The sequence below is a fragment of the Roseateles sp. genome (assembly GCF_039595595.1).
GTDB lineage: Bacteria > Pseudomonadota > Gammaproteobacteria > Burkholderiales > Burkholderiaceae_C > Roseateles.
On sequence record NZ_JBCNLG010000006.1, the window covers coordinates 1 to 57671 of the forward strand.

Annotated in this window: 46 protein-coding genes and 2 pseudogenes (1 of these 48 running past the window's edge); 8 read left to right on the top strand and 40 right to left on the bottom strand. The window is 65.8% G+C overall.

Annotation, left to right across the window (positions count from 1 at the left end):
- Positions 1-311: 311 nt before the first annotated feature.
- The 13 genes and pseudogenes from ABDW61_RS09530 to ABDW61_RS09590 all read right to left on the bottom strand — a co-directional run bounded on the left by ABDW61_RS09530 (position 312) and on the right by ABDW61_RS09590 (position 26676).
- Positions 312-2123 (bottom strand): EAL domain-containing protein, encoded by a 1812-nt coding sequence (locus ABDW61_RS09530; protein WP_343638222.1) that lies wholly within the window; start codon positions 2121-2123, stop codon positions 312-314.
- Entirely contained in the window at positions 2120-2779 is a 660-nt protein-coding gene (locus ABDW61_RS09535; RefSeq protein WP_343638223.1) for a YfiR family protein, read from the bottom strand. Before ABDW61_RS09535 ends, ABDW61_RS09530 begins: the two co-directional genes overlap by 4 nt.
- Before the next feature lie 11 nt (positions 2780-2790).
- On the bottom strand, positions 2791-4812 hold the full coding sequence (locus tag ABDW61_RS09540) for a TonB-dependent receptor (protein WP_343638224.1): 2022 nt from the start codon (positions 4810-4812) through the stop codon (positions 2791-2793).
- A gap of 170 nt (positions 4813-4982) precedes the next feature.
- Positions 4983-6014: a glycoside hydrolase family 43 protein gene (locus tag ABDW61_RS09545; protein WP_343638225.1), complete on the bottom strand. Its 1032-nt coding sequence runs from the start codon at positions 6012-6014 to the stop codon at positions 4983-4985.
- An 81-nt stretch (positions 6015-6095) separates the two neighbouring features.
- Positions 6096-7514, bottom strand: a complete 1419-nt coding sequence (locus ABDW61_RS09550) for a glycoside hydrolase family 43 protein (RefSeq protein ID WP_343638226.1) — start codon at positions 7512-7514, stop codon at positions 6096-6098.
- A gap of 261 nt (positions 7515-7775) precedes the next feature.
- Complete coding sequence (locus tag ABDW61_RS09555) at positions 7776-8453, bottom strand: alpha/beta hydrolase (protein WP_343638227.1); 678 nt, start codon at positions 8451-8453, stop codon at positions 7776-7778.
- A 266-nt stretch (positions 8454-8719) separates the two neighbouring features.
- Positions 8720-8950: pseudogene (locus tag ABDW61_RS09560) on the bottom strand (LysM domain-containing protein); the annotation flags it as partial.
- Positions 8951-9103: 153 nt separating this feature from the next.
- Positions 9104-9550, bottom strand: a complete 447-nt coding sequence (locus tag ABDW61_RS09565; RefSeq protein WP_343638228.1) for a hypothetical protein — start codon at positions 9548-9550, stop codon at positions 9104-9106.
- Positions 9551-9614: 64 nt separating this feature from the next.
- On the bottom strand, positions 9615-9935 hold the full coding sequence (locus ABDW61_RS09570; protein WP_343638229.1) for a hypothetical protein: 321 nt from the start codon (positions 9933-9935) through the stop codon (positions 9615-9617).
- Between the two features lie 160 nt (positions 9936-10095).
- Positions 10096-10323, bottom strand: coding sequence for a hypothetical protein (locus ABDW61_RS09575; protein ID WP_343638230.1), 228 nt, complete (start codon positions 10321-10323; stop codon positions 10096-10098).
- 406 nt (positions 10324-10729) lie between these two features.
- Complete coding sequence (locus ABDW61_RS09580) at positions 10730-11158, bottom strand: enterotoxin A family protein (RefSeq protein ID WP_343638231.1); 429 nt, start codon at positions 11156-11158, stop codon at positions 10730-10732.
- Positions 11159-11212: 54 nt separating this feature from the next.
- Entirely contained in the window at positions 11213-11623 is a 411-nt protein-coding gene (locus tag ABDW61_RS09585; protein ID WP_343638232.1) for a hypothetical protein, read from the bottom strand.
- Positions 11620-26676 carry a LysM peptidoglycan-binding domain-containing protein gene (locus ABDW61_RS09590; RefSeq protein WP_343638233.1) on the bottom strand — a complete coding sequence of 5019 codons (15057 nt, stop codon included), beginning with the start codon at positions 26674-26676 and terminating at the stop codon, positions 11620-11622. Before ABDW61_RS09590 ends, ABDW61_RS09585 begins: the two co-directional genes overlap by 4 nt.
- A gap of 247 nt (positions 26677-26923) precedes the next feature.
- On the opposite strand from ABDW61_RS09590, the gene ABDW61_RS09595 reads away from it, so the two are divergent.
- Positions 26924-27616 carry a hypothetical protein gene (locus tag ABDW61_RS09595; protein ID WP_343638234.1) on the top strand — a complete coding sequence of 231 codons (693 nt, stop codon included), beginning with the start codon at positions 26924-26926 and terminating at the stop codon, positions 27614-27616.
- 197 nt (positions 27617-27813) lie between these two features.
- A complete protein-coding gene (locus tag ABDW61_RS09600; protein WP_343638235.1) occupies positions 27814-28017 on the top strand; it encodes a hypothetical protein in 204 nt (67 codons plus the stop codon).
- A 95-nt stretch (positions 28018-28112) separates the two neighbouring features.
- Here ABDW61_RS09600 and ABDW61_RS09605 read toward each other — a convergent pair whose 3' ends face one another.
- The 26 genes from ABDW61_RS09605 to ABDW61_RS09730 all read right to left on the bottom strand — a co-directional run bounded on the left by ABDW61_RS09605 (position 28113) and on the right by ABDW61_RS09730 (position 50281).
- A complete protein-coding gene (locus ABDW61_RS09605; RefSeq protein WP_343638236.1) occupies positions 28113-29291 on the bottom strand; it encodes a tetratricopeptide repeat protein in 1179 nt (392 codons plus the stop codon).
- A gap of 53 nt (positions 29292-29344) precedes the next feature.
- Positions 29345-30193 (bottom strand): sigma-70 family RNA polymerase sigma factor, encoded by an 849-nt coding sequence (locus ABDW61_RS09610; protein ID WP_343638237.1) that lies wholly within the window; start codon positions 30191-30193, stop codon positions 29345-29347.
- 19 nt (positions 30194-30212) lie between these two features.
- A complete protein-coding gene (fliP, locus tag ABDW61_RS09615) occupies positions 30213-30842 on the bottom strand; it encodes a flagellar type III secretion system pore protein FliP (protein WP_343638238.1) in 630 nt (209 codons plus the stop codon).
- Positions 30839-31219 (bottom strand): hypothetical protein, encoded by a 381-nt coding sequence (locus tag ABDW61_RS09620; RefSeq protein ID WP_343638239.1) that lies wholly within the window; start codon positions 31217-31219, stop codon positions 30839-30841. The genes fliP and ABDW61_RS09620 overlap by 4 nt, the downstream gene beginning before the upstream one ends.
- Before the next feature lie 19 nt (positions 31220-31238).
- Positions 31239-31559, bottom strand: coding sequence for a FliM/FliN family flagellar motor switch protein (locus ABDW61_RS09625; protein ID WP_343638240.1), 321 nt, complete (start codon positions 31557-31559; stop codon positions 31239-31241).
- Between the two features lie 76 nt (positions 31560-31635).
- On the bottom strand, positions 31636-32514 hold the full coding sequence (locus ABDW61_RS09630; RefSeq protein WP_343638241.1) for a FliM/FliN family flagellar motor C-terminal domain-containing protein: 879 nt from the start codon (positions 32512-32514) through the stop codon (positions 31636-31638).
- Positions 32511-33692 carry a flagellar hook-basal body complex protein gene (locus ABDW61_RS09635; protein ID WP_343638242.1) on the bottom strand — a complete coding sequence of 394 codons (1182 nt, stop codon included), beginning with the start codon at positions 33690-33692 and terminating at the stop codon, positions 32511-32513. The genes ABDW61_RS09630 and ABDW61_RS09635 overlap by 4 nt, the downstream gene beginning before the upstream one ends.
- Before the next feature lie 15 nt (positions 33693-33707).
- The gene (locus tag ABDW61_RS09640; protein WP_343638243.1) at positions 33708-34121 is read right to left on the bottom strand and encodes a flagellar hook capping FlgD N-terminal domain-containing protein; all 414 of its coding nucleotides are present in this window, start codon (positions 34119-34121) and stop codon (positions 33708-33710) included.
- Between the two features lies 1 nt (position 34122).
- Complete coding sequence (locus ABDW61_RS09645) at positions 34123-35058, bottom strand: hypothetical protein (protein WP_343638244.1); 936 nt, start codon at positions 35056-35058, stop codon at positions 34123-34125.
- Positions 35045-35536 carry a hypothetical protein gene (locus ABDW61_RS09650; protein ID WP_343638245.1) on the bottom strand — a complete coding sequence of 164 codons (492 nt, stop codon included), beginning with the start codon at positions 35534-35536 and terminating at the stop codon, positions 35045-35047. Before ABDW61_RS09650 ends, ABDW61_RS09645 begins: the two co-directional genes overlap by 14 nt.
- Positions 35533-36864 (bottom strand): FliI/YscN family ATPase, encoded by a 1332-nt coding sequence (locus tag ABDW61_RS09655; protein WP_343638246.1) that lies wholly within the window; start codon positions 36862-36864, stop codon positions 35533-35535. The genes ABDW61_RS09650 and ABDW61_RS09655 overlap by 4 nt, the downstream gene beginning before the upstream one ends.
- A complete protein-coding gene (locus ABDW61_RS09660; RefSeq protein WP_343638247.1) occupies positions 36861-37676 on the bottom strand; it encodes a FliH/SctL family protein in 816 nt (271 codons plus the stop codon). Before ABDW61_RS09660 ends, ABDW61_RS09655 begins: the two co-directional genes overlap by 4 nt.
- Complete coding sequence (locus tag ABDW61_RS09665; RefSeq protein ID WP_343638248.1) at positions 37673-38431, bottom strand: hypothetical protein; 759 nt, start codon at positions 38429-38431, stop codon at positions 37673-37675. Before ABDW61_RS09665 ends, ABDW61_RS09660 begins: the two co-directional genes overlap by 4 nt.
- Positions 38428-39936 carry a flagellar basal-body MS-ring/collar protein FliF gene (fliF, locus tag ABDW61_RS09670; RefSeq protein ID WP_343638249.1) on the bottom strand — a complete coding sequence of 503 codons (1509 nt, stop codon included), beginning with the start codon at positions 39934-39936 and terminating at the stop codon, positions 38428-38430. Before fliF ends, ABDW61_RS09665 begins: the two co-directional genes overlap by 4 nt.
- Positions 39937-40081: 145 nt before the next feature.
- Positions 40082-40450, bottom strand: coding sequence for a flagellar hook-basal body complex protein FliE (fliE, locus tag ABDW61_RS09675; protein WP_343638250.1), 369 nt, complete (start codon positions 40448-40450; stop codon positions 40082-40084).
- Position 40451: 1 nt separating this feature from the next.
- Complete coding sequence (locus ABDW61_RS09680; protein ID WP_343638251.1) at positions 40452-40889, bottom strand: flagellar basal body rod C-terminal domain-containing protein; 438 nt, start codon at positions 40887-40889, stop codon at positions 40452-40454.
- A 64-nt stretch (positions 40890-40953) separates the two neighbouring features.
- Positions 40954-41298, bottom strand: a complete 345-nt coding sequence (locus ABDW61_RS09685) for a flagellar basal body protein (RefSeq protein ID WP_343638252.1) — start codon at positions 41296-41298, stop codon at positions 40954-40956.
- A gap of 44 nt (positions 41299-41342) precedes the next feature.
- Positions 41343-42551 (bottom strand): flagellar basal body P-ring protein FlgI, encoded by a 1209-nt coding sequence (locus ABDW61_RS09690; protein ID WP_343638253.1) that lies wholly within the window; start codon positions 42549-42551, stop codon positions 41343-41345.
- Between the two features lie 11 nt (positions 42552-42562).
- A complete protein-coding gene (locus ABDW61_RS09695; protein ID WP_343638254.1) occupies positions 42563-43126 on the bottom strand; it encodes a flagellar basal body L-ring protein FlgH in 564 nt (187 codons plus the stop codon).
- Positions 43127-43185: 59 nt separating this feature from the next.
- The gene (gene flgA, locus ABDW61_RS09700; RefSeq protein ID WP_343638255.1) at positions 43186-43752 is read right to left on the bottom strand and encodes a flagellar basal body P-ring formation chaperone FlgA; all 567 of its coding nucleotides are present in this window, start codon (positions 43750-43752) and stop codon (positions 43186-43188) included.
- 604 nt (positions 43753-44356) lie between these two features.
- Positions 44357-45130 carry a flagellar hook-basal body complex protein gene (locus tag ABDW61_RS09705; protein WP_343638256.1) on the bottom strand — a complete coding sequence of 258 codons (774 nt, stop codon included), beginning with the start codon at positions 45128-45130 and terminating at the stop codon, positions 44357-44359.
- Positions 45131-45161: 31 nt separating this feature from the next.
- On the bottom strand, positions 45162-45899 hold the full coding sequence (locus ABDW61_RS09710; RefSeq protein ID WP_343638257.1) for a flagellar hook-basal body protein: 738 nt from the start codon (positions 45897-45899) through the stop codon (positions 45162-45164).
- Positions 45900-46020: 121 nt separating this feature from the next.
- Complete coding sequence (locus ABDW61_RS09715) at positions 46021-48111, bottom strand: flagellar biosynthesis protein FlhA (protein ID WP_343638258.1); 2091 nt, start codon at positions 48109-48111, stop codon at positions 46021-46023.
- Positions 48108-49223 carry an EscU/YscU/HrcU family type III secretion system export apparatus switch protein gene (locus ABDW61_RS09720; protein WP_343638259.1) on the bottom strand — a complete coding sequence of 372 codons (1116 nt, stop codon included), beginning with the start codon at positions 49221-49223 and terminating at the stop codon, positions 48108-48110. The genes ABDW61_RS09715 and ABDW61_RS09720 overlap by 4 nt, the downstream gene beginning before the upstream one ends.
- A complete protein-coding gene (locus tag ABDW61_RS09725; protein WP_343638260.1) occupies positions 49223-50005 on the bottom strand; it encodes a flagellar biosynthetic protein FliR in 783 nt (260 codons plus the stop codon). Before ABDW61_RS09725 ends, ABDW61_RS09720 begins: the two co-directional genes overlap by 1 nt.
- Before the next feature lie 9 nt (positions 50006-50014).
- On the bottom strand, positions 50015-50281 hold the full coding sequence (locus ABDW61_RS09730; protein ID WP_343638261.1) for a flagellar biosynthetic protein FliQ: 267 nt from the start codon (positions 50279-50281) through the stop codon (positions 50015-50017).
- A gap of 316 nt (positions 50282-50597) precedes the next feature.
- Here ABDW61_RS09730 and ABDW61_RS09735 point away from each other — a divergent pair.
- A pseudogene (locus ABDW61_RS09735) lies at positions 50598-50789 on the top strand (hypothetical protein); the annotation flags it as partial.
- Between the two features lie 19 nt (positions 50790-50808).
- On the opposite strand, the gene ABDW61_RS09740 reads toward ABDW61_RS09735, so the two are convergent.
- Positions 50809-51324 carry a hypothetical protein gene (locus ABDW61_RS09740; protein ID WP_343638262.1) on the bottom strand — a complete coding sequence of 172 codons (516 nt, stop codon included), beginning with the start codon at positions 51322-51324 and terminating at the stop codon, positions 50809-50811.
- 281 nt (positions 51325-51605) lie between these two features.
- Here ABDW61_RS09740 and ABDW61_RS09745 point away from each other — a divergent pair, with 281 nt between their 5' ends.
- From ABDW61_RS09745 to ABDW61_RS09765, 5 genes are all read left to right on the top strand, one after another.
- Complete coding sequence (locus ABDW61_RS09745) at positions 51606-52466, top strand: restriction endonuclease (protein ID WP_343638263.1); 861 nt, start codon at positions 51606-51608, stop codon at positions 52464-52466.
- Between the two features lie 155 nt (positions 52467-52621).
- The gene (locus tag ABDW61_RS09750) at positions 52622-52813 is read left to right on the top strand and encodes a CopG family transcriptional regulator (protein ID WP_343638264.1); all 192 of its coding nucleotides are present in this window, start codon (positions 52622-52624) and stop codon (positions 52811-52813) included.
- Positions 52814-52885: 72 nt separating this feature from the next.
- Positions 52886-54391: a DNA cytosine methyltransferase gene (locus ABDW61_RS09755; protein WP_343638265.1), complete on the top strand. Its 1506-nt coding sequence runs from the start codon at positions 52886-52888 to the stop codon at positions 54389-54391.
- Positions 54357-56021 (top strand): hypothetical protein, encoded by a 1665-nt coding sequence (locus ABDW61_RS09760; RefSeq protein WP_343638266.1) that lies wholly within the window; start codon positions 54357-54359, stop codon positions 56019-56021. The genes ABDW61_RS09755 and ABDW61_RS09760 overlap by 35 nt, the downstream gene beginning before the upstream one ends.
- A 3-nt stretch (positions 56022-56024) precedes the next feature.
- On the top strand, positions 56025-57671 hold the 5' portion of the coding sequence (locus ABDW61_RS09765; protein ID WP_343638267.1) for a DUF2357 domain-containing protein. 15 nt of this gene lie beyond the right edge of the window; 1647 of the gene's 1662 nt are visible here — the first part of the coding sequence; it begins with the start codon at positions 56025-56027; the stop codon falls past the right edge of the window.

The window sequence follows — 57671 nt, forward strand, 5'->3', positions numbered from 1 at the left end:
GCTGTCTGTTCATGACGAACCGAGGTCGGCCGCCACGACCCTCGCTCTCCCTCGGTATGGCGCCCAAGCGCCTACCCTGGGCGGGTCGGCCTGTGGCGGCCTGGGCGTACTTTGCTACATACAAGGGTGGGGGTGAGGGGTCTTCGCAGTCGCGGCATCCGCGTACTTCGACGCCCCCTCTCCCCTGCCCTCTCCCCGCAAGCGGGGCGAGGGAGTTCAAAGGCGCGAGGGAGTTCGAGAGCAGAGCGCAGCAGAGCGCAACAGAGCGCAGCAGAGCGCAGTGAAGCGCAGTGGAGCGCAGCGTCACGCCATCACGGCCTTGCCAGCAGCCTCTCGACTTCCTCCGGCGGCACCGGCTTGCAGAACCCGAATCCCTGCATCAGGTCGCAGCCCATGGCGATCAGCGCCGCCTCGTCGGCCTCGAGCTCGACACCTTCCGCCACCACCGTCATCCGCATCGCATGCGCGACGCGCACCATCGACTCCACCAGCATCCGCGAGTCGTCGTTCGCCGCCATGCCGTGCACGAAGAACCGGTCGATCTTGATCTTGCGGCAGCGCAGCCGCCGCAGGTACGCCAGCGAGCTGTACCCCGTCCCGAAGTCATCGATCGCCAGCCCGTAGCCCAGCCCCTGCAGCGTGAAGACGAAAGAATCCGGCTTGTCGATGTCCTCGAAGTTCAGGCTCTCCGTCAACTCGAACTCCACCTCCCGCGGACTCAGCTGCAGCGCCTTGAGCTGCTGCAGGAAGCGCTCGCGGTGCTGCGGCTTCCTGCACTGCTCCCACGACAGATTGATCGCCACCGGCGGGCACGCCAGCCCGAGCGCCTTCCATCGATCCAGGTCCAGCCGCAGCTGCGCCAGCAGCGTCAGCCCCAGCTCCACCACCAGCCCCGAGGACTCCGCCACCGGGATGAACTCCACCGGCGAGACCCAGCCGCGTTCCGGGTGATGCCAGCGCGCGAGCGCCTCCAGGCCTCGGATGCGGCGGCCGGCGTCGTACTGCGGCTGATAGGCCAGCCGCAGCTGCCCCAGCACCAGGCCCTCGCGCAGATCGTTCTCCAGCGCCAGCCGCGACTGCAGCATCTGCCCCAGCTGCGGCGTGAAGAGCTGGAAGCTGTCCTTGCCCATCTGCTTGGCCTGCCGCATCGCCGCATCCGCGCAGCGCATCGCGTCGCTCGCCGTGCCCGCCTGATCGGGCAGCAGCACCGCGCCGGTGCTCGCGCGCAGGTGCAGCCAATGGCCGTCGAAGAACAGCGGCTGCGCCAGGCCGCTCTGCAGCCGCGCCGCATACGCCTGCAGCGCCGCCGCGTCCGGCCGCGGCGACAGCAGCACCGCGAACTCGTCCGCCGAGAGCCGCGCCGCCATGTCCCCCGGCCGGCACAGCTGCCGCAGCCGCTGACCCGCCGCCTGCAGCGCCGCGTCGCCAGCGGCGTGGCCGAACTGGTCGTTGATCTGCTTGAAGTTGTCCAGGTCCAGCAGCAGCAGCGCCGCCTGGCTGTCGTGGCTCAGCACCTTCTCCAGCAGCTGGCGCAGGTGCTCGCGGTTGGGCAGGTCGGTGAGCGCGTCGAAGCGCGCCAGATAGCGCGTGCGGCGCTGCGCTTCCTGCATCTCGGCGCGCAGCCGCTTGGACAGCAGCCAGGCCAGCGCGCCCGTCGCGGCCAGCGTGCCCAGCGTCGCGCCGATGAACTGCAGCAGGTCCCACCACATCGGCAGCCGGCTCGCCTCCAGCGACAGCGTGCCCACCACGCGCTCGTTGGCGAGCACCGGCACCTCCAGCGCCACCTGCCCCGCCCAGTCCTCGAAGCGCGAGCGCTGCGCCGGCGGCCGCTGGTAGACGCTGAACAGGCTGCCGTCGCGCTTGAGCAGCCGCGCGCGCAGCGTGGCCGGGTTCTGCTTGAGCGCCTGCAGGATCTCGCCGCCGTCCTCGCGGCTGTCGAAGACCAGCGCCGCGGAGGCCGTCTGCGCCACGATGCCGGCCTGCGTGCGCAGGTCCTCGAGCTCGCGGTCCTGCAGCCGCCAGTACTGCATCGCGCTGAGCAGCAGCGCGAAGGTCAGCAGCGCGGCCAGCGACACGGCCAGCTCGCGCCAGCGCTCCAGGGCATCGAGGATCTTGGGGTTCATGGCGAGGTCGAGGGATGGCGCACGAAGCGCGCCAGGCGCAGCAGCTTGGCGCTGATGGTGAGACCGGCGCGGCGGGCCGCGTCCAGGTCGACGTCGAAGACGATGCGTCCGTCCTCGACCTGCAGGTTGAGCTCGGCGCCCTGGTCCAGCATGCCGGCGGCGTCGGACAGCACGAGCAGCGGCGCATGCTCGATCGCCGCGCGCCAGGCGGGACGCGGCTCGGCGAGGTAGAGCACATGGCAGCCGCCGAGCTGCTCGGGCCGCGTGACGCGGCGCACCTCGATCGCCAGGTGCCGGATCGGGCGGCCGGCGAGCGACTGCATCGCGGTCTCGAGCGCGTTGTCGGCGGCGGTGCACAGCTGCAGCGCGCGGCCGGTCTCGCGCTCGGCGGGCCAGGTCACGAACATCAGGGCGCGGTAGGTCACCTCGGCCTTCAGAGTGTCCGGGCCGGTGCCCTGCGCCAGGGCCGGCAGCGGCGACAGCGCGCCGCCAACGCCGAGCCCTGCGAGCAGCGCGAACAGGGCGAGCCGTGCAAGCCGTGGAAGCAGCGCGGACGGCGCGGGCAGCCAGGCGAGCGCGAGCGCGGGCCGCGGCGCCGCGAGCCGCTGGAAGCGGTCGCGGAGGCGGCATGCGGGGAAGGCGCGGCGCATCGGCATCGTGGGGGCGGTCAGAAGGCGATGCGCCAGTCCAGGCGCCAGGTGCGGCGCGGTTGCGGGATGAGGTCGAGCTGGGCGTCGGGCGACGAGGGGTCGACGTTGGCGCGGTCCAGCAGGTTGTCGGCGTGCAGCGCCAGGCTCTGGCGCGCGTCGAGGCGGTAGCGCAGATGGGCGTTGAGGAAGGCTTCCGTGGGCACGCGCACGCGGCCCTGACGCGAGCCGAGGGCGGTGCCTTCGACGCCGAGCTGCCACTGGCGCCATTCCGGCGTGATGAGGTGGCCCTTGACCATCCAGCTGGGCGCGTTGCTCAGGCGCTCGCCCTGGTCGTCGCGGGCGTGCATCCATGAGGCGCTGGCGCGCCAGAGCCAGCCGCCGCCGCTGCGCTGCTCGACCGAGAGGTCCATGCCGCGCAGGCTGACGCGGCCGCGGTTGACGAACTGCACGGGCGCGTCGAGTGCGTCGCTGAGCGGCTGTTGCTCGATGAGGCGGTTCATGCGGGTGTCGTAGACGTTCAGGCCCAGGGCCTGGCCGGTGGGCAGCAGGTATTCCCAGGCGAGCTCGGTGGAGCTGAGCCGCTCGGGCCGCAGCGCGGCGTTGGCGAGCTGGGACACGCCGCCGTCGTCGTAGAAGCGCTCGTAGAGATTGGGGCTGCGGAAGGAGCGGGCCCAGATGAGCTTGAGGGTCTGGCGCTCGTCGGGGCGGTGGACGAGGACGGCGCGGGGCGAGAGCGCGGGCGAGAAGCCGCGCGCGTGGTCCAGGCGCAGGCCGGTGGTGAGCTGCCAGGCCTGGGAGATGCGCCACTGGTCCTGCGCGAAGAGCGCGGCGGAGTCCTGGGTGACGTGGGACTCGAGCGTGGACTCGTAGGGGTCGACCTGGTAGTAGCGCTGGACGCCGTAGGGCGAGGTGCGGAGCTCGGCGCCGGCCATCAGTTCGTGGTTGAGGAGGCCGCGCCAGAGCACGCGCGCGTCGAGCGTGAGCCATTGGGCGTAGGCCTCGTCCTTCTGGATGAGGTCGGGGGAGAGGCCGTAGACGTAGCGGCCGCGGAAGTCGTACTGCGACAGGTTCAGGCGCACGCTGCGGCGCAGGTCGTCCTGCCAGCCGGCGTCGTAGGCGGCGTCGAGCATCAGCTGGCGGTCGGTGTAGCGGGTGCCGGAGACGCCGGGGACGGTGCCGTAGGGGGCGGTGGGCACGTCCTTGTTGCGCTGGACGGCCGACATGGACAGGCGCCACGGGCCGAGCCGGTATTTGGCGAGCACGGCGGCCTGGCGTTCGCCGTCCAGGCCGCGGATCCAGCCGTCGGGGGTGCCGAGGGAGGGGAGGAAGAGGTCCTCGCCGCCGTTGCGCTGCAGGTTGACGCCAAGGAAGAGGTCGCCGCCGGCGGTGCTGGCGGCGCCGTAGTGGAGTTCGGCGCGGCGCAGGCCGTTGGCGCCGGCGCTGGCCAGGGCGGAGAGGCCGGGGGCGTCGGCGCCGTCGAGCGTGACGACGTTCACGACACCGAGCAGCGCATTGCTGCCGTAAATGGAGGAGCCGGGGCCCTGGACGAGTTCGACGCGCTTGACCCAGTCCGCGACGATGGGGAATTCGAGCTGAGGGAGGCCCTGGTCGTAGATGGCGTCGTTGACGCGCTGGCCGTCGATGGCCATGAGGACGCGCGAGGAGTAGTCGCCGGGGCGGCTGAAGCCGCGCACGCCCAGGGTGCTGTAGCTGCGGGTGTTGCCGAGGTAGATGCCGGGGAGGCGGCCGAGCATGTCGCCAACGGTCTGGTGGCCCAGGGCGAGGGACTCCTGGCGGGTGAGGACGCTGACGGACGCGGGGGCGTCCATGAGGCTCTGCGCGTAGCGGGAAGGGCCTTGGACCTCGCGCTTGAGCAGGGCTTCGAGCTGGTCTTCGTCGTCGGGGGTGGAGGCGGCGGCGGTGGCAGCGCTGGTGGCGGGCGCGGGGGCGACGTCGGGAGGGGACGCGGTGGCGGCGGTGGGGACGCTGAGAAGAAGACCGAGGAGTTTCCAGACGGTCCGGGCGGTCGAGTACTTCACGGTCGAGGCCCCGCGCGGACGCGACGGGAAGAGATGCGGAGGGCGGCAGCTTATCGGCGAGGCGCCGAAGCGGCGCTGTCAGAGTTCACGGAAACGGCGAGCGGGCCGGGCTCGCGTTTTGCCCAGGCGCGCGGATCGTTCGCCAAGCGTTCCTCCGGCTCTGCTGCTGCCTAGGGCGCGGGGGGCACGCTCACGCCGAGCTCGCCCTGAACGACCGGTTTCATCGTGCCGTCCTTGTTGTAGCGGAGATGCTCGACGGTCACGGCGCGCCTGCCGATGGCGCCCTTGGTGTCGCCGATCGTCAGCGTGGCGTTGTGGAGGAACAGGTACCACTGGCCCTTGAACTGGGCGATGCCCGGGTGGATCGTGAAGCTGTTGGCGGCCGGTCCCGTCAGTTGGCCGCGATAGGTCCAGGGGCCGGTGATGCGTGGCGCGGTCGCGTAGGACACATGCTCGCTGCTCTGCGTCTTGCGGTCCCATGACGCATAGGTCAGGTAGTAGAGATTGCCGCGCTTGTGCAGCCATGGGCCTTCTTCGAAATGCGGCGGCGTGATCTCGAGGATGGGTCCGTCGATCTCGATCATGTTGGGCTTGAGCTTGGCGAGGTAGCAGTTGGCGTTGCCCCAGGCCAGCCAGCTGGTGCCGTCGTCGTCGGTGAACACGGTGGGATCGATGTCTTCCCAGTTGTGTTTGCCCTTGGGCGTCATCTCGTTGGTGATCAAGGCGGAGCCGCGCGCGTCGACGAAGGGGCCGGTCGGCTTGTCGGAGACCGCCACGCCGATGGCCTTGCCGGGATGCGTGCCATCGTGCTCGACGGCGGCGTAGAAATAGAACTTGCCGTTCTTCTCGATCGCCTGCGCCGCCCACGCGTCCGCTTGCGCCCATTTGAAGTCCTTGAAGTTCATGAAGTTCATGATCGGTGGATGCGCCGTCCATGTCTTCATGTCCTTGGTCGAATAGACCAGCCACTCGCGCATGTCGAACATCTGTTCGCGCGGTGCCTCGTCGTGCCCGACGTACAGGTAGAGCGTGTCACCGACGACCAGCGGGGCGGGGTCGGCGGTGAACTTGTCGCGGATGATGGGGTTGGTGCCGGCGGTGTGGTCGAGCCGGACCTGTGCCATCGCGGGAGCGGTGACCGCGAGCGTGCATGACGCCAGCCAGGCCAGGCAGATGCTGGCGCGACGGTTCTTCAAGAGCATGTGCTTCACTCGGGTGGTGTCCTTGCCGGCCAGGGGCCGGAGAGTCGATGGGCGTTCACGTGGACGGCCGGGATGGCGGTGTCAACGGCTGAAGGTCCAGTGATCGAAGTTGAACAGCGGCGCATCGCCGGCGCCCCGGAAGACCAGATACAGGTCATGCGTGCCGGTTGCTGCGGACACGGGCACGCTCTGTCGCTGCCACTCGTCCCACCCGCCCGTCTTGGCGACGGTCAAGGTGCCCAGATGGGGGCCGTCCAGGCTGTCCAGGCGAAGTTCGATGGCTCCGCCACCGGCTTCGCTGGCGACATTGGCCGTGAAGCGCTTCGCGCCGCCGCGGCCGAAGTCCACGCGATTGACCTTGATGTAGGTCAGGTCGGTGATGCGGGTGACGTACATGCCGACCTTGTCGCTGCGGGCCGTCTTGAGGCCGGGCGCCCAGCGGAAGGGGCGGTCACGGTCCCGCTTGATGCGGCTGGTCCAAGCGATGGTCTCGGCTTCGACGCGGGCATAGGGATTCAGCGGCTGCAGCGGTTCGACGCCCCGCTCGTCCCACCACGGCAGCATCTTGATCGTGCCGTCGGCCTCGTAGGTCATCCTGGCCACGGTCACGGAGCGGCGCTCGCGGTGCAGGGGCGTGTCGGCGAAGTTGAGTTCGTAGTTGAAGCCGAAGACATAGGTGCCGCCCATGAAGTCGATGATGCCCGGGTGGTTGCCCGTCGCATTGGCGTTGTGGTCCATGATGTGGCCCTGGTGGATCCACGGTCCGGTGGGCGTGTCGCTCATTGCGTAGCCGATCCCCTCGGGGCAGCAGGTGGAGGCGAAGGCCATGTAGTACTTGCCCTTGCGCTTGTAGAACCAGGGTCCCTCCTGATAGTCCTTCGGCGTCGGGCTGATCTGCGTGATGGGTCCGGAGTAGGACACCATGTCCTCGTTCAGCTTGACGTACCAGAGCTTCGGATTGCCCCAGTACAGATAGGCCTGCCCGTCGTCGTCGACGAACACCGTCGGATCGAAGAACCCGTCGCCCGGCTCGATCAGCGGCTTGCCGAGCGCGTCCTTGAACGGTCCCTCCGGCCGGTCGGCCACGGCCACGGCGATGACGTTCCTGGGATTGCCGGGGACGGTGATGGGCGCGTAGAGATAGAACTTGCCGTGGCGTGCCACGACTTGCGGGGCCCAGGCGTCGTTGTGCTGGTTCGCCCAAGGGAAGGTGGCGAGCGAGGCCACCACGCCCCTGTCGGTCCAGTTGGACAGGTCGGTCGAGGTGTAGAGGCGCCAGTCGCGCATCTTGAACCAGCCGGGCGCGTCGTCCTCATCGTGGCCGGTGTAGAGATAGACGACGCCCTCGTGCACCAGCGGGGCCGGGTCTGCCGTGAAGCTGGTCTGGATGATGGGGTTCTCGGCGTGCGCTGGGGGAGCGGTGGCGCAGAGGGCGGCGCAGGCGGCGAGCAGCAGGCGGCGGAGCGTCAGGTGGACTTGGTCTTTGATGGAAGGTGGCATGGGAGCCTTCGACCGGGGGGTCGTCTGTCGTTGACAGTCCGCGAGGCGGCTGGGTGTCGAGCCGGCGAGGCCTGCGGCCCGGGCTCCAGGCCGCGCAGCTTACGGTTCAACGCCAAGGACGACCGATGAAAAAAACTTGGCTGCGATACCGTTTCGACACGAGGCTGCGAGCGGCCCTGCTCCGCGAGACGGGGGGAAGGAGCTCGTGCGCGACGGCGTTCTTCGCAGCGGCGCCGCGCGGGATCGACGGCGCTGCGGCGCCTAAGCGAATCGCAGCAGGAACTCGGCCGTCTCTTCCGGCGCTTCGCCCATCAGGTTGTGCCCGGACGCCATCACTTGCACGTCCCATTGCGGGTCTTTGCGCAGCCGCTCATAGGTCTCGGTGAACGGGCTGTGCTCATGCCGCGAGGCCCACGCCAAGCCCCGTCTGGCCACTCGCTCGACGCCTCCGCGCCGGAGCGTCAGCGGCTGGGTGAGCGTCGCCAGCGGCTGCGCCACGAATCTCGCATCGCGCTGCTTGAGGAAGGAGGGCGGCTCCGCGGCTCGTCCGTCGGCGGCCATGTTCTTGATGAACAGTTCCCGATAGAAGTCCCCCGCGAGCGCCCAGCAGGAATCGCCGTCCTTGGGCACGTAGGCGTCGAGGAACACCAGCGCCTTGAGCCTTTCCGCGCATCGATCCGCCACGCCGGCCACGACCATCCCGCCATACGAGTGGCCGCACAGCACGACGTCCTTGAGGTCCTCGCACTGGAGGATCTGGACGATGTCCTCGATGTGCGTATCCAGATTCACCGGCGCGATGGCCAGGTGCTGCCGCTCGCCGAGTCCCGTGAGCGTGGGACGCCAGACGGTATGACCGCGGGCGCCCAGACGCTGCGCCTGATCGGCGAAGCCCCAGCCGCCATGCCAGGCGCCGTGGACGAAGAGGAAGTGGGACATGCCGCGACTCTGAAACTGAGGTTGCGATGCCAGTGCGCAGCAATCGGCGAGCCTGCTCGATTCGCCCCGGATCCCGCCACGGCTCCCACCGCCGCCGCCGCCATCACAAAGCCGCCGAGACCACCGCAGCCGCAGCCACTCGACATGGGCGGCGGCGGCGGATCCGGCAGCGTGGGGGCCACCCGCCCGATCGCCTCGCCCGGGTTGTACGGGCGGAAGGTGCTGGCGTTGTTGTGGATGTTGGCGACCTTGTTGGGGATCGACAGCACCTGCCCTTCGACCAGCGTCTCCGTGCCGCGCAACCCGTTCGCGTCCGCGATCAGGTACCACATCGCCGCGTCGCCCCACACGCTCTGCGCGATCGAGCTCAGCGTGTCACCGCCTCGCACCGTGTAGCTCGAGGCCGTCGCCGGCGGGTACTCCGGTCCGATCGGCTCGTAGTTCTGGTCGAAGTCCACGCTAGTGACCGGCGTGGGGTTGCTCAGGCGATTGAGCATTCGGGTCCATCGCGAGAAGGGCTTTGACGCACGGCTGAGCGGCTCCGCCAATCGCCTGGTCGAGCCCCCTCGCTCCAAGGTCGGCAAGGCATTTCCGACATTGCCAAGCAAAAGAAAGCCCGCTCGGCGCGGGCTTTCTGGGTGCTCAGCAAGTCATACGCTTGCTTCGAATCTTTGTCCAATTAGATTTCCCGCTCCTGAACTTGACAGTTTCTGCAGGAACTGAAGCCAGTGGTGAATAGCACCTTTCGCCTCAGATATCGAAAACTGCTTAGGCTGCCCGTCGCCAGAAGCCAGTTCTGGTATGTTCTCATTAGAGACTACGATCACTCCAATGTTGGCGCGCGGAGCCGTTAACCAGATATTCTTATCGTTTGCACTCCAGTCCGGCAACTCGGCATTTGGTGGCCGGTAGCTACCAGATTGCGCCAAAGTGAGGAGCGCATCCAGTTTCTGAAGCTCTTCTGGACGAGACTCAGAAATCAGATCAAGCAATGTGTCGGTCACGGCACGGTCAATACTCCCGTCATCGCGGAGTCCATAGAACTGCGGGATGGGCGAGCCGCTCGGAAGCTTGAACACTTCAGCAATGATTTTCATGGCGTATAGATAGGATAGCCGCGCCACAAGGGCATATTTGCAGTAGGCGGGAAGAACCTGAAGTCTACCCCGCTTGAACTACCAAACCAACTTCCATTCGGTAGTTGGGCTCGCGAAAAAATGCCTGACTCATTTCGCCCTTGGCTCGAGCAAGTGACCAATCATCCGGAGTGAGACTTGAATAGCCTCCATTATTGGACTTTAAATAGAAGTTCCCGTCAGGACCGAGCAGGTTGATTTGAGCTCGCATCGAGCCGTTGGCACCAACAGTCTCCGTACCCGGAACGATGTTCACCATGGGCGACGTAGAGAAATGTCCACCCTTGGCTGAATACGTGCCATTTGGGTTGAGCTTCACGTCGGCCTCGATGTGAGCGAAGTCCACTTGACCTCTCGCCTGCTGGTAGGCGGCTCTAAGGTCAGCCCAGGGCGAACCAGCCCGGTTGTTCGCTGCGATACGCTGAAGGGCAGACGCCTCGGCGTCTACCACCCGATTGATTGCGACAACATCCCCGACACTGGTCAAGCCTCCGGCATTGCCAAACTCATTTCCCGGCCTTCGACACTCCCTCTTGATATTTTGGATTCGGAATGAAATCTCCGACTATCTTCCCGTGTGCATCAACCTTCCACGCACCAACAATTGCCTCTGGCGGAACATATTCAGTTGCCGAATACGTTCCTTCAATCTTGTACACCCAGCCCTCCGGATTCGCCAAAGCTTCCTGAACGATTTCCGGCGTCACGTCGTGGGCCCCACTACTTTGACTCATTGCAAGCTCCTAATCCATGCAGCGTAGAACTCGCGTTGCTCTTGCACAGTCGCAATATCTTCAATAGATGCAGGTTCGAAGGTGTCCACCATATCGCTACGCCTCGCTTGGTGGCCTGACCTCAGCACATAAACCTTCCGCCCTCCGCCCATCTCGGAGGACATACGCGAAGGATAGGCGTTGAGCCGCGCCCCGTTGCAAAGCAGACGACATCCAGCGGCCTCCGCGTCGATGCGCAGTTGAGTAAGCGCAGCAAACAGGCTATCGCCCTGAGTCTCGACCGTTCCGAGCGCCGGACTCCGCGCGATAAGCCTGAAAGGCGCCATCGGTGAAAAGTCGACTTGGCAGTCTTCCGTTTGGCCTGACGGCAAAGAAACCTTTAGAGCAACGCTTTCCATGTATGTTCTCAACCAGGGTTATATGCCGGGTTCTTAATGAACGGGCCGCTAAATCTTCCACCCGCCCCCACAGGCTTCGCCCCCAGAATATCAGAAGGCTGAATCCCTCCAGGCACTGCAATTTCGAGCTCATCAGGGAATGGACTTCTGGTACCTAGTACAGCATTGACGTCGATTCCGTTTGCCTGCCCGCGAATGGTGTAGACGAACCCACCGCCTTGCTGCTCTGCAAGGTCTCGTGCGATGTTGGGGCTCGTCGATGTCGGCACGAACACGCTCGGTTCGTTCTCCGAAACGTACTTGAAGAGGTCAGTGTTGGTGCCGCGAGGCTGAAGACCTTCAGCGAAGATGGCACTAGGGTCACGAGCGTCGCCGCGGAAGATAAACGGCAGTCGAGGCGAGCCGGCGCCCGTCGCGACCGCGTCGGTGCCGGTCAACGCAGTATTGCCAAATACCAAAACGCCCGCGGAGGGCGGGCGTTTTGGCACAGGCTAGTTTGGTCGAGCCGGGTTTGAAAATCTCGCATAAGAGGGTGCTTTTCGCCAATCGCTATCGAAGGCGTCAATGAGCCTCCAAAGAAAGTCCTCTCGCCGAGCAGCGAAATAATCGTGTTGCTCCTTCAACGCAGCTTCCTTCACCTCAAGCCAGCAAAGCTCGTGCATGCAATAAGCTAAGGCATCAACAGAAAGCTCAGACGGTCCAGCAGCTCGAGCATGCCGGTAGCTATTCACAATCGAGCAAAGCCTTTCGGACAGCTCGACTCTTGACGATTCATGCGTCTTCAGGAAGACGAGCAAGTCCTCGTAGCCCTGCTCTATCGCCAGCGCATCTTCGTCTTTGTCCTCTGCCTCTCGCACTCGCTCGCACAGAGCTCGGAACTCATCAATTTGGTTTGAGGTCATTGCTTCTTCACCCAGCGGCCAAGTTTGAAATCAAACACCTTCTCGGTGTAACTGGTTACTGTAAAACCGGCTTTTTCAAATGCAGCCGTCGCCGCACTTTGCGCCGACTCACCCTCAGGTCGGTAGTGACCGGAAGCATTATCAAGCTTAACCTTTCCTCCGTAGGTATGCCCTTCACCTGCGGCTATAACCGGATTTCCGCCGCCAGTGAGGTCATAGTGACCATACTCGCCATTCCTAGGTATCGGGGACATCACCAAATTGCCGTCCGGCTCAACGACATAAAGAAAATCGCTTGAACGTGGTCCTCCGGCACGCCATGGAGCGAACGGCCGCGGGCCACTTTCAGGAATCTGGTTGTTGAAGACGGTGGGCGCCTTCGGTCCTGCGGCACCCGCAGTCGCGGCTGCGTCGATATTGCCAAGCCCCCCCGTTCGACCCGCCCCTTGGACCCGGGCCGCCATCATCGGCCCAGTCGCCGCCAGAGCCAAGTCCGGCATGCTTCTACCTAGCGCGTAGCTGTCGTTGCGGTATAGCGCGTTGATCGGCGCAAATGGTGCCGAGACCACCCCCTTGATCAGCGAGCCTGCTGTGCCAGCCACGCCGTTGCTATCAATGGACTGGTAGAGGGCGCTATGAGGGCGGTAGAAGGCATCCGCGCCCGTAGCCAGATTCCAAATCGCCGCGCTGCCCTTTCCAAGCGTATCAGTCACCGTCGTTGCGGCCTCAATGGTCGCCACGACCGGACTTTGAAGGATGGACAAAGCCCCATCCCCCGCTCCGCGAAGGAACTTTCCTGTTGGATTGAACGTCAGGAAACCAGACCATTCGTCCATTGACGTAATCGCCGGCTCAATGCGTTCGCCAGAAATTGACTGCACCTCCCCAGCCGAAGATCCGGACAAGCTCAGGATGCGGGTTTCCGGCCGACTCGGAGCAGAAACCGGACTCCCACCCAAATCGGAGATGTAGACCGCCCCCTTGCTCTCCCTGATCGTGATCCGTCCGCCGCCGATCGACGCGCGATCAGCCGCTGCGATCTGGACATCATCGGGGTTCGCTCCCAGGGGCTCATGAGACTGTGCGCCGTTGAGCAGCTCCACGGTCCTGTCGTCCAGCTCGAGGGCCGTCGACGTTTCCGCGTTGCTGAACCTCAGTTCGCTTCGCGCCACAGCGTTGTCTTGATAGACGCTGCTCGCTGAGTCGAAGCTCTGGCCAATCCCGTCGCTCATGCCCCGCGCCAATGCAGCGGCGAATGCCACCCCCAAGCGCGAGCGCGTCTCTGCGGTGTTCAGACCCAGCACCTGGCTGCTGGCCCAGGAGCCGCCAACCGCTGCGCCGGCAGACACCGCGAACCGCGTGAGACTCTGGTCGACGCCGCTCATCACGTCCGCGACCGCCTGGCCTGCGAAGTACCCCGCCCCCGCGCTCACCGTCGCCGCGCCTACTTCCCGCCAGCTCCATTTGCCCTGGATCGCCTGCGTGACCGCCGAGCTCACCCCTGCGCGCACGACCGCGTCGGTCACTCGGCTCAGCGTGCTGGCATTGGCAGTGGCCGATGTCGCTCCCGGCGCAGGTCCGAAATAGGAGCCCACGCCCGCCGTGATTCCAGCCGCCAGCGCGGATTGGCCCACCGCCTTCCAGCTGAACTTCTCGACGTTCCCTGTCGCCATGCCAACGACTTGACTCGCGATGGCGCCGGCGGCCGCACCGATTGCCGCTCCAGCCACCATCGCCGCCGTCCCCGTGACCGTCACGCCCGCTGCCGATCCCCCGGACAGAACCGCCAAGCCCGTGTTGAACGCGCTCGCGCCCGAGGTCGTAACTGCTCCAAGCGCTTCAGCAGCTGCGCCTGCGGTGTAGATCGTCACCACCACGGCCACCACAATCATTACGAACGCCCCAAGGCCACCGCAGCCGCCGCCACTCGACATGGGCGGCGGTGGCGGATCCGGCAGCGTGGGGTCCACGCGCCCGATCGCCTCGCCCGGGTTGTACGGGCGGAAGGTGCTGGCGTTGTTGTGGATGTTGGCGACCTTGTTGGGGATCGACAGCACCTGCCCTTCGACCAGCGTCTCCGTGCCGCGCAACCCGTTCGCGTCCGCGATCAGGTACCACATCGCCGCGTCGCCCCACACGCTCTGCGCGATCGAGCTCAGCGTGTCACCGCCTCGCACCGTGTAGCTCGAGGCCGTCGCTGGCGGGTAATCCGGCCCGATCGGCTCGTAGTTCTGGTCGAAGTCCACGCTCGTGACCGGCGCGGGGTTGCTCAGGCGTTCGCGCTGCTGCTTGGGCGTCTCCGACGTGCGAGCCAGTTGCTCCGCGTACGACACCCGGCTTGGCCCATCGTTGCCGATCTCGCCAATGCGCCGGTTCGCCGCGTAATAGAACCGACGCTCATACGTCAGGCGATTGTTGCGAATGTCCTCTCGCCGCAGAACGAGTCCTTGCGCGCTGTTGAAGTAGTTGACCGTTCGCGACTGTCCCTCGACCAGTTGGCTCTGATGCCCGTTGGTGTTGTAGAACAGCTGCGAGGTCGCGTCGCCTCCCGGGCCATGTTTGGTGATCGTCGATTGCTTTGCCGAGTCCCAGTACGCGTACTTGTAGGTCGTGCTCACCGCCGCTCCCGCATTGGGATCAGCGGGCAGGGTCTCCACCTTGGCCAGCGCTCCGAAACCACCGCCCGAAGCGGCCGTTTCCAACCGGTCGACGTAGTACTGATACGTCGTCGTCCCGTTCTCCCCCGCTGTGGCGCTCCCCGACACGGTTTCCGACATCTGTCGGTTGTCCTTGTCGTACACCATGTCCCGCGTCTTCGAATAGATCAGGTGACCATCGGTGTCCTTCTTCCACAGCCGCATTTGCGCCGTCCGTCCCAGCGCGTCGACCCGGCGGCGCGCCACCAGTTGGCTGTCGATCAGCGTGTCCTCCAGGTAACCATCGGTCGAGTAGCGGTACTCCTCGATCTGCCGGGCGTTCGCCTTGAGCGGGTCCGCCACGTCGGCCTTGATGCGCTGACCCAGACCGTCGTACCAGAGCCTCACACTGTCCTTGTCCAGGACGATGGAGCCGTTCGTGTCTCCTGCCGATGTGCCTCGCATCGTCAACTGGCCCATGGACACCGTGAATCGGTTGGCCGCGTCGTACTCGTACCAGAGCTCGTCGTGCGCCTCAAGTTCTCCGGAATAAGGGTTCCAGTAGGTGGTGATCGCAGCGCGACGGTTGCCCACGGCGTCGTACTCGTAGCGCAGATCGTGTGTGCCGTCGGTGCCTCGCACCCGCGCCAGGCGATTCAGTTCGTCGTACTGGATGTCGCTGCTTTGGTATCGCGCGAACTTGGCCCCGCCAGGCAACCGCTCAAAGTAGGCCTCGACCGTTCGATTGCCGGCGTTGTCGTAGCCGTACTCGCTGATGGTGCCAGCGCCGGCATCCGTCACGCGAAGCAGCATGCCATTGAGCAAATAGTCGTAGGCGATATCCTGCCCAGCGTTGCTGGTCTGGGAAGCCAGGCGGCCGGCCCGGTCGTAGACATAGGTGTACTTGCGCCCTCCGAGATCCTGATGCCAGGTCGTGCGGCCGAAATAATCGATGTCATCAGTCAGCAGATGTTCGACGTCATCACTCAACGGTCCGTCATCCGCCTGTCTCGTCGTACGCCGGTAGCCGCCTGTGTCGACGTTGCCTGCCCCGCGGATCGCTCGGCCGCTAGCGCCGACTTGAATCCACTCGTACTTGTAGGACGTGACAGCGCCTTGCGCTGACTTTGTCGAGACAACGCGCCCCAGCGAGTCGTAGAACGTCAAGCTCGTGAATCCAAGGGCATTCGTCTGACTGATCCGCTGACCCAGCGCGTCGTACGCATAGCTGTCGGTCAGCGTCGACCCCACAGCCGCGCTACCGCTGAAGTTCTCGACACGTTGGATCCCGAGCCGGCGGACCACGATCAGTCGACCGAGCTTGTCGAAGTCCTGCTCAATCTCGACCTTCGGAGCACCGGCCAACACTTCATTGCTCAGCTTGCGCGCATCGCCGAAGACGTCGTAGCGCGTCTCGCGGGTGTAGTTGTCCGGCGTCCACTGGACCGCGGCCTGTTCGCTCGCAGCGAGATAGCTCTGCCGCGTCTTGTTGCCGTTGGCATCGATCGACGCGACCAATCGCCCCTTGAGGTCATAGCCATACGTCGTGATCGGAGTGATCCGGCGCACAAAGCCGTTGGCCAAGGTCTCGAAGGTCTGAGGCTCCGTCTTGGAGATCAACTTGCCCAGCGCGTTGTACTCGAAGCGGGTGCGCAGCGCACTGGCATCGAATGTGAACGTGCCAAGATTCGCCTTCTTGTAGATATTCAGCATCGCCTGCGCGCGCTGCTGCGTCGCGTCGTCGTATTCCTCGACGATCTCCCCGAATGCGTTGTAGGCCTGGTGCCGCACCACTTGCGCGCGCGCGTCCAGCGCCGCCACGTACTGCTTGACCTCGTACGTCGATCTGTCGCCTTGGCCGCCCAACTGGATTTCTCCACTCACGACGATGGGCTCTCCCCCCTCGTCTGCGACTGCACCACCGGCCGTATTCAGCACACGCAGCGTGTACTGGTGTGACTCCGGCGTCTCCACGACCTTACCGCCGAAGGGCTGGGCCCAGGTGTAGATCATGCGATCGACCGTCCACACGCCAGTCAGCGTCACCGTGGTCGTGCCATCGATGCGCAGTTCAAGCTTGGTGGCATCGGGCCGGTTCTTCGGTCCTTGGAGGACGATCGGCTGCAATGGCATCCGATCAGCCACGGTGGTCCCAGGCACCACCTTACCTGTGCCTTCGATGCGGAAGCTGCCGCGTCCCTTGCTCGTCAGGACGCCACCTTCAAGCCGCTCGTACGTGTAGTCGAAATCGCGAGGATTTCCTTCCGGCGATCGAAGGTCGTCTAGTTTGAGCCAGAGTTGATCGCCAACGCGAACGAACGAACCTGTTTGTGGCGAGCCTCCGCCGCGCGGCGTCATCGTGACCGACATCGTCGTTCCCGCAGACGCAGGGAACCGAAGGAAAGAGGTCTCCTTGATCTCTCCATCGCCGGTATAGGTTGCCAGTCCGCTGCCATTCACCGAATAGTGACCGGCACCGACATACCGAATATTTCCTGTCGCATCCCGGCCTTCGAAGGTGATCTCGAAGTTCTTGCCCCACTCCGCCTGAGGAATGTTCCATTGGAAGGCGCCATCCTTCAACGTAGCGACGCGATCCTGCCACTGCCCACTCGGAGTCTCTCTCACCTTGAGAGTCGGCAGCGTCGCAGCATTCGGGACGGTCAGCTTGACCATGCCATCGGCGAGCGCGCGGCTCTGGAGCCCACTCACCGTTGCCATGCCTCCGGCGGACAGCGAGATCACGCCAGTGAAGCTCGCAGTGGCTCCGGCATAAGCGATCGAGATGTCGCCTGGCCCCCATTGAGTCAGGAGACCTGACAGGTTGAGATTGAGATAGCCATCGCTCGACCACCGCCCAGCATCGTTCGCGGCAAACGACACCTGCTTGTCTCCGCGGTTTAGCACTATCGAGGCCTCCAGGCCGACGGGCACAGACAGCTTTGCCACCGGTTGGTAAAGCACCAGGTCGTTGGTAGTGAAGCTTGTTGATGGCCCGACCCTGAATGCCCCTTCTCCCGCTCCGATCAGCAGGGTGTTGCCACTAACAGAACCGGAGATCCGGTAGCTGAACGACAAGTCCTTTGCTGTGGTGCGCATCAGCGCGAGGCCCGCTGGCAGCTTGCTCCAGAGGATCTCGAACCTGAGCGCATTGCCGGCACCAACCACTGAATACTGGTCAGTCGACAACTGCACACCGCCCACCCGCAGATCGATGGCGCTCCCCGGTGGAATGCTCGTCAAGGAATTGCTTAGCGCCAGGGGCAGCACGATGGTCTGGTCTGCCAACTTGACCCGGGTCAGAGTGTCTTGCACGAGAGCGAACGGCGGCGTGCCCGTATCGCCGCGGAACTGGCCGCTGTATCGTGTCGCCGCATTGCTTGACGACTCCACCATGAAGTCCAGAACCTGTCCGTTCGCAATCGGGAGGCTGGCCGTAGAGAGCCGGCCACCCGTGAAGCCGATGGACGACCAGTTGTCGTTCGTACCGGCATTGCGATACCAAAGCGTCGCCCCTTCCCCATTTCTGAGACTTTCGAACTGGAGGTAGTTCGTTCCCTGAATGCTCGTGTAACGGATCTCGGGTGCCGGCACGTCCGATGCACTGCTGATCAGCAGGCCTCTTGTGGAGCTGACGTTGACCCTCGTCGAGGTCGCTTTGACGAGTGAGCCGTCCGTCCTGCGCCAGCGCACGACCACGTCGATATCCGATCCCTGTGGACTCCCGAATGACGACAGGTCCACGACGCGCGTGTCGTTCGTGCCGGACGGATAGGCTGCTCCCAGTGGCGCATCAAGCACTCGCTCAACCCGGCCGCTCTTGACAGTCACTTCAGGGGTCAACGGCTGACCTCCCGTGTCGCTCTCCTGGGGAACGATCAACTGCGGTGACTGCCATTCGACAGACCATGACTGATCCCATTCGTAGCCGTCGCTGCGCTGAAGGCTCGACCGAATCACGAGCGTGGCCAGCTTGAAGCGATTCGAACCCGACACGGCCACCAAGTCATACGGAGTAGAGCTCGTGTTGCCAACGCCGGGGCCGGAGATATCGAGTGCCTGGGTGCCTCCGCGGGCCATGCGGTACGACGGAGTTGAGGAGCCCTGTCGATAGAGTTCGTATCCGAAATCCGGGAACGACGACGGCATTGTGAAATCCACGCGCGCCAGCGTCGGATCCGGACTGGCCTGCCACGACTGTTGACTGCCTGACCAATCCAGCCGGACTCCGATCGGCACCTGACCGCGTACAGCAGTCCCTTGGGGCCAGACACCATCGGGTCCGTAAAGTGCGCCAGAGACAGCGCCCGATTTCGGCATCTGCGGCACGACCGCCGCGCCTCCCGCCGTAGGTTGTGGCGAGAGAACGCCTCCAGAGCCACTCGCCTGATTCGCGGAGCTTCCTCCTGTTCCGGTCTGAGTTCCGATGGCGCCATACAGGGGCGCCAACTGCTGTGTCACTACGTCGCGACGCCGCGCGACGTCGGTCTGGTAATCCACCGCAATCTCGACCGTCTTCAACAGTTGATTGCGACCGTCGTGCACGCTGAACGTGTGGTTCAGATTGACCAAGTCCTGCGCAGCGTCGGATATCGACTTGTTGCGCAGGTCCACCGACGCAACGCCACTGACGATCTTGCGCGTCGTGTTGCCATTGCGGTCGTACAGGAAGATGGCGATCGCGCCGCCCTCGCTGTTGTTGCGCTCGACCTTGCCCAGCACGTTGTACTCGGCGAACTCCTGCCAACCGTCTCCCAAGCCTTTCCCAGTGATCTCACCGAAGACGTTGTAGCGAGTGCGCCGGATCTCACCAGTCTGCAGGTGCGTCGCATCGCCGTCGTATTCAGCGGTCACGCGGCCTGACAGGTCGTAGGCATAGCGTTTGACGATGTCAACGCGGGTCTGGTCTGCCCGCAGCACCGATTTGGCCGTCGAGCGGCCGATCCGGCCCAGCGAATCAAGTTCAAGCAGCGTGTAGTTCCCCGCCGCATCGACCGTTCCAGTTCGGTCGCCGTTGGCGTTGTAGCCATAGGCAGTGATCCGGTCGTCGCTCTCCGACGCGGCGTCCAGCCCGCGCTGGATCGATCGCGACACCAGGCCCAATCCGTTGTACTCCGTCTCGGTGACCGGTGTGACCCAGCGCCCCTGGTAGTCAAGGAATCCGGGAGCGACGCGACGCGTTTCGCGGCCAAGCCTGTCGTACTCGATGGTGGTCTCGTTCCAGACTTGCGAGTTGCCGTCGGGGGTCAGGCCCACCAGGTCGCGTTGCTTCTTGACGTTGCCCAGCCCGTCGTACTCGAAGGTCGAAACCGCATCCATCGTCGCGGCATTCGCCGCGCCGGACGAGCCTAGGTAGGTGGAGGCCACACCCAGCACGCGTCTCTCGACAACTCGGCCGACGCCATCGAGCACGAACGTCGTTGTGCGGGCACCCGTCAGACTCAGCCCGGCACGCAGTGCGGCCGGGTCGCGTACCGCCACAGGCCGAGCTGTGTCGTTCTGCGTGCTGTAGGCGGCTACGCGCGCGGCGTACTTCACCTCGGCCGTTGGCGCCGACTGGAACCCCTCGTAATCCCAGCCAACCGCATACGACTCCTGATCGATGCGCAGCACTTTGCGGCCGACCTTGTCGTAATAGGTGTAGACCGAGTTGCCCCGGCCGTCGATCTCTCGAACCACGTTGCCGGCTGCGTCGTACTCGACCCTCTGAAGGCGCACGCTCGTGTAGTCGGACAGGCCCGACAGGATGTCGTTGCGCGCCGGATCAGCTTCCCAGTAGCGGAAGTTGTCCCGCGTCTTCTCCACGAGACGGCCGAGCTCGTCATAGCTCGATCGCGTGATCCGGTCCGCAGCCGGCACGGCCGACGGGGTCAGCGCAGTGACGGCCTGCCCGGGCGCCGGAGACCCCACTCGCGTGCTCATTGCGCGCTCAACCAGCACATGACCGGCGGCGTCATACTCGTAAGCGGTGTAGGCGCCATCGGCCGCCACCTGCGCGATCTTGTTGCCCGCCGCATCGAACTGGCTGAAGGTGTGCGCTCCATCAACGACCCGCTCGTTCACCCAGTTTCCTCGCGACACCTGCTCGACCACACGCCCCAGCGCGTCGTAGCGTGTCCATTCGACCGGAATGACGGTGGATGCTGTCTGGCTCGCGCCATCGAACGCCGTGTAGGCCGTGCCGATTCGATGCGTGAGGCGGCCTGCCTTGTCGTAGCGATAGCGTGTGACGCGCGTCTCCGCCAGCCCGTCGGCCTCGACGGAGGACGTGCGGTTGCCGAAAGCGTCATAGCCGTACCGGTTCACGACCGCGCGGCCGTTTGCCGTCACTGGCAAAGCTTCAGTGACCGTATTGCCAAGGCGGTCAGTATTGAACACCGCAGTGCCGCCCACCTTGTTCGTCACCGCCTTGTCGAAGCGGTTGCCGTTCACGCCGTAGCTGGTGGATTCGGTAGCCAGGCGCGACGCGTCGGTCGTCGACGTCAGTCGGTCCAGCCGGTCGTAAGCATTCGTTGTCAGGGCGTCCTTGACGTGATCGGTGGTCGCGGGCGCTTGGCCTACCGTCGGCGCGGCGATCCGGTTGTAGTAACGCCGCACCGATGCGATCTGATTGCTGCCCGCGCCCCAATAGGTCGTGCGCGCCGCATACCCCTCCGGGTCCACTTGCAGCGTCACCCGGTTGAGTTTGTCAAAGTAGAAGTACCCGGCGTTTCCCAGCGGGTCGGTGACTTTCACCGCGTTGCCGAAGGCGTCGTATTCGCTCGACGTGCGCAAGCCCATCGCGTTGATCGTGGCCGTGCGACGACCCGCCGCGTCGTACTCATGCCTGGTGGTGTACTTGTCCAAGAAGGCCTGCCGGTCCGCCGCCGTCAGTTGCTCGGCGGCTTCCGGTTTGCCTTGCCGCAGGCGTTCCGCGCGCGCCCAGGCGCTGTTGGCGCTCGCCAGCGCAACACCTCGTGCCTCGACCTCCGTGACCAGCCGCCCGTTCGCGTCGTAGCCATATCGCGTCGTCGATGCCGCGTCGGTATCCTGCGCGAGGGTCTTCTCGACCACATGACCCGCGTCGTCGTAGACATAGCCTGTCTTCGTCGCCTCGGCGCGGCCGTACGCCGAGACGCTGACCTTCAGTCGGCCGCCTGCGTCATATTCATTGCGTGTCTCCACGCCCATCGCGTCGACGGTACTCAGTACCCGCCCGGCCTTGTCGAGCTCGACACTGCTGGTGTGGTCGTCCGCGCCCGGCGCCGGCGCCGCGTCCACCGCGACCTTGCCGGCATAGCGGATCGTCGTGGTCTTCAGCCCCTGGTAGCGCATCTCGGTGACGAACCCTTCGGCGTCGTACTCGTAGCGCAGCCGGCCCGCGTTGTCGTAGCGGAAATTGGTGACCCTGTCCTGCGCATGCGTCGCTGGCGTCCCCAGCGTCGCCGCGTTCCAGTCCGCGCCCGCCGAGCGCAGCGCCTGCATCTTGGCTGCATCAGCCGCCCGCGCAAACGCGGTCTTCTGGCGCAGATTCCCCGCCCCGTCATACGCCAGCACCGTGATGCCGCCCTCGGCATCCACCAGCGCCGCCGTGCGGCCCAGCGCGTCATACAGAGTGCTCGTCACACGGTCGTTCTCATGGCTGGCCGGCGGTGCAGCGCCACCGTCCATCCAGGCCACCGTGTCCGCCACCGCCGTCGCATAGGCGATCTGCTGCTTCACGCGCCCCACGCCGTCGTAGCGGAACTCCACCACCGTGCCCGCGGCGTCAACGCTGTACTTGACGCGCCCGTCCTTGTCATAGACCCGGCCCGTGACCTCGTCCTTGGCCGGCATGCTCGTCAGCTGCGCGGCCACGGCCTCGCGCGTGGGCGCCATGCCCAGCCCTGCGAGGACCGACGCGCCCAGCGGCGTGGCCAATCGCGTGACTCGGCGCTCGCGTCCCTCGCCGTCGTATTCGGTGTAGCGCACCGCGCCCATCGGATCGATCTGATAGACGAGTCGATTCGCGTCGTCGTATGCGTAGAGCGTGCGCGCTCCAGCCCAGTCGGTGCTCGATGCCAGGCGCCCCGCCGCGTCATAGGCATACGTGCGGGTCAGGTTGAGGTCGGCGGCACTGGCCCCGGCGTCCGTGATCTCAGCAACGCGGCGCCCCAGCTTGTCGTACTCGTAGCGCGTGACGACACCATTGGGGTCGATGACCTTCAAGGTGCGGCCGTTGGCGTCAAGCTCGTAGCGGGTCGTCAGTGCCAAGCCTTGTGGATCCTGCTCGCTGGGGTCCACGGTGACGGACACCAGCCGCCCCGCGAGGTCGAAGCGCTGCAGCGTGCGACGGCCGTCGGCTTCGGTGGTCAGCACCGCAGTGCCGCTGTCGGTATCCTGGTAGTCGTAGCTGGTCGTCAGTGTCAGACCGCCGTCGTCGATCGTGCGCGACTTGATGCGGTTGAGCGCGTCGTAGGTGAACTTCGTCACCGTGCCATTGGCATCGGCGCTCTCCGCCACGCGTCCCAAGCTGTCGTACTTGGTGCCGGTCGCATTGAGCGGCGTCGTGATGGTCTTGAGCTCCCCGTTCTCTGTGTACGCGTAAGTCGTCGCGACGTTGTTGCCGTCGATGCGAGTCTCCACCTCCCCGAGGCGGTTGCGCGTCACGCGGCTCTTGATGTTTTCCGGGGTCGTCACCTCTACCGTACGCGCGGCCAGGTCATAGCGATAGACCGTCGTCTGGTTGTTGCCGTCGGTCGTCGCGGTGATCCGATTGAATGCATCGTAGGCGGTGGTGCGCAGGGTCTTGCCGCCGTCCACCGTCTGAACGGCGCGACCAATGCGGTCATAGCCGATGGTGGACTCGACATTGCGAGCGTCCGTCGTCTTCACCACCCGCCCGAACGCGTCGTACTCCGTCTTCGTCAGCGCATTGAGTCCGCCGACGTCGTCCGCGCGCGCCTTCAGCAGGCCGCGGCGGTCGTAGGCCAGAGACTGCGACACGACCGTGCCATCGAGGCGGACCTGCGAGGTAACGGAACTGGCCTCCCCGAAGGCGTTGTAGCTGGTCGAGGTGGTATAGCCCAGTGCGTCCGTCGTGCTCTTGAGCCGACCGCGCGCGTCATAGTCGAACACGGTCTGCGCGTTGGCATACGGCTGTCCGCCAACGCGCTGGTTCAGCAGTTCCTGCACCGCGTTGCGGATCGCGGTACTGGCCAGTCCGCCGCTCAGCGCGTTGAGCGTCGTCGCCCCGAGGCGACCACCGTAGGCGATCGTCTTCACCAGTTGGCCCAGACCGTCGTACTGGTTCTCCTGCACCTCGCCCAGCGCATTGATCGTGTGGGTGAGCTGACCGTCCTCGTTGTAGAAGAAGATCGTGCGCTGCGTGCTGGCGCCGTCGGAGACCACCTGGCTCGTCTTCCGGCCGGCCGCGTCGTAGGTGTAGAGCGTGCCGTACTGCGCCCAGATCGCGTCCACCTGCGACTGCGTCTGGCCGTCGGCCAGCAGCGCAGCGCCCCGCGCGCTGAGTTCGCCGATCACGCGACCGAGCGCGTCGTAGCGGACCTTCTGCGTGCGCGCCTCGGCCGTGCCCGCCGCTCGGGTGGTGGAGACAACGCGCCCCATGTCGTCAAAGACGAAACGTGTGACGGTGCCGTCCGCGTCGGTCTGCTCGTCGAGTCGACCCAGCGCGTTGTAGTGCCAGAACTCGGTGCGGTCGCCGCCCAGGCCGGCGGTCGCCGCCGGACGCCAAGCTCCCGCGCCCGCATCAAAGGCGGTGATCTGCGCCGCCGTCAGTTTCGCCGCGTAGCGTGTGCGCTGCGCTACGTTGCCACGATCGTCGTAAAGCTGCTCGGTGACGTAGCCCTCGGGGTCGATCTCGCCAAGGAGGCGGTTCTGACCGTCGTAGACGTAGCGGGTCGCCTGATCTTGGGGCGAGGCGGCCGCCGGGCGCAACTGCGCCAGTGTGCCAGTTGCTCGCTGCGCCGTGGGCGCCGGATCTGCATACCGCAGACGGGCGATCACACGCCCGGCCGCATCGTATCGGTACTCCACCAGGAAGCCCTCGGCGTCGAGTTCCCCCTGAAGCCGGCCCTCGGTGGAGTAGAACTTGCGCGTCACGCGGTCGTTGTCCGCATCGGCCAGCGGCGTCGCATTGGTGACCGTGGGACTGGCCGCGAATGCTGCCAGATCGATCGCATTGGCGTAGCGCACGGTGCCGGTGACACGTCCGGTGCCGTCATAGCGGGTCTCGGTCACGAAGCCGGCCGCATCGACGGTGCGCGTCGGACGTCCCGCAGCGTCATAGAGAGTCCATGCGCGCTGGTCCTTGGCGCTTTCCGCAGGACGGATAGCCGCCAGCGTCGGCACCGCAGGCGGGTCGGCCCAGGCCGGATTGGGTGACGTGCCCGATAGCGCCGCCAGTGGCGTCGCGTACACGATGGTCTGGATCGGCCGCTGGGCTACGTCATAGCGGAACTCCGTCACCGTACCGTTGCCATCGATCTCGGCGACCTTGTTGGCCCGCTCGTCGTACAGATACCAGCGCAAGACGCCGGTGGCATCCTGGCTCTTGTAGAGCAGCCCACGTCCGTCGTAGTAGTTCGTCGTCGTGCCCAGCGCGTTGCCGTTCTGCGTCCGGCTCACCCCCAGCAGCCGCCCCATCTTGTCGTAGGTGCTGACGGTGACCAGGCCGTTCTGCTCGGTCACCGTCGAGACGTAACCGCTGCCGCCTTCCTGATGAACATAGCTTGTGAGGATGCCGCCCTGCTGACGGCTCAGCACGCGTCCCAGGCCGTCGTAGGCGTAGGCGACCGTGGCGCTGGCGCCATCGGTCATCGTCAGCAGTCGACCGGCCGCGTCGTAGGCGTAGACGACAACGCGCGCTCCGGCGGCTTGCCCGTTGCCCGCTGCATCCGTGGCCGCGTAGGCGGTTTCGCGCAACTTCTGGCCACGCAGGTCATACACCGAATCCACGCGGCTGGTTCGCGCCTTGTCCGCGCCGTCCACCCAGGTAGCCAATTGCGCTTCGGTGGGCGTCTGCGAGATCGTCAGCGCGCTCACGTTGTAGGCGCCGCCAAGGTAGGTGATCGTGCTTGTGGGCAACTTGCCGGTGTAGCGCAGCTCCGTGACCACGCCCTCCGGGCTGAGTTTGAAGCGCAGCTTGCCTTCGGCATCGTAGACGTAGCGCGTCGTGGCCGGCGCCGCCGGTTGGCCCGTGCCATTGCCATCCGGGTCGGCAACGGCATAAACCGTCTCCGTAGTGACCAGCCGGTTCACGTAGGTGCGGCGCACCGTGTTGCCCGCCGCGTCCCGGACCAGGATCAGATTGTTGTCAGCATCGTAGTTGTAGACCGTGACGCCGCGGTCGTAGCCGGTAAAGGTGGCCTGGTTGTCGGTCGTGTAGTACTCGATGAAAGTCCGGATCGTGTCGTTGGTGACCCCGTTGTTGGCACCTTTGGAGGGATGGCTCTGCTTGAGGCGGCCGGTGCCGTCGTACCAGAAGTCCGTCGTGAAACCTCCAGGCTGAGTCACGCGCAGCGTGCGGGCGGAAGTGTTGTACTCGTAGGTCGATATCTGGCCATCCGCGCCCCAGCTCTGCGAGAGGCGCGCCAGCCCTTCGCTGACGACCCACTTGAAGGTCTGCGAGGTACCGTCGCTGTTGACGATGCTGCGAAGCATCCCGTTGGTGATGTCGGTCGAGGCGACATAGGTGTAGTCGGTGGTGTAGACCTTGCCATCGGCAATGGTCCCGTCCGCAGGCGACAGGTCCACCGACACACGCGAGAGCCGGCCGTTGGCGTCGTAGGCATACAGCGTGCTCGACACGGTCCGGTTTTGCTCGTCCACCACGCTGACACGCTGCAGGCGATCGCCGCTGTACTCATAGACGATACGCCCGCCGGTGCCTGCGGCGTCGGCCGACATGCCCGTCAGGTGTCCGCTTGCGTCGTAGCTGAAAACGGCGTTGAGCAGCGTCGGCGAGTTCCAGCTCAGCAGCCGGCCTGTGACGACATCGAATGCACCGGACTGCGGCCCGTTGCTGAAAATGGCCTGCTTCCCATCCCCGCTGAGCGTGAGATAGGTGTCGGGACCGGAGCTGGTCGTGCTGACGTAGCGATTGGTGACCCAGGTATACAGGCGCTCGGCCCCGTCCTCCTCGGCAACCACCACCGTGCTGCCGGCTGCTCCCCACGCGCCCGCCGTGAGGCGCATGGACTGGCGCACGAAGCCGACGATCCAATTGTCACCGTTGTCGTCGTTGAAGCTGCCCCTGCTGTTGTAGGTCCGGAGTGCACGAAGGTCGGTGCCAGCGGCCGCCAGAACGCCGTCCTGGTCCTGCACGATGAGGTTGCCGGTGTAGCCGTTGACGAAGATCTGCGTGTTGCGAAGACCCAATCCGCCCTGATTCCACACCCCGGCTTGATTCACCGTCCCCGTGTAGGACGTGTAGTTCAAGCCCAGACCGCTTCCGTTGACAACACCGACCATCTCGTCTGTCCCTTTGATTGCATCGCCGAGGCGGGACGGATTCGCCCTTGAACGCCTCGATACGAGCAATACATCTCGGGATTCGCGATGCGGTTTAGGCCGTGTCGATATCAGCTTGTAACCAATCGCAAAGGCGTCGCTAGGTCGAGAGTGCCTTCTTTTCCCCATCGCTAAACCGCAGCTCCCAGGTCGGGATAAGCTGTGGAGGGACCAGATGCGCTATCGCGTTCCATCGGCCCGTGCCGCCCCTTTCTGTTCACTGCCCATCGCCATGTCGCAGACTTTCGACACCCTAATCCAGCAGGGGCTCCACGCCAGCGAGTCCAACGACACCGAACTCGCGCTCCAACGATTCCGCGAGGCCGCACAGGCCGCCCCGGCCAACGGCCTACCGCATTTCCTTGCCGCCGGCGAATTTGCCCAGGCCGGCCGCACGCAGGAAGCCGAGAACGCGTATGCGACGGCGGTGCTACTGGCGCCGGACATGGCGATCGCGCGATACCAACTGGGGCTGCTGCAGTTCGCCACAGACCGGCTGGCGCTGGCGCTGACGACGTGGCAGCCGCTGCTGACGCTCGGCGAGAACGATTTCATGCGGTGCTTCGCACAGGGCTTCTTCGCGATGGCTGCGGAAGATGTGCCCGAAGCTCGGGCGAAGTTCCGCGCGGGCCTGGCCCTGAACACGTCGAATCTGCCGATGAACCACGACATCGAACGCGTGCTGGCGAGCTTGGAAGAGATCAGCGCAACCCGGACGGGGAATGCAGTCACGGCAACGACGCCGGGGGGCGGCAACGCGGCTGCGAGCAATGCTGAGGACGCGGATACGGAGCCAGCGCTGGATTCCCGCGATGCTTCAGCGCATGTGCTGCTGGCCAACTATCAGCCGGTCGGCAAGCCGAACTGAGCCAGGCGACGATGACGCGGATCGATCGCCCCGATCGCGGCACGCCGCCACGTCCTGTGAGGGGCGAGGGCGGGGACAAGCGCACCAGCCCGTCCGGTCGCGCGTCGCAGAAGGGCAGCTCTGGCGCCGTCCTCGGCGGTGGGGGCGGCGGTGGCGGGCAGCCGCCGACGGCCGCACTGGACCGGGTGCATCAGGTCATGATCGACAAACCCGGCGATGACCGCGCGATGCTGCGCGCGATCATGGAGCCGACGCTGGCGTCCGCACTCGGGCGCGATGCGGCGGTAGACCCCGCGTTCTTCGCGCTGGTCGATGCGGTGATCGATACGCTACTAGCGTCGCCGGAGGCGATGCGCCTGCTGGAGCAGGCGAGGGCGGAGATGGCGCGGGCCGCACGTTGAATTGGCCGCCACGAGTTCGATTTCTGTTGCGGCCCGGGCCGATGCTCGAGGGCTGACCGTGGCGGGCCGAGTGTGGCGAGCAGAAAAACGACCGATCAAAGCTGCCGGATCATCCTCAGCAGACTCGATGCCCGCTGCCCGCTTGGCAACTGCTGACCGTCGAGCAGCTTGCTCGCCAGCGCCATCACCTCCTCGCCCGGGAGTTCCGGGTGGTCCAGCAGCGCCTGCGCGTACTGCGCGGCGAAGTTGTTCGGATCGAGGCCGCGCGAGCGGCGCAACGCGTCATTCGCCATCGCCCGACGACCCGTCCGCGCATAGATCACCGCCAGTGCGCCGTGCGTTTCGGCAAAATTTCGGTCCACCACCAGCGCCTGATCAAGCAGGCGCTCGGCCTCCACCAGATCCTCCAGCAGCAGCATCGTCCACGCCAGGCCGTGCCAGCTGCCGGCGTGCCCGGGCATCAGTTCAGTCGCGCGTGCGTATGCCACTCGTGCACCCTGCAGGTCCAGTGTCAGCAGACGCGCCGCGCCCAGCTGAGTCCATGCGCGACCGTCCGCTGGGCGCGCCGCAGTAAGGCGCTCGTTCAGCGTCAGCGCCACCTGCGGCTGACCTTCGACCAGCGATAGCGCCGCCGCCGACACCAGCGCTTCGCCCTGCTCGGGGAGCGTCGCGAGTGCCATACGCGACAGCCGGCTGCTGGACGCCACGTCGTTGGCATCCATTGCGATCAGGCTGGCCACGCCGGCCGCTTCTGGCCCGAGCTGACCAGCCGCTTCGCGCGCCAGCGCCCAGTCCAGGCCTTCACGCAGATGACGAGCATGATGCTCGACACGCAGCCAAGCGGCTTGCGCCGCATCGGCAAGCGATGCCTGCGCCACTACGCCCTCGATGAACGGCGCCAGCGTGCGCGCGGCCTCCGTCACGGCCTCCGGCCCGCCGCGTCGCAACCGCAGTTGCGCAGCCGCCGAAGCGGCCAGTGACCGCTCTTGCGCCCCGATTTCTGCGTCGCAGGCCATCATGTCCCACTGATGCAGTGCCGCATCGACGTCGCCGTGAGCCAGGGCTACGCGCGCGCTCAGGAAGCCCCAGGGCAAGGCGGCAAGCGCCCCGCTGGCGGCACGCTCGTCGAGCAGCCGGCGTGCCGTCTCAACGTCGCCCACATCGCACGCATGCTCGATCGCATCCCGGCGCAGCAGGTCATTGGCGGGGTCCTGCGCCAGGTATCCCAGCAGACGTTGCAGGCGTTGCAGTTGAGGTGTGGTGTCCATGGTCATCAGGTCTTGTCCGGGAAATGCGAGGTCAAAAGAGTCCGGCGTGTCTGGGGGCGTCATCCATCTGCCTCCAGCCGGCGCCGCAGCGTTTCCAACGCGGCACGGTGCAATTGGGAGATGCGGCCCTTGGTCAGCCCCACGCGCGCGGCCAACTGGTCGAACGGATGACCTTGCAGATAGTGCCAGTCGAGCACCCGCCGCTGCGCTTCGGGCAACTGCCGCATCAAGGCCAGCAGACGCTCGCGCTGTTGCCGCATCTCAATCCGGGCGTACGGCATTTGCGCGGCCGGCGCCGGCGAATCCGCTCCGGGATCGATCATGCCTGTGCCCTCGAGCATCAATCCGATGGCCAGGCCAAGACCAGCTTCGGACAAGCGCTCAAGCGCGCTGCCGTTTGGATATAGCGGCACGTTGCGCGATGCGTCAGGCGCAAGTCCCGGCGTCATGCCCGAGGCGCGCCTATCCCGCAGCGCGGCTTTGGATGCGAGGTCGGCGGCATCGTCTCCGTCCTCTCCAACCTCGCCGCGCAGCAGCGACTTGAGCCGCGCTTGGCGCAGTTCCCGCGTCGTGGCGATCTGCCGTTGGCGCTCGGACATCGCGGCCACGCCATCCAGAACTGCGCCGCGGATGCGATAAGCCGCATACGTCTCGAAACGCGCCTCGCGCGACGGGTCGTAGGTGTCGACCGCCTCCGTCAACGCCACCGTGGCGAACTGGAAGTAGTCACCGAAGTCGAGTTCCTCCCCCGGCCGGCCGGCGAAGAGGCGCGCGGCCTGCATGCGCGCATAGGGCAGGAAGTGCCTCACCAGCGCGTCGCGCGAGCGCGCATCGTCGCGCCGCGCATGCCACAGCGGCGAGAGGTCCGCCGACTGCGGCCAGGGCGATATGTCCAACCCGCTCGACATCGCGATGCGCGCTCGTGCCTCAGTGGAAGGACCCGATCAACGCGCGCAGCAGCAGCCCCCAGCCGTCCACCAGCACGAACATCAGGATCTTCAGCGGCATTGCGATCGTCACCGGCGGCATCATCATCATGCCAAGCGCCATCAGGATGCTGGACACCAGCAGGTCGATGAGCAGAAAGGGCAGGAACACCACAAAGCCGATCTGGAATGCCGCGCGCAGCTCCGAGACCATGAAGGCCGCCGCCAGTTGCGTCATTGGCACGTCAGCTTCGGACGAGGGTCGGGGGCGCTTGGCCAAGTCCGCCATCATGAAGATATCTGCCTCGCGGGTCTGCTTCAGCATGAAGCCACGCAGGGGCTGGATCGCCTTGTCGAGCGCAACCGGGCCTTCCATCTTGCCCGCGAGGTAGGGGCGCAGCGCGTCGTCGTGCACCTGTTCCAGCACCGGTGACATCGTGAAGCCTGTCAGCAACAGCGCCATGCCGATCAACACGATGTTGGGCGGTGTCTCGGGCAAGCCGATCGCGTGCCGCAGCATTGACAACACAACAATGATCCGCAGGAACGCGGTCAGGCAGACCAGCAGCGCCGGCAGCGCCGCAAGCAGCGTCAGGCCGAGGACGATCTGGACGGGATTGCTGCTCATCATGTCCGCCGCTCCCACGACTGACGCGTAGCCGGAACTTCACTGACTTCAGGGACAACTGCATCCAGGCCGCTGCGCTCGCCGGGATGCGGGCACCGGTCCAGCACCACCGGCGCTGCGCCGCGGGTCGTGCAGACGAGCAGCCGGCGGCCATCGGCCCACTCGAGTTCATGCACGACGCTGAACGCGTCCAGCCGCTGCTGCGCGCGAAGGCGCAGCGCGACAGAGTCGGCGCGCGTGGCGGCCTTCGGCCAAACGGCTCGCCAGCCGGCACCGGCTCTGGGGCCCTTCGCCCAGGCCGCCAAGGCCACCAGCGCCAACAAGCCCAGAAGCACCAGCCCGGCCACCGGAAAGTCGGGCATCACAGAAGGGGAGGACATTTCAATCGCCTGCCCGCAGTCAACCCGCCGAACGCAGATCGGGGGTTTCGGTCAACTGGATCGCGAAGCTGTCGTCCAGCGCAACCAGACGGCCCCGCGCAACGACATGGCCATTGATCACCAGGTCCACGCCCTGCTCCACAGTGCGGTCCAGTCGCAGCACCTCTCCGGGCTTGCAGGCCATCAGGTCACCCACGGTGACCTGAGCCGTGCCGAGCAGCACGTCCAGTTGCACCGGCAGCGTCTTCAAGCCTTCCAGGCCGGCAAGCGGCTGAGGCGGCCCACCGGCCACAGCAGGGGTCAGTTCTTGCAGGTCAATGTCGTGAAGAGTAGGTTGCATGGAGAAGTACGAGCTCGGGAAATGGAGCGACGCTGCAGGCGCAACGGCCTCGGCGCCTGTCGGCATAGGTGTGGAATCAGGAGTCGGCAGGTGGGGCCGGATCGACGCGTACAGCCCAGTGCGCGCCACGGCGCCCGAGCCGGGCCCGCGCCGCGAGCGCATGTCCGCTCGGTCCGGCAAGGTCCAACGCAGCCGGCCGGGCGAGCGGATGGGCCAGCGGGATGACGTCGCCTGGCTGCAGTTCGATGAGTTGCCCCATTTGAAGCGAGGCCTGTTCCAGGCTCACGCGCACGCGCACTGGAAGATGTGCGATTGCGCGTGGCAAGGGGGAGAGCGCGGGATGCGCGGTCGACGCCGGAGTAACGCCTGCGCGCACTGCAGGCAGCAGTGCCACCAGTGAGGACGCGGCGATGCGTAGCATCCGCTCGACGGGTTCGGCGTCCGAGCCGTTGGCGGCACGCACGCAGGAAAAGATCAAAACCAGTTCGCCAAGGTCGGGTGCAGACGCCTCGTTGCCAGCGGGCACCGTCTGGTCGGGATGGTTTTCCATGGGCGCGCCGGTGGCAGGCGCCACCGAGCCCAGCCAGCCGTCGCGCCACGCGCGCCACGACGCCTCAACCGATTCTGCAAACGAAGCCGCCAGGCTGTCCGCAGTCCAGGTTGCGGCAGCGGGCAGGTCCATCGCCGCTCGCGTCATCGCGTCGCGGCCGGACTCGCGCAGGACCACACCGCCCGCGCCCAATCGGCCGACGACGCTCCAGCCGCCTGCCGGACGCACGCGCATCGTGCCCTGCACCAGCGGCTCGACGCGAAGGTCCGCGCGCGCGAGCGACCAGTCGTCGCACCACGCGCGCCACGATGGCAGCAGACGCTGCACGAGCGCATCGCGCTGCGCGGCCGAGTACCGCAGCAATGGCGAGGCGGCTGACGGCCGCACCCAGGCGCTGGCGCTCATTTGCCCCTCATCGAGAAGAGCTGCTGGATCATCTCGTTGGCCGTGGAGACGATCTGCGACGAAGCTTGGTAGCCCCGCTGCATGATGATCAGGTCCGAGAACTCCTTGGACAGGTCGACGTTGGAGAGCTCGATGAAGCCCGCGCGCACCGCGCCGAAGCCACTTTGCTGGGCCAGTCCCAACCGCAGGCCGCCGCGGCCGGCGTCCTCAAACTGGTTGTCTCCAGCTTGCAGCACCGCGTCCGGTGATTCGTAGCGCATCAGCGCGAGCGTCTGTCCTTTGGCGGTCTGGCCGTTGGAATAGCTCAGCACCAGCGTGCCGGTCGCATCGACCGTGGTCTTGCTCAGCGTGCCCGCCTGGAAGCCGTCCTGCGAGGCGAAGGCCAGCGTCGACAGGTTGCCCGAGGCAAATGACGTCACCTCGGTGCTGAAGTCCAGCACCAGTGGCAGGGCCGTGTCCTGCCCAGCGGGCGTGTAAGTGATGCTGACCTTGGAGGCCTCAGTGATTGGAGCGCCGTCCTTGAAACCGATCTCGCCAGCACCGACCTCCACAGCACCGTCGAGTACCGATACCCTCCAGTAGCCGATCTTGTCCGGGCTCCGGCTGGTGAGCTTCACAGTCAGCGAGTGCGAGGCGCCCTGCGCGTCCAGGACATTGACGCTGGAGATCGTCTGATCGGTTGCAGAGCTCGACAGGTTGCCGCGGAAGGCCACGCGCTTGCTCGCCGCCGGCGGGCTGATCCGCAGCTTGTCCAGTACGACGTCGGACAGGCCACCTTCGCCATTCAACGCTTGCACGCGAGACTGGTCGTTGCGATTGATCAGGCGGCCCTCGAGGTCGAAGTCAAACTGGCCGGCGCGCGTGTAACGGAGCGCACCGTCGGTATTGCGCAGCACGAAAAGCCCGCCGCCGTCGACGGCCATGTCCATCGCGTTCTCGGTCTGACGCAGCTCGCCTGCCTTCAGGTTGAGGTAGGTGCCGAACGAATTCACGCCGGTGCCCGTGCGCCCGTCCTCGCCCCCAGCGGCGCCATGGCCGCTGTACATGAGATCGCCGAACTGCAGCGTGGAACCTTTGTAGCCCGGCGTGTTCATGTTGGCCGTGTTGTTGCCGATCAGCTTGATGCCCTTGGAGAAACTATCCAAGCCGGACATGCCGATGAAGATGGAGTCGAGCATGACGATTCCTCGTGGTCAGGTGGTGGTGCGCACGGCGGTGATTTGATCGAGCGACAGGTTGGGGGTGACCATGCCGTTGCTGTCCCGGACCGAGATGCTCGGCTGTGAACCCGAGAGAGACAGCGCGACCACCGTGCCCGACAACGTGCCGGTTCCGGTGTTGATGTCTACGGTACGACCGATCAAGCCGACGGACTGCAACGAGGCCTGGGTACTCAGCAGCGCGTCCATCTTGGTGTTGAGTTGCTGGCTCTGCTGCAAAGCCGTGAACTGCGCCATCTGGGCCATGAACTGCTGGTTGTCCATGGGCTTGAGCGGATCCTGAAAGCTCAGTTGCGTGGTCAGAATCTTGAGGAAGTCCTGCAGCCCGATGGATGAGTTGCCGGAAAGTGCGGAACCGGTCCCGGAGACCGCGCCGATGGTGGCCATGTCAATGCTTCCCTGTGTTGGATTCGATGAGGGCCGGGGTAATCACCGGCGGATTGGTTCGGTCGCCCTTCGCGAGCGAGGAAACCGTTTTGGACGGCATGCCGCGCGGATCGCCGCCGTCGCCGGCGATCGCCTGACCGTTGACGTGGACGGTGCCGATAACGTCGCCACGGCGGCGCGCGTCTTCGCGCCAGTGGGCCACGATCGCAGCCGCCTGGACGCTGGCGCCGCGGTCGACGCCTAGCCAGGCGTTAAGCAGGCCGTCGGCACCGCGCTCGACATGAAGCCGCACGGGTACGAACTCACCCCTGCCGGCGCCGGACAAGGGGCGGCGCCCGTTGGCGGCTGGCGCGGCTTCTGCGCCATCCCGACCTCGAGCGGCACCGGGCGCCGGAGCGTCGCCGTCGCCACTGCCCTTGCCCGCATCATCGGGGCGACCAGTGGGCCCAATACCGCGCAAGGCTGCGCGAGCAGGCAGCGCCGCATCAACCTCCACTGCCGGCAACGCATCGACCGTCGTGGTCGTGGCGACGTCGGTGCCTATGCAGCTCGCCAACGATGCCGACGGCATGCTCATGCGCGTCACCGTCGCGACGTTCCGCGGTGGCGCCACCGTGGATGTGGTCGATCCAGCTACCGGCTCAAGCTCAGGGAGGCCGTAGGGCCTCACCGGCCGTTCGCCGGCACCAGTGCGGCGGACCGCCAACACCTCGGCAGTAGGCCCGGTCGCCGGCGCGACGGCGGCGCTGTGGGCACCGGCGACGGTTGGATCGAGGCTCTGCGGCGCGGTGGCCTCGCAGTGCCAGGCGTCGCGCTGCGCGCGCTCGATCTCCAACAGCCACGCTTGGACCGCCGGCTCGTCACCGACCAGGTGCTCAGCCTCGTGGCGAGCGCTGTGGACCGCAGTGCGCATAGGCACCGGTTCATCGATCCGCATCGTCGCCCTCCTGCCCCGCGCGCGCGGCCAACCACTGCGCCCGGGTCATCACTTGATCGTCCAAGGCGCGCCAGTGCAACTGGGTCTGGCCAGCGGCGTAGCTCTCCAGCGCGCGGGCGTGCACATGCTCCAGCCCCCGGATCTCCTGACGCAGTTCGATGCAGCGCCGCTCGTGCTCGTCGCGCGCCTCGCGCTGCTGGTCACGCGCTGTCTCGCGAACCTTGCGTTCGGCAAGGAGCTGCACGACACGATTGGCGTACAAGGCGTGGACCTGGCCACCCTGCCCTCGCAATTGCTCCGCGGACATCGCGCGCACCGTCGCATCGATCATTGCTGCCGCCATGTCCACCCCGACCTGCGCCTCGTCAAGCGCCGTTTGGGCGATGGCCAGCGCTCGTTCGGCGCGGGCCAGTCGCCACTCAGCCCGCTCGCGCAAGCGCGAGGCCGGATGGGAGAAGCTCCGTAGGTCGACCGTCATGCCGCGTCCTCCGGCCCGAAGGCTTTGGCCAGATCGGCCAGCAGCTGTAGCGCCTCTTCGCGCGACGACGGCTCACTTTCCTGGCGCAGAAAACGCTGCAATGCCGGCTCGGCGGCAATCGCACGGTCCAGCGCCGCATGACTGCCCTTCTCGTAGGCGCCGATCTCCATCATCGGTCGGTTGCGCGACAGCAGCGCCATGCCGGCCCGCACCCGGTGTACCAGGCGCTGCTCACCGTCGTTCAGCAGATCGCCAAGCAGCCGGCTGCTGCTTTTGAGCACGTCGATCGCAGGGTAGTGGCCCTGGTGGGCCAGTTCGCGGGTCAGCACGATGTGCCCGTCCAGTGTCGCCCGCAGACAGTCGGAGATCGGCTCGTTGAAGTCGTCCCCCTCTACCAGCACGGTCAGCAGCCCGGTAATGGATCCTCCGCCACCGAGCGTGCCAAGGCGCTCGCACAGCGCGGGAAGCTCACTGAACACTGACGGCGTGTAGCCACGCGCGGTAGGCGGCTCGCCAGCAGACAGGCCGATCTCGCGCCGCGCCATTGCCAGCCGGGTGATTGAGTCCATCGTCAGCAGCACGTCAGCGCCCTGATGGCGCAGACCTTCCGCGATGGAGACCGCCAGATAGGCGGCTCGCACGCGCATCGGCGCCGGCTGGTCGGACGTGGCGACGACGACGACGCTGCGTGCCAGCCCTTCCTGGCCAAGCTGGTCCTCGATGAACTCCCGCACCTCGCGGCCTCGTTCACCAATCAAGGCGATCACGTTGTAATCGGCACGCGCGTGTCGCGCCATCATGCCCAGCAGCGTGCTCTTTCCGACGCCGCTACCGGCGAAGATGCCGACCCGCTGTCCGTGCCCAAGCGGCAACATCGCGTCGAGCGCCCGTACACCGGTCTCCAGTGGCCGCTCGATCCGCGGCCGCGTCAACGCGTCCGGCGCAGGCGCGCGCAGCGGACGCCCGGCACGTCCCCGCGGCGCCGCGAAACCATCCAGCGGCTCGCCGAGTCCATCGATCACGCGGCCAAGCAGCGCCGGACCGAACTCGGCGACGTTGCGGCGCGGCGCAGCGCGCACGCGCGCGCCGGCCTGCATTCCGTGCGCGTCGCCAAACGGCATCAGCGTCAGGTCTTGGCCGCGTACTGCGACCACCTCGGCCAGCGCCTGCACGCGGCCGTCCTCATGGAGGACTTCGCATAGGTCGCCCATCGCCAGCCCAGGCCCCACAGTCGTGACTGTCAGGCCGCTGACGCCACGCAGGCGTCCGAAGGGCCGCTCCAGCGTGGCTTGGCGCGTCGCGTCAAGCAAGGCCTCCATGGAGCTCATGCGGAGTTCTCGCGCGCGGCGAGCGCACGCGTCCAAGCTTCACCGAGTGCGCGCAGCTGTGTATCCAGGCCAATGTCGAGGCCGCCGTCTTCGTCCTCGACCAGCGCGCCCATCGGCGGCACAGCGCGGTCTGCGACCGCCTCGACGCGTGCGAGCAGCGACTGCAGGCGCTCCCCCGGCACAGTGGCCTTCAGGGCGGCCAGATCGTCTGGAGACAACCTGAGCCTCGGAAGCGGTGCGCCGGCCCAGCGGTCCACGGCAGCCTCGATCAACGGCAGCAGGGTCTCACGCACTGCGCTGGCACGGCCGACGATGCGGCATAGGGCCTCGAACGCCAGCCCAGCAGCTTGTGCGGCCACGAGCTCGCGGTGCCGCCGCTGCTGGTCGTCCAGCGTGCGCAATGCCAGCTCCACCGCCACGAGCGCGGCGTCGGCCGAAGCCTGCCGGGCGGCTTCCTGCGCCTTCGCCTGCTCTTCAAGTACCTCGCGGTCTCGCGCCAGCTCCTGCTGCGCCTCTTTGCGGCCGTTCGCGAGCCCTTGCTGATAGCCGGCTCGCTCCGCCTCAGCGAGCGCAGCGGCGAGCTGCTCCTGCATTTCTGCCGCGGTCGCTGACGCCACGGACAGGATCGGCGGGGCATTCGCCAGCGTCGTTTCCGACACGGCGGTCATCAGCACTGCAGCTGACTTTGCCGCCGGCGGCTGCGCAAGCTCCTGCTCGGTCTGCTCGTGGTACGGCAGGCCGCGCGCGAGCGTCGTCACGCGCAGGCCCTTCAAGACCTGCGGCGCGTCAGGGCGAGCGTTGCGGCGATTCATTCCGCGCCCCGCCTGCTCCGCCAGCGCGACAGCAGGCGGCTCAACATGCCGAACTGGCTGGCGCGCCTCGAGCCCGCCAAGATCAAGGCTGGCGCCTCATGGACTGGATGCAGTGTCGCTAAACGTTGCGCGAGCAGTTCCAGCAGCCGCGCGTCGGCGGCGGCCAGCCTGGCATCGTCCCCGGCACGCAGACGCATCGCCTCCACGACGTCCTCGCGCAAGGCCGGTTGCAGAAGACGCAAAGCCTCGGGGCGCCACGACCAGTCCCTCAGCGCGAAGAGCCTCCCGATCAGTGGCGCCGGTTCACCGGCGATGCAACGCACCAGCGCCGGCGCGCCCTGTGCCGCCACCCAAAGATCGATCGCCGCGCAGGCGGCCTGCAAAGCCGTCGTGCCATCTGATGTCGGCATGAGAGCAAGCGATGCAGTGGACGAGGCATCCGGAGTCCGGCTCAGGATCCGAGACGCTATCGAGACAGACTCTGTCCCGCTGCCCGCGGCGATCACCGCGACGTCTTGTGCGCCACACGCCGGGTCCCGATGCAGCGCCGCTTCGACGATCGCGCGCTCGCGTGGAAGACCCATCGCGACCAACTCGGCCAGCAGGGCTTCGACGGCCTCGCGCCGATGAACGGGCAACTGCTCGATCGCCCAGCGGCGATCGGCAGGCGCCAGCGCGTGAATCAGCGCGGCCGCATGACGCAGACCGCTGTCGCCGATCTGTGCGAGCGCCGACTGGAAGCTCTCGTCGCTCATCGGGCAATTCCTTCATCGCCCCGAATGGGGTCGCTGTCTGCCGGCTCTTGGCCGTCTGTCCATCGACGCAGTTGCGCCAGCACACGCTCACGCTCGCCTTCATTCAACGGACGCGGCTCTCCCGCGCGACGGGAAGAGGACATTCGTCCAAGCAGCACCGCGCTCATCAGCACGATCAAGCCGGCCAGCGCCCACAGCACAACGCGCTGGGTCTCCGGTCCCGAGGACGGCGCAGCCTCGGTCGCGGTGCCCGGGTCGCGCGGCGTGAAGCGGCCGGTCGCGTCGTCATCGGCCGTGCTGGCGGCTGACGGCGCATGCAGACCGCTACGGCCTGGCACAGCCGCTGGCGTCGCGGCGCGCGGATCGGCAACCAGCATGTCCAGCGACTGCACCGTGATGACATCGCCTCGATCCGGCACCGCGCCCACTGCGGCCGACAGTGCCGCACGCAGTCGTTCGACCTGTCCGGCCTCCAGCCGCTGACGCACCACCGCCAACACCTGCAGGCGCTGAATGGTGCCAGGTCGCTTGACGACCTGCTCAATCCGCTTGCCCAGCTGATATTCGGTGTCTCGCGTCGAGCGCCCCGGCGCCGGGGTGCCATCGCGCCCGCCCGAGGTAGCCGGAGCTTCTGTCAGCGTCTCACGCTCACGCACGACTGAACCCTGAGGTACCTCGCCGCCGGCGCTTGCGCCGAGCACCTCCTCGGAGGTCACGCGCACCTGATCCAGATCCAACGTGACGGAGACGCTGCTGACGAACTGATCCGGCCCATAGGCCTGGGATAACACCTGCGCCACCTTGCGCTCGAGTTGACGTTCCACGTCCTGCTGCAGCTCCGCGCGGCCGCCATCACCATCGGCCCCTCCCGCCGAGCGGCTCAGCACGACACCACGCTGGCTCAGTACGGTGACATCGTCGACAGCGATGCCAGGCACGGCCGCAGCCACGAGGCGCTGCACGCCGGCGACCTGATCGGCCTTGAGCGCACGGCCATGGCGCACGCCGACGGTGACCGAGGCTTTCGCACGCTGCGGCTCGCGCTTGAGCAATCCGTCCTCGGCGAATACCAGATGCACGCGCGCTGACTCAATTTCCTCCAGCGACAGGATCGTACGGGTGATCTCGCCCTGCAGCGCACGCTGGTAGTTCACCTTCTGGGCGAACTCGGTCATGCCGAAGTCGTTCGTATTGAACAGTTCGAAGCCCACCGCGCCATGCAGCGGCAAGTCGCGCGCCATCAGCTTCATGCGCAGCTTGTGCACCTGCGCCTTGTCGACCAGGATGGCCTGGCCATCCTCGGAGACCTGGTAAGGCACCTTCATCTTTTCGAGCTCGGCCGTCATCGCGGCGGCATCCTGCGGCGCCAGCGCGTTGAAAAGCACCTCGCGCTCCGGCTTGAGCAACACCACACCCGCAGCAAGCACCGCCAGCACGATGAACAGCGCGCCAACAGTCAGTCCAGCGCGGCGCCGACCGTCCAGCTTGTTCCATAACTCCCGCATCTCGTCCCTCGATCTTTCCTGGCGGCCGGCACTTCTCGCGGCCGGTCCGCATGCTGCACCGTCGATCCGTCTCTCCGGCGGCCACAGCCCTTGTCCTGTCCATCCTGTCAGCGGCGCCTCAGGCTCGACGGGGCGCCGCTCTGCCTCACACCTGCATGCGCATCACGTCCTGGTAAGACTCGAGCAACCGGTTGCGAACCTGCAGGAAAAGCTGGAACGAGATCCGGCTCTCTTCCATCTTCATCATGACCTGATGCAGGTTGACCGGCTGGCCCTCTGCGAGTGCACGCATCGATGCCTGGGCTTGCGCCCAGTCTGACTGCACGCCCTGCAGGCCGTCGCTGACGAGCTTGCTGAAATCGACGCCGCCGACCGTCGCCGTGGCCACCGCAGTACCGGGGACATTCGCGCCCAAACCCTGCGCCGCAGTCGTCGCTGCCCAGGCCACAGGGCGGAGTTTGGTCAGCGAGGACAGCGCCGCTTCCGGCTCGATGAAGGGAATCGCCTGCGCCATTTCAGCCTCCGTTGCCGATGTCCAGCGCGCGCAGCGCCATGGTTCGGCCGGTGTTGAGCGCGGCGACATTGGCCTCGTAGGCTCGCGATGCGCTCATCATCACCATCATCTCGGCCGCGTTATCGACGGCGGGGAAATACACCTTGCCGGCGGCGTCGGCCATCGGGTGGCCGGGATCCTGTACCGCGCGTGCCTCTGCCCCCACGGGCTCGATCTGATAGGCCGGCCCGCTTAGGCCTTGGCGCACCAGCGCGTCGAACCCAGCGCCCGCAGCCGCCTGCGACGCCGCCAGGGCTGTCACTCGCAGCGGCTGGAAACCCCCGCGTGCGCTGCCGCTGACAGTGTTGGCGTTGGCCAGATTGGCAGCCGAGATCTCATAGCGCAGGCGCTCCAGATCCATGCCGGCGGCGCTGATCGCGAAGCTCGCCTGGATGTCCATGTATGTTGTCCTTTGGGTGTCGTCGGGGGTGCCGTGTTCTTGTGCAGGGAATGGCCACGGACGCCTAGCGTTTGCCCTCGGTCACTGCGCTGTGCAGGACGCCATAGTGGCGCGCCAGGGTCTTGAGCAGGGCTTGGTACTGCAGACTGTTGGCAGCCATGTCGACGGCCTCCTGGTCCAGGCGGACAGGCATCGGTTCGCCACCGGGGCCTAGTGCTGGCACGACCTCAGGCGCAGCTGGCGTGGCGGTGGTCGACAGAGCGTCCATCTGCGCCTCGAAACTCACTGTCTGGCGCGCATAGCCGGCGGCGCCGGCGTTGGCGATGTTGGCCGCGATCACACGGTGGCGCAGCTCGGCCGCGTCGAGCGCGGCGCCAACGAGCGCGGTGGTGAGAGCTTCGATCTGCATGTCGGAGGGCCTTGTGAAACTGGGCGTTGGGAGATTGGAATGCGTCACTGCACGATCAGATCGGCGTGCAGCGCCCCGGCTGCCTTGACGGCGCGCAGCACGGAGATCACGTCCCGGGTGCCGATGCGCATGCGGGTCAGCGCCTGCACCAGATCCGCGACGGTGTTGTCGGCCGTCACGTAGGCGGCACGTTCGTTGTCGCCGACGTCGAGCCGGCTGTTCGTCACCAGCGCCGTGCGCACGCCGCCGCCGGGGCGGCCGATCACCAGTGGCTGAGACACGGAGGTTTCCGCGGATACCGACACGCGCAGCTCTCCATGCGACACCGCGACAGCGGAGATTCGCACGTCGCCGCCAGCCACCACGGTGCCGGTGCGCTCATTGATCACCACGCGAGCGCGGCGGTCTGGGTGCACGGTGACGTTCTCGACCTGTGCAAGGAATGCCACGGGGCGGGCCTGGTAAGCCTCGGGGATGCGGATCTCCACGCCAGCGGCGTCGCGCGGCTCGGCCAGTACGGCGCCGAAGCGCGCGTTGATGGCATCGGCCATGCGGGCCGAGGTCGTGTAGTCGGGCTCGCTGAGCACAAAGGTCACGGTTGCCCGTGCGGCCTGCGCGGGCACTCCGGCTTCGACGGTCGCACCGCCGGGGATCGCGCCGACGGTGGGGTGGTTCTTCTGCACGACATTGCCGTTGGCGTCGTAGCGGTACCCGCCCACCGCCAACGGGCCCTGCGACAGCGCATAGACACGGCCGTTGGGAGCTTTCAGCGGCGTCAGTAGCAGCGTACCGCCGACCAGGCTGCGCGCGTCGCCGATCGAGGTCACGGTGACATCGATCGTGTCGCCAGGCTTGGCGAACGGCGGCAGTTGGGCGGTCACCATCACCGCGGCGACGTTGCGGCTCTGAACCTGCTCGGGCGCAACGCTCAGGCTGAACTGCGACAGCGCGTTGGACAGCGCCTGGCGTGTCGCGCGGTTGCTTGGGCCGTCGCCAGTGCCCGCCAAGCCGGTCACCAGGCCTTGGCCGATCAGCGCGTTCTCCCGCCAGCCCTGTACCTTGCCCAGGTCCTTCAAGCGCAGCGCGTCATCGGCGGATGGCACGGCCCCGGGCGTAGCCGCCAGCGCAGAGGCGCCCAGCAGCAGCGTGCCGAGAGCCCCCGCCAGACCAGCGCGGACCACAGCGCCCGCGGCGGTCATCGGCCGGTTGATCGACGTCAGTCCCGCCATCACGCTTCCCGCGACCTTCCGCATTGCATGCCTCATCACAACCCAAACCACGACCGCACGCGCTGCCACCAGGGCACGCGCTGGCTGTCCGTGAGCGCTCCAGCGCCGTCGTAGTTGATCGTCGCGTCGGCGATGCGGCTGGAGAGCACGACGTTGCCGTCGGTGATGTCTTGCGGCCGCACTTGTCCGGTCACGCGGATCTGCTGGCGCTCTTGGTTGATGACGAGCGACTGCTCGCCGCTGATCCGCAGATCGCCGTTAGGCAGCACCTCGGTCACGGTCACCGAGATCTGCGTCACCAGCTTGCCCGCGCGCGAGGTGCGGCCACCGCCGTCGAAGTCACCCGTCGTGGCGACGCCAACGTCGCGGCGGAAGTTGCTTGATTCGCGGGACAGCTCGAAGCCGGCAGAGTTCTTTCGATGGCTGCCCGAATCGGCGCTGGCCACGGCGCTGGCGTTCTCGACGACCTGGATCGTGAGCACGTCTCCGACCCGGAAGGCCTTGTTGTCGGAGGTCAGCGCTCGATAACTGGCCTCGTCGTACAGACTTTGCGCGGCGGCGGGGGCGATCGTCGCCAGCACCAATAGCAGCGCGCTCAAGGCAGCGCGCGAAGCTTGGCCGGCGGCCCTTATGGGCGCGGCTCGTGTCGTGTCACTCTTCATTTCACCTCCACTTGTCCGCCGGCCGCAACGCGGGCCATCACGGTGTCGCGCCGACCCGGCAGGCGCACGCGCACCCACGAACCGGACTGTCCATCCTGTAGCGCCGTCGCCGCCAGTTGCAGCGTCACGCGGCCCGCAGAAGCGCTGGCCACGACGCGCTCGCCGCCACGCACCTCCGGCACTGGCGCCATGCGCGAGCGCAGCAGCGGCGTGCCGGCGACGATGCGGCCGCGCGCGCGCCAGCCCTCGGGCCACGGTGCAGTCGCGTCGATCGATTCGGTCGAGCCGGCCACGTCGACGGCGCGTCGCTCGAAGTCGTCTGGCGACAGCGGTTCCCCGGCCTGCAAGGTGCGCGTGGCGATCCAGGCCTCGGCAATGCGATGCATCCGGGCCTCCCAGGCCTCGCTCCGCACCAGCCGCCCGTCACGATAGGTCTCCAGGCGCAGCAGCGCGTGCGCCGGCACACCGCCCCCCTGCCCCGGCGGCAGCGAGGCGCGATAGCTGAATCCCGCTTCTCCGCGCGGTAGCGACGCGATGGCGGCGTCGTCGAGCTGTGGCCGCATGCGACCCTCTCTCGCATAGAGATCCAATGCCGCAGCGACGGCCTCGTGTGGCGATGCATGCCGCGCCACATCGGACCACGCCAAGCGCACACTCAGCGGGCCCCTCCAATGCCAGCGCATGGCGCCGCATTCACGCAAGCGCCCTTCCACCCACAGGCGGCCAAGCGCCACCGTACGCGCGTCGACGGCACGCGCCGCGTCGCCGCATGCGGCCCACTCGCCGTCGACCGGTGACACCAGCAGCTGATTGACGCTGACCGTCCGAGAGACGGGTGCCACCGCGACCTCTGATCGAAGGCGCAGGGTACGCACCGGGTCGGCGTTCGCAGCGCCGGACCAGCCGAATGCAGCCGCCAGGGTCGCACCGCCCACCACGGACGCCGTAACACGACTCGCGATCACAGCGGCCACCACGGCGCGCGCGGCAGCGGCAGCGGCAGCGGCAGCGGCAGCGGCAGCGGCAGCGGCAGCGGCAGCGGCAGCGGCAGCGGCAGCGGCAGCGGCAGCGGCAGCGGCAGCGGCAGCGGCAGCGGCAGCGGCAGCGGCAGCGCGTGGGAGTGTGCGTGAGACTGTCATCGTCAAGCCGTGGTCGTTCCGTCGCCAGTCACTTGCGCAGGTTGTTCACCATCGCCAGCATCTCGTCCGAGGCCTGCAACACCTTCGCGTTGGCCTCGTAGGCGCGCTGCGCCAGCATCAAGCCAACGACCTCATCGCCGAGCTTGACGTTCGACGCCTCCTGGAATCCCTGCCGAAACACGCCAAAGCCCTGCTCCGCTGCACGGCCTGTGATCGGCTCGCCGCTGCGTGCGGTGGCGCGGTAAAGGCGATCACCGAGAGCTTCCAGACCGTCCTCGTCATTGAAGCGCACCAGCGTCATCTGGCCGACGACCTGATCGCGTCCCTGGGCATCGCGCGCGGCGATGGTGCCATCGCTGGACACGATGAAGTCCTTCGCGCCGGCTGGCAGCGTCAGGGCAGCCTTGAGAGGGTAGCCCTCGCCAGTAGTGAGCTGGCCGTCGATGCCAATGCGAAAGTGGCCGCCGCGGCTGAAGGCGGTGCCGCCGTCGGGCAGCAGCACCTCGAGATAGCCGGCGCCGGCGATCATGAGATCGGCTGGATCGTCGCTGCGGCGGACGTCTCCGGCGTCCATGACCAGCGACACTCCGTTCACCGACACCCCCAGGCCACGGGAGGACGGGACCGCCACCGTGTCGGTGCCCGGCTGCGGTTCCGCACCGCGGCTCACCAGGTCGACGAAGCTCACCTTGGAGCGCTTGAATCCAGGCGTGGCCATGTTGGCCATGTTGTTGGAGATGGTCTCGACCTGGCGCTGCTGCGCCTGCATGCCGGTTGCGGCGATCTGCAAGGCTTCGATCATGGCGTGCGTTCCTTCAATCCGTTCCGGGTATTCACAAGTCGGCGAGCTTGCGCACGGCCAGACCCATCATGTCGTCATACATCTGCGTGGCGCGGGTCATCGACTCGAAGTGCCGCACCGCGCCCATCAGCTGCACCATCTCCTGCGCGGTGTCGACGTTGGAGCCCTCGGTGAATCCCTGCCGCACGCTTGCGGCTCCCTCGGCAGCGACCGAGAGCCGGCCGTCGCTGACGAAGAGTCCGCCACCGATCGCTCGCATGGAGGTGCCCGTGTCGGGAACCAGCACACGCAGTTGCCCGGCGACGCGATCCTCCTGTCTCACAGTACCGTCGGCGGTGACCTCCACGTCGCCCGGCGAGAGCGTCAGCGCACCGTTCGCGCCCATGACGGCATGGCCGGCTGCGTCGACCAGTTCGCCTCGATCGTCGATGCGGAAGCTGGCCGCGCGCGTGTAGGCTGGGCCCTGCGGGGTGCGAACTTCGTAGAAGCCGGGGCCCGAGAGTGCGAGGTCTAGCGCACGGCCGGTGCGCGTTAGCGGCCCAGGCTTGAGGTCGCGCCGCGCGTCAACAGTGACCGCGTCCACGGCGGGCACGGCGACACCCTCGGCTACCTGCTGACCGAAGCTCGCGTTGGCAGGCTCCAACTGCTCGACGACCTGCTCGCGCTTGTAGCCAGGCGTGAGCATGTTGGCGATGTTGGCGGCGACGCGCTCGAGCCGGTACGCGTCGCGCTGCATCGCCGATAGGGTGGTGAGCATCAGATCGTTCATGGGCATCTTCCTGGGAGCCTGAGGCCTGACCTTGATTCGGCCTGTCGCGGCGTACTCCTCTCGCGCTGACGAGAGGGAGTTGAGCTGAAAGTCATCAGGGCTACCGGCCTTCCGTTCATGGTCATGCGGCACCCTGTGGCGGCGCGCCGACCACTGCAAAGGACTTGAGCTCGATCGTGCCCGGCACCTCCGCCATGGATAGCACACGCAAGTGCGGCAGCACGCGTTCGGTCATCAACCGCAGTTGGCGGCGCAGATCGGGCGCGCAGAGCAGCACCGGCAGCGTGTTGCTCTTCATCATCCGTTCGGCGGCGGTGGCCAGCCGGCCCAGCAGGCGTTCCATCAGAGCCGGATCCAGCGATGGCGGCGCACCGTCCGCGCCGCGCAGCGTGGCCAGCAGCTGTCCTTCGACGAGCGGATCGAGCGTCAGCACCTGCAGCGCAGTGCCGTCGCCGACGAGCCCCTGGCAGATCGCCGCGCCCAGGCGCTGACGCACACGCTCGCAAAGCGCGCCGGTGTCTTTTCCAACGCGGGCGGCGTCGGACAGCGCCTCGAGGATGGCTTCGAGGTTACGGATGCTGACCTTCTCGCGCAGCAATGCCTGCAGCACGCGCTGGATGTCGCTGACAGATAGCAGCGTCGGCACGAGTTCCTCGACCAGCGTCGGCTGCGCTTGCCGCACGCGCTGTAGCAGACGCTCGGTCTCGGCACGCGTGAGCAGCGTCGAGGACTCGCGGCGCAGCACCTCGGTGACATGGGTCAGCACGACGGTCTCGGCATCCACCAGCGTGTAGCGCGCTGCTTGCGCGGCCTCTCGGTGCTGCGGCGCGATCCAGACAGCGGGCAGGCCATAGCTGGGATCGCGCGTTACTTCGCCAGGCACACCGCGGGTGTCACCGGCCGGATGGATGGCCAGCCAGCGATCGACATGCGCCTCGCCGCGGCCGGCCAGCACGCCGTCGACATGGATCTCGTAATGCTCAGGACCGCGGCGGCAGGTGTCGCGTACAGCGATGGTCGGCAAAATCAGGCCGAACTCCTGCGCATGCAGACGGCGGAAGGTCTCCAGGCGCTCCTGGAACGGCGCGCCGGCGGCCTTGCTCGCGAGCGACGACCAGCGGCTGCCCACGCGCAACTCGACCGGTTCGAAGGCCAATTGGGTATAGGCGTCGCCGTTGAACCCAGCGCTCACCGACTCCGCTGCCGCAGCGCCGGAGCGATCGACGTCACCGGCAGCCGGCGCAGTGCGATGCTTGGCTCGGCGCGAGAACCAGGCGGCCACGGCGAGGATCACAGCTAGCACCACCAGCGGCGTCGCCGGGATGCCGGGCAGCAACAGCATCAGGAAGAGCGTGATGGCCACCAGCAGCAGCGCCTTTGGATGCGATCCAATCTGGCGGAAGACCTCCACGCTCAGGTTGGTATCGGAGGCCGAGCGCGTGACGATGATGCCGGTGCCCACGGCGATGACCAACGCGGGGACCTGCGTGACAATGCCGTCGCCGATGGTCAACAGCGTATAGGTCTGCAGCGCCTGGGGCCAGGACATGCCCATCTGCATGACGCCGACGATCATGCCGCCGACGATGTTGATCAGCAGGATGATGATGCCGGCGACGGCGTCGCCCTTGACGAACTTGCTGGCGCCATCCATCGAGCCGTAGAACGCGGCTTCGCGTTCGAGGTTCTTGCGACGGCGCTGGGCTTCGGTCTGGTCGATGAAACCCATGTTCAGGTCAGCATCGATGCTCATCTGCTGACCCGGCATGCTGTCCAGCGTGAAGCGGGCCGCGACCTCGGACACGCGCTGAGCGCCGCTGGTCACGACGACGTACTGCACGACGATCAGGATGAAGAAGACGATCAGCCCGATGACGTAATTGCCCCCCACGACATACGAGCCGATGGCCGCGATGACGCGACCGGCGTCGGCGTCCGACAGGATCAGCCGGGTAGCGGCAACGTTGAGCGACAACCGGAACAACGTGGCGATCAGCAGCAGCGAGGGGAAGGTCGAGAACTCGACCGGACGCTGCATGTAAAAGGTCAGCAGAAGGATCAGGAACGCGAAGCCGAGGTTGCCCAGGATCAGTACGTCAAGCAGCGCCGACGGGATTGGCGCGAACAGCACGATCAGGATGCCCGAGACCAGCGCGACGAGCGCCAAGTCGCTGTGTTGGCCGAACCGACCGCCGGGGGTGGCGGCGCTCACGTGCGGGCTCCCTGAATCGTTGGCGACGGCGGTGAGGCAGCAGCGGCCGCGCGAGCCCGGCGGGCGTTGATGACCCAGATCATGATCTTGGCGACCGCGGCGTAATGTTCGGCGGGCACTGCCTGATCGGGGCGCATCCCGGCGTGCAGCGCGCGAGCAAGCGTGGGTGACGCGACGACAGGTATGCCGTGTCGCGCGGCGATGGCGCGCATCGCCCTGGCGACGACGCCCGCGCCCTTGGCCACCAGCACCGGTGCGGCCATCTGACCGTGCTCGTAGCGCAGCGCGACCGCGTAGTGCGTCGGGTTGGTGAGCACCACCGACGCGTCGCGCGTGCGCGAGATCGAGGCACTGCGCTGCAGCAGTTCGCGTTGCAGCTCGCGGATGCGGCGGCGGATGCGAGGATCGCCTTCGCGGTTCTTGTGCTCGTCCTTGAGCTCACGATGGCTCATGCGCATCTTCTTTGCGAACTCACGGCGCGTGTAGCCGAGGTCCAGCAGTGCAACGACGAACATCGTCAGCGCGAGCTTCCAGCCCACGGAGGCGAGGTCGGTGTGGAGCATCTTCAGGAAGCCCAGACCGGAAAGTCCGGCGATCTCATGGAACTGCGGGATCAGCGCTTGCAGTGCGAAGTAGACGACGATCGACATCACCGCAAGCTTCACGAGCGCACGGAAAGTTTCAAACAGCATGCGCATCGAGAAGACGCGCTTGAAACCAGAGACCGGGTTCAGGCGTTGCCAGTCCGGTTTGACGGGCGTGGTGCTCCAGACGGCCCCCACCTGTACAAGGTTGGCGAGCATCGCCGCGACCATGATCAGCAACAGCACCGGCAGCAGCAGCGCGGCGCCGTGGCGGGCAGCCTCGGCAACGGCAGGCCAGTAGACGGGGTCGGCCCGGCCCGCGCGCGTGGCCGTGGTCAACAGCAGTCGGTCGAAGCGGAACTGCTCCGTCATCGCCCGGAATCCACCAGCGTGGAAGTACAGCATCGCCGCGCCGAAGACAAGCGCGGACACCAGGTCGGAACTCTTCGCGACTTGACCCTTCTTGCGCGCGTCCTCGAGCTTGTGCTGGGTCGCGGGCTGGTTCCGATCGAGATCCTGCTCGGCCATCAGCGCAGCACCCCGGACCAAACGTCGAAGCCAAGCTGAAAGGCGCGGGCGACGAGGGCATCGGCACTTCCAATCCAGAGGGCGAGCGCAGAGGTGCCTGCGACAACCTTGAGCGGAATGCCAAGCGCGAACATGTTCATCTGCGGCAGGTTGCGCGCGACGACACCGAGAGCAAACTCGATCAGCATGAGCACGATCACCACCGGCGCGGCCAGCGCAAAGCCGAGAGAAAACATGCCGCCGAAGGCGGTGATCGCAGCGCTGACGGCGGCACCGGGGAGCCAAGCTTGTCCGACGGGGACGAGATCCAGGCCTCGGGAGAAGCCGATCAGGAAGCTGGCGAAGGCCGTGCCGGAAAAGAAGGCGACGAGAGCCAGTTGTCTGAAGATGCCTGTGAGGATCGGCATCTGCTGGCGGCTGACGGGGTCGAGGACTTGGCCGATGCCGAAGCCGACCTGGATGTCGAGCAGTCGGCCGGCCGTGGTGAAGACAGCGAAGCTGAGATTGAGGCCAAGCGAGAGAACGGCACCAAGGCCGAACTCGGAGATACCGGCACCGGCGAGGCGCCAGGGATCGGCAAGGAGCTGTGCGGCACCAGGAACAGGCGCGCGGGCGAGGCAGAAGGCGAGTACGAGGCAGAGAGCCACCCGGAGGGTGGTGGGGAGGGCCGCACCGATGGGGGAAACGACCAGGAGCAGTCCGCTCAGCCGGGCGAGCGTGAGCAGCACGGCGAGGCCGGCCTCACCGGTGGCTCCGGCGACGAGGGTGGAGAGCTCGATCACGGACCGCCTTCAGAACATCGAAGGGATGCCGGACCAGAGCTGGGTCATGTAGCCAGCGAGCCGCTTGAGGATCCAAGGGCCGAAGACGATGAGCGCGATGGCGGCGGTGACGAGTTTGGGCACGAAGGCCAGGGACATTTCCTGGATCTGAGTCACCACCTGGAAGACGCTGACGAGAAGCCCGACAAGCATCGTCAGGCCGAGCACCGGCAGGCAAATCAACAACCCTGTCCACAGAAGATCCGAAACCATCTGCAGCGCAACATCGGCGCTCATGAATCCACTCCCTACTACCACCGACAGCGATCGTCGGCCCCTCGTCACATGAAGGCGGTACGTAGCCGCCCGAAAGATGCGTCACGGATATTAAGCAGATTTTCAGTTCGGAAACATAACGGACGTGAGGGCTGGAACGTGTTCCCTCTACCGGAACCGCCGAATCTCCTCTGAAAAAGGGCTGGGCATCCGGTCAGGGGGGCATACAACAGTTGACATCGGCAGCCGGGAGTAGTTGGGAGCGGATCAACACATAGGTGCTCGCGTCTTGCAGGAGCAGGATGCGCGGATCTATCCGGGCTGGTACGTGCCGGCGCTGCAGTCCTTCGCGGCGATCACCGACGAGCCGCCGCCCGAGGTGGCGGCGACCGGGCATGACCGCTGCGTGATCCCGCTGAAGGAGGAGCACCTGGACGCCTGGCTGGACCCGAAGGGGGATCTGGCGGCGATGCAGCGCATCCTGGACGACCGCGAGCGGCCGTACTACGAGCATCGGCTGGCGGCGTGATGGCGAGCTCGCGGCGATTTCAAGCCCGGCGCCAGCGGCCTGAACCGCCGGCCACCAACGCGCCGAGGCCGCCTGCGGGGCCGATGAAGGCGCCGACGATGGGTTGGTCCTTGATCCACCAGAAGATCTGGACGATGCCTGCCGAGGACTGCGCCGAGAAGATCTCGAAGCGCATCTCCTGGCCCTCATAGGGGCTGAGAAAGCCCTCGCCCCACGGTCCGCCGCCGGCCGCGCTGGCGGTGCCCGCGCCGATTCCCCAGCACTCGCCGCTGAACTCCCACTTCTCGTCGTTGGCGAAGTTGATTCGAGCGATCACCTCGCCCCAGACGCCGGCGAAGGTCAGCCGGACGGTGCCGCCGTAGGCGTGGTCGCGCTGGTGGTGCTGCGCCTCGAGTGACTTGAGCCGTTGTTCGAGTTGAAGCCGTTGCCGCGCTCGCGCCACGTCGGGCGATTGGCCGAGCGCTGCCCGGCTGTTGAATTCGGCGAGCGCCCAGGCGGCGGCGGCCTCGCGTTCGATGAGTTCCTGTTCTGTCACGGTTGCTCCCTTGATGAATGGCGAGCCCGGCGCGGCGATGCAGCCGAGCCGGGCCGATGGATTCTCAAACGGGGGGTCTTGCGCGCTGAATCCCTAGACCGAGGCCTCGCCGCGGCGGGACGGGCGGCGGCGCGTGGGGGCAGGTCTTTCGCTCGCGGAGGTCTTCGAGCTGAGGCAATTCGAGAACTCGATAACGACATCGGGCGGCGGGTTCGCCGGGGCGGGGTTCAAGGGAGGCGGTGCTCGCGATACTCGGCGCTCGTCTTCAGGGAGAGAGCCGAATGGCCAGAAAGAAGAAGAGCGGCGCGCGGGAGGTCATCGACCTCTTCGCATTGATGCCGTGGTGGGCCTGCGTGGCCTTGGCGGCGGTGGCGTACGTGGCACTGCATGCGTGGGCGCCGCTGGCGGCGGACCCGGCGCAAGGCCTTCATCAGCTCGACAAGCTCTACCTCGGCATGGCGCTGCGGGCGTTCGCGATGGTGGGGCAGTACGCGGTGCCGGGGATGTTGCTGATGGCGGCGGCGGTGTCGGCAGCGAGGCGATATCAGCGCGGGAAGCTGCTGGAGGACGCGGCGCGAGCGCAGGACGCGGCGGCGGTGGACGGCATGACCTGGCACGAGTTCGAGGTGCTGATCGGCGAGGCGTTCCGGCGCAAGGGCTATGTGGTGGTGGAGACGGGCGGCGGCGGCCCGGACGGCGGCATCGACCTGGTGCTGCGCAAGCCGGTCACGAACGGCAACGAGACCTACGTGGTGCAGTGCAAGCACTGGAAGGCCTACAAGGTCGGCGTCGACGTGGTGCGGGAGCTCTACGGCGTGATGGCGGCCAGAGGCGCGGCGGGCGGGTTCGTGGTGACGTCGGGGAGGTTCACCAACGAGGCGATGGCGTTCGCGCAGGGGAGGAATGTCAGGCTGGTGGATGGGGGGAGGTTGAAGGAGCTGCTGGACGCCGCGAGGACGGGTGGGCCTGGGAAGACGGCCGTCGGACGCGATCAGCAAGCGGACGCGGAGATGACGATGGTCGTCTGCCCGCTTTGCTCAAGCCCCATGGTCAGGCGAGTCGCGAAACGCGGACCCAACGCCGGCGAGCGGTTTTATGGGTGCTCGACGTATCCGGTTTGTAGGGGGACGAGGGCGGGGTGATCCCGGTCGTGTCCAGACATCGAGGGGGGAGCGTGCTGCACGGACATCAGAGAAGCTGTACATTCATACAGTAAAATCCCCGGATTCCGCTCGCCGGCGCTGCACCGCCATGGTGTAATGTGGTGCAATTTTTGGCAGATAACAGGCGGTGATCCATGGCAGAGACAACGAAACAGCAGCCCCTCGCCAAGGAGGGAACGCGCGCCTCGGTGACCTTCCCAGCCGACCTGTACGCAGAGTTGGAGCGGCTCGCTGAGGAGAAAAAGGTCTCCGTTGCCTGGGTGGTCAGAGACGCCGTTGAGAAGTACGTATCGGCTCAGTACCCACTCTTTCATCGCCAGCAGTAAAGGCAATTTCATGCAGAACACGAAGAAGGCTCACCCTATGAAAACCCTCCAAGCATGGCAAGGTGAAGCCCTGTGACAACCAAAACACGTGCCATCCAACAGAAGATCGCTCGCCTACAGGCTGGTGGCAAGCCTCGTGTCCTTGATCTCTTTGCCGGTTGCGGCGGAATTTCGCTCGGTTTCTCTGCTGCAGGTTTCGACATCGCCGGCGCGGTCGAGTTCGATGCTGCTGCAGCGGCATCTCACGGTCGGAACTTCCATGGTGGCGAGGCTGCGCATTCGCAAGCCCGCGACATCACGAAGACCAGTCCAGATCAGCTCGCAAAGGACCTACAGGTCGGTCGCACTGCGGAAGCATTCGATGTACTGGTTGGAGGTCCGCCCTGCCAAGCCTTTGCTCGTGTGGGTCGCCCAAAGCTGCGCGAGGTCGATAACCACGCTGAAGCGTTTAAGCACGATCCCCGAGCCCAGCTCTACATCGACTATCTGCGCTACGTCGAGGCATTCGCACCGCTCGCAGTCGTGGTCGAGAACGTGCCTGACGTGCTTAACCACGGCGGACAAAACATCGCCGAAGAGATCGCCGATGTGCTGGAAAGCAAAGGCTATGTGTGCCGCTACACGTTGCTGAACGCCGCCTTCTACGGTGTACCGCAGATGCGCGAGCGCATGATCCTGATTGCATACCGTCGTGAGATCGCAGACACCGTCACGTTCCCAGATCCAACGCACTTCATCGACTTGCCACCAGGCTATGAAGGCACGCGTTCGGTAGCTCTCAAGTTCTTAGACAACGAGATTGCCGACGATGCTCACCGCTACGTCCACGCGCCTAAGGCGGTGCGATCACTTCCCCCTGCCGTTACTGCGGAAGATGCGCTTGGAGACCTTCCATCGATCGATGCTCGCAAACTACTGAGGAGCGGAGCCCTTCGACGAGGCGCTCGTCGCTTCGATGAACCTATGCCATATGGCAAAGAGCCGCATACGGCTTATGCGGAGCTGATGCGTACTTGGCCAGGGTTCGAGGCGCCTGAGGCGTTGGTCGATCACGTCATTCGCTACCTTCCGCGCGACTACCCGTTGTTTGCCCGCATGAACGCGGGCGATCAGTACCCGCAAGCTTACGGGCACGCGATGGAAATGTTTGAGCAGCACCTAGCGTCGCTTGCCAAACAGGGCATCAAGATCAAGCCGAACTCAACGCAGTACGAAGAGATCAAAGCATCGATCGTCCCTCCTTACGATGTTGGCAAGTTTCCCAACAAGTGGCGAAAGATGTGGCGAGATCAGCCTGCGCGTACGTTGATGGCGCACCTTGGCAAGGACAGCTACAGCCATATCCATTACGACAGCAAGCAGGCACGGACGATTTCGGTACGGGAAGCGGCACGTCTGCACTCTTTCCCTGATGGCTTCGCGTTCTGCGGCACGATGAACCCCGCTTTCCGCCAGATTGGCAATGCCGTCCCGCCTTTGCTCGCAAAGGCAGTCGCCATGCACGTAATGAAGACGCTCAAACAACCAAAATGGGAGAGGGAGGATGAACCTCGTCGAACGGCAGCAGCGGTTTCTTGAGGCCGCGCAGAAGCATTTCGGAACGTCGAAGGCCGTGCGCCCGCGCGAACTGTTTGGCGTCTCAAACAGCGCCAAGATCGTGGAAGGCGGCATCCAACTCGGAGTCGTGAATCTCGACAACGTCAAGGACGACGTTGAGGCACTGATCTTCGGATGTGTGATGCGTTTCCCACCGGAGGACGAGGTTTACTTCGCCGTACTGGTGCGTGGGGACAGGGCCAACCTCGTCAAACGACTCGCCGATATGAAGCGGCTTGGTAGCGGCATCAAGACAGCCGACACAGCCGATGAGTTCGAGTTAGCTGAGAGCCCGACTGATGATGGAGGCAGCGTCATCAAGTACAAGGCCGACAACAACAACGTCGCTATCTACATTGCGCGAGACGGAAAGCTCTGGCTTCGGAACAAGGGGTTTTGGTCGAGCCTCGATTTCGACCACAGCTCTGTTACGCCGGCGATCGAACCCGACCAAGTCGTCGTCGCGCTCTATCCACCGACTGCTTCGGCACGGCGCAGCTTGCTGGCGCGGGAATTCACTGGGTGGCTGGGCAGTTTGGTGGGTTCGCAGAAGGTTCATGAGCTACCGGTCTGGGCAGACACTGCAACGCTCAGCTCCGATATGCGCCGCATGCCAGCCAGCATTCCTGTCGCTGAGATCGAAGCAGCAGTGAAGGCACTTGGCGGGCACTATCCGCATGGCGAGGTGCGACGATTCCATGCGGCTCTGAACTTTCTGCCGCACAAGCACTTCGTCATCCTGTCTGGTCTATCTGGTACCGGGAAGACACAGTTGGCCCTGAAGTACGCGAGGGCTGTGCACGGCGTAGCCTCAAACACGGCTGACGACCCGCTGATCTTTGAGTGTCCAGTCCGTCCGGAGTGGACCGACCCGACAGGTCTCACGGGCTATTTCGACGTACTCACAAATCGCTACGTCGTACCAACGTTCCTCGAGGCCGTGCTCGTCGCCACAGCGCACCGCGAGTCGCCCGTTTTCGTCATCCTCGATGAAATGAATCTCGCGCGTGTCGAGTACTACCTGTCCGATGTGCTCGCTTGCATGGAAACCAGGGGCGGGCTGCAACTGCATTCGAACAGTGTTCCGCTCGAAGGCACAACAGGTGCGAGCATCCGCGCGGAACTGCCGCTGCCTACGAACCTCTTCATCATTGGCACCATCAACGTCGACGAGACGACGAATCCCGTCAGTGACAAGGTTCTCGATCGCGCGTCCCTGATCGAGATGTCTACCGTGGATGTTCCAGGCTTCCTCGATTCGCTTGTGGGCCGTGAGCCGGAGCTGAAAGAGGCGCGTGCCACATCCGAGACGAAGCTGATCGAGATACACGGCTTGATGCAACAGTACGGACTTGGCTTTGGCTATCGGTTGATCGAAGAGTTCGTGCGTTATCACTCTTTCGATGCAACACACCTCAAGAGCACCACGGCCGAGGTCACAGATCAGTTGCTTGTGCAGAAAGTGCTCGTGAAGCTGCGTGGCGCGGAGCGACAGCGCACTCTGTTGACGCGACTCGACAAGGCGTGCGAGGGCCTGCCCCGCGCTCAGGCATTTGTGAGGAAGCTCCTGGCTGATCTCGACGACTTCGGCTCATTCCAAGCAATGCGGTAAATCGTGGCGGCGCTCTACATCCTGGCAGAAGGCGGTGGCCCCGAATGGCAGGTCTGGCCTGTCTCGGATGCGGTGCCCGCAGGCGCTATCAGGGAAGGTGTGTCCTACCTGTTCGAACTGCGCGACAGTACCGATGCGCTTTCCGCCGATCTCCTGATCGACGACGCGCCCGTGGAAGCGCTGCGTTCAAGACATCCACATGTGGCGCGCTGGCGGTGGAACCCCGGCTTCCATGCCGGATTGGTCGAAGTGGAGCTCCGCTCGCCAAGCATTGGGACGCGCCACTTCGAAGTTACAACCGATCCAGACCTGCGCAAACTTACGCGAGACGACTTTGACGCGATGGTGCGTGAAGTGCTCGAAGACACGTTTGCGCTCTTCTCGCTAAGCGCCTTTCGCAAAGGTATTGCGCGTCAACCAGGAAACCGTCCTCCGCCGTTGGCGCGCCTCGAATTTCTCCGCTCGCGCGCCGAAGCCATCATCGGCACTGTGGAGGCTATAGCTCGTGCACCCCGCCACTATCTGGGCGCTGAGGATGTGAAGCTGCCTGCACACCGCGCCACGCGCGCAACCGGCCCAGAGATCATTCGGTCATTTCGGTCTGGAGTGATCCGTACCGAGACGGTGAGCCCATCGCGTCTTCCACCTGTTTTAATGGGACGCCTTCCGGCGCACATCACGTTGCGGCAACGTAGGAATAGCTTGGACATCCCCGAGCACCAACAGATCAAGGCTTGCCTGAAATCGTGGGCGGCGTGGTTGTCTGGCGCTGCAGAACTGCTGAATGGCGCGAAGTTAGCCGACGATATTGAGACGGCTTCCACCGCTAGCAGTTGGGCAGCAAAGGCTCGTCGTATCGCGCGGCAACTTAGTCATGTGGCCTCAACCGGATTCATGAGCGAGGTTAGCGAAGGGTCAGCACAGCTGCGCATGTCCTCGCTTTTCCGTAACGCTCCGGTCTATCAACGGTTCTACAGACTCTGGCAAGACATGAATCTGGGGCTCGCTGCATTGTTCGGCGACTTTCTGCAGATGCCGCTGGCCCGAACATATGAACTCTACGAGCTGTGGTGCTTCCTCCGACTCTTGCGCGCCGCGGTCGAGGAGTACGGTGCCACGGACGTCGATCTGAGTAACCTGTTTCTCAGCGAGACTAGCGGCAGCGTGACGATCGCGGCAGGCGCCATCACGGTTCCTATCGGCGGAGACCGCATACTGTGCTTCCAGCGGCAGTATCGTGAATATTGGGTCGGGGATGACCGCGAGGGAAGCTTCAGCAGAACGATGGTTCCTGATGTCGTCCTTGCAGGCATGGGGCTAGGTGGAGTTGAGCGTCGAGTGATCGTGCTCGATGCGAAGTACCGCATCAACGATGGGCTGAATGACGCGCTCAGTTCGATCCATACATACCGCGACGCCCTTGTGCAAGAGGCAGCGAGTGGCCGGACAGAGGGGCTCGTGACGGCTGCGTATCTACTGACCCCGCATGTGCCCACGGGGCTACAGACTGATTTCAAGGCCACACCAGTGCCCGGACGGCTCTTCCATCCGGAGTATCGCAAGCGGTTCCGTTTCGGAGCGATATCGTTGCGACCGGGCATGACCGGAGAAGATTTGCGTCTTTGCCTCCGGACCATCATTGCAGACGCC

Coding starts and splice junctions, on each gene's coding strand:
- ABDW61_RS09530 (WP_343638222.1), bottom strand. CDS start 2,123: ATGAACCCCAAGATCCTCGATGCCCTGGAGCGCTGGCGCGAGCTGGCC.
- ABDW61_RS09535 (WP_343638223.1), bottom strand. CDS start 2,779: ATGCCGATGCGCCGCGCCTTCCCCGCATGCCGCCTCCGCGACCGCTTC.
- ABDW61_RS09545 (WP_343638225.1), bottom strand. CDS start 6,014: ATGCTCTTGAAGAACCGTCGCGCCAGCATCTGCCTGGCCTGGCTGGCG.
- ABDW61_RS09550 (WP_343638226.1), bottom strand. CDS start 7,514: ATGCCACCTTCCATCAAAGACCAAGTCCACCTGACGCTCCGCCGCCTG.
- ABDW61_RS09555 (WP_343638227.1), bottom strand. CDS start 8,453: ATGTCCCACTTCCTCTTCGTCCACGGCGCCTGGCATGGCGGCTGGGGC.
- ABDW61_RS09565 (WP_343638228.1), bottom strand. CDS start 9,550: ATGAAAATCATTGCTGAAGTGTTCAAGCTTCCGAGCGGCTCGCCCATC.
- ABDW61_RS09575 (WP_343638230.1), bottom strand. CDS start 10,323: ATGAGTCAAAGTAGTGGGGCCCACGACGTGACGCCGGAAATCGTTCAG.
- ABDW61_RS09585 (WP_343638232.1), bottom strand. CDS start 11,623: ATGACCTCAAACCAAATTGATGAGTTCCGAGCTCTGTGCGAGCGAGTG.
- ABDW61_RS09595 (WP_343638234.1), top strand. CDS start 26,924: ATGCGCTATCGCGTTCCATCGGCCCGTGCCGCCCCTTTCTGTTCACTG.
- ABDW61_RS09600 (WP_343638235.1), top strand. CDS start 27,814: ATGATCGACAAACCCGGCGATGACCGCGCGATGCTGCGCGCGATCATG.
- ABDW61_RS09605 (WP_343638236.1), bottom strand. CDS start 29,291: ATGACCATGGACACCACACCTCAACTGCAACGCCTGCAACGTCTGCTG.
- ABDW61_RS09610 (WP_343638237.1), bottom strand. CDS start 30,193: ATGTCGAGCGGGTTGGACATATCGCCCTGGCCGCAGTCGGCGGACCTC.
- fliP (WP_343638238.1), bottom strand. CDS start 30,842: ATGATGAGCAGCAATCCCGTCCAGATCGTCCTCGGCCTGACGCTGCTT.
- ABDW61_RS09620 (WP_343638239.1), bottom strand. CDS start 31,219: ATGTCCTCCCCTTCTGTGATGCCCGACTTTCCGGTGGCCGGGCTGGTG.
- ABDW61_RS09625 (WP_343638240.1), bottom strand. CDS start 31,559: ATGCAACCTACTCTTCACGACATTGACCTGCAAGAACTGACCCCTGCT.
- ABDW61_RS09630 (WP_343638241.1), bottom strand. CDS start 32,514: ATGAGCGCCAGCGCCTGGGTGCGGCCGTCAGCCGCCTCGCCATTGCTG.
- ABDW61_RS09635 (WP_343638242.1), bottom strand. CDS start 33,692: ATGCTCGACTCCATCTTCATCGGCATGTCCGGCTTGGATAGTTTCTCC.
- ABDW61_RS09640 (WP_343638243.1), bottom strand. CDS start 34,121: ATGGCCACCATCGGCGCGGTCTCCGGGACCGGTTCCGCACTTTCCGGC.
- ABDW61_RS09645 (WP_343638244.1), bottom strand. CDS start 35,058: ATGCGGATCGATGAACCGGTGCCTATGCGCACTGCGGTCCACAGCGCT.
- ABDW61_RS09650 (WP_343638245.1), bottom strand. CDS start 35,536: ATGACGGTCGACCTACGGAGCTTCTCCCATCCGGCCTCGCGCTTGCGC.
- ABDW61_RS09655 (WP_343638246.1), bottom strand. CDS start 36,864: ATGAGCTCCATGGAGGCCTTGCTTGACGCGACGCGCCAAGCCACGCTG.
- ABDW61_RS09660 (WP_343638247.1), bottom strand. CDS start 37,676: ATGAATCGCCGCAACGCTCGCCCTGACGCGCCGCAGGTCTTGAAGGGC.
- ABDW61_RS09665 (WP_343638248.1), bottom strand. CDS start 38,431: ATGAGCGACGAGAGCTTCCAGTCGGCGCTCGCACAGATCGGCGACAGC.
- fliF (WP_343638249.1), bottom strand. CDS start 39,936: ATGCGGGAGTTATGGAACAAGCTGGACGGTCGGCGCCGCGCTGGACTG.
- fliE (WP_343638250.1), bottom strand. CDS start 40,450: ATGGCGCAGGCGATTCCCTTCATCGAGCCGGAAGCGGCGCTGTCCTCG.
- ABDW61_RS09680 (WP_343638251.1), bottom strand. CDS start 40,889: ATGGACATCCAGGCGAGCTTCGCGATCAGCGCCGCCGGCATGGATCTG.
- ABDW61_RS09685 (WP_343638252.1), bottom strand. CDS start 41,298: ATGCAGATCGAAGCTCTCACCACCGCGCTCGTTGGCGCCGCGCTCGAC.
- ABDW61_RS09690 (WP_343638253.1), bottom strand. CDS start 42,551: ATGCGGAAGGTCGCGGGAAGCGTGATGGCGGGACTGACGTCGATCAAC.
- flgA (WP_343638255.1), bottom strand. CDS start 43,752: ATGCGGCCACAGCTCGACGACGCCGCCATCGCGTCGCTACCGCGCGGA.
- ABDW61_RS09705 (WP_343638256.1), bottom strand. CDS start 45,130: ATGATCGAAGCCTTGCAGATCGCCGCAACCGGCATGCAGGCGCAGCAG.
- ABDW61_RS09710 (WP_343638257.1), bottom strand. CDS start 45,899: ATGAACGATCTGATGCTCACCACCCTATCGGCGATGCAGCGCGACGCG.
- ABDW61_RS09720 (WP_343638259.1), bottom strand. CDS start 49,223: ATGGCCGAGCAGGATCTCGATCGGAACCAGCCCGCGACCCAGCACAAG.
- ABDW61_RS09730 (WP_343638261.1), bottom strand. CDS start 50,281: ATGAGCGCCGATGTTGCGCTGCAGATGGTTTCGGATCTTCTGTGGACA.
- ABDW61_RS09745 (WP_343638263.1), top strand. CDS start 51,606: ATGGCCAGAAAGAAGAAGAGCGGCGCGCGGGAGGTCATCGACCTCTTC.
- ABDW61_RS09750 (WP_343638264.1), top strand. CDS start 52,622: ATGGCAGAGACAACGAAACAGCAGCCCCTCGCCAAGGAGGGAACGCGC.
- ABDW61_RS09760 (WP_343638266.1), top strand. CDS start 54,357: ATGAACCTCGTCGAACGGCAGCAGCGGTTTCTTGAGGCCGCGCAGAAG.